Origin of the sequence: Aquimarina sp. I32.4 (assembly GCF_002924285.1) — a bacterium.
Taxonomy (GTDB): Bacteria; Bacteroidota; Bacteroidia; order Flavobacteriales; family Flavobacteriaceae; genus Aquimarina.
On sequence record NZ_PGUB01000039.1, the window covers coordinates 1 to 42493 of the forward strand.

The window sequence follows — 42493 nt, forward strand, 5'->3', positions numbered from 1 at the left end:
GCTATCATACTACTATTTGTGGGATTTTTGAGTATTAGACCAAAAATTAAAGAAGAAGTAGCTTATAAAAAATTTGAACGCTTTTTGTTATCATTACCCAAGTTTAAGATTCCGCTAGATACTGTAAAAGTAGATGGATTCCACTGGCGAGAAAGCATTCCTGTAGACATATATGATAATGAATTAGACCCAAACGACCCATATTTTTATGGAAGTTCAGAGTATAGCTACTCCAATAAGTATCATAAGGATAAAGCAGTTACAAAGTTTAAAAGCAGTGTGTATATAACCATACCCTATGAGGGGTTGGGGCATAAAATCAAGCTGTATATACCTATTGAGCATACTGTGATCAATATGAAGTTCTATCTAGAAAAAGAATTACCGATCTATGTAGAGAAGGTAAAGGACGAAGACATGACAGAATATCTTAGGTTTTTTCTTGATTTTAGATTTTTAGAAAGCCCACATATTTCAATAATAGCCACAGAATTTTTAGAGAAAAAGGCATAGGTTATAATGAACCATCCTATCTTTTTTGAAAATCATATATATAGAACATATGAAAAAATTAACCTCGAGAATATAAATCCCTATAAAAAAGGGGTGATTCAAGCCGTATCAGATTCTTTTTTAGTACAAGACAAAAATTACTTTTTTTCATCAAATAGAAAATTAATTTTAGATAGAATAAATGGAACAATTACCTTACCTAGATTTCTTTTTTTTAAATCAAAAAAAAGAAAATTTAGTCAGGTACAAGCTTTTATTAGGATATCGGGTATTCCTGATGATTATGGAGGAGAGAGTATTGTTGAATTATATATTAAAGAAAAATATGAAAACTTTAAATTTCAATTAAAAGCTATCAATTCAAAAAAGCACATAACTCATACAAATTTTCAACCAGAAGTATCTGAGATTAAATCTTATTGGAGTTTTATAGTCTGGTATATGGATAAAAATAGACCTTTCCCATCAGGTACAGCTTTTGATAAATATAGACGATGTGATTTTGACCGTCGAAAAGCAGAAGGGTTTCCCCCTCCTTTATCAAAGTTTTATTGATACACCAGAAGACACATTAGAACAACAAAAGGAACGAGAAAAAATTGGTAAATGGTAAGCTTTTAATATCTTGATTATAAAAAAGAAAGCCTGCTTACACAATATTAAGATCGATAGAGGATAATTGTATGAAAAATAATATTTTAATTGTTGTACTCCCCTCTCTACTACTCTATAATATACGCTACCCCTAGCTATTTGCTAGTGAGAGTATAAGTAAACAGTAATGATATAAAATACAACCACATCCTTGATGTTGTGTTTATATCAATCCTTCCATTTTTTTTCAAACATTTCGATAAAATCAAAGAACACTTTATTGGATTCACTAGAATGTTGATTTGCCGATCCTAGTGCTATTTTTTTTCCATTATTCAAAGTCATACTATAAGAGGTTCCCCCTCTTACAGTAATGGTACTGCACTTTACTATATCTTTATAGTTGATCTTTCCAGTTTTCTGGGATTCCATTGTATCTTCATTCAACCATAATTCATCAATAACAAAAGTTGTTTTGACAACCATTAGGGTTGGTACAAACATAAGTACAACAAATACAGGTATGATAATTTCAAGACGTGTGCTTTTTAGCGAAATAATATTCATCTCTAATAAAACCACAAATACTATCCCAAGTAGTAAGAAACAGCTGATAAGAATTACAATTTTTAAAACAATCTTGCTATAATCTGATATTGATAATTTGTATTTTTTTTCCATTTATTTAATTGCAGTTACTAAATTCATCTTGATAAAAATAATAATATTATCAAGATCAGGATATGCGAGTCAAGAAAAATTATCATAAAAAATATTTACTCTTTTTTTGCAAGCAATATCTTTGACTAGACTAGTAATATAGTATCGATATTAATCATTTGATGAGAAAAATTTTAAGCTACAGATGCAATCGTATTTTTAATTAATCGTATAAACTCATTTAACTCTCTATGCTGATAATTTTTTTCCCATACCAAAGATATTTTTCTTGTAAAATTTGCATCTATAATAGGAATAAATTTAACTTCGGGGATAGAAAATACGGGTTTAGGCATGAGTGTTACTCCCATCCCCGATGCCACCAAAGCAATAACTGTTTCATTATTATCTGCTACAAAATTGATGTTTAAACTAATCTCTCTTTGTTTTAATTCATTAAATACATCGGTATGAAGCACACATTGGCTTCTTTCTATAAACCTCTCTTGCTGTAGTTGTTTTAAAGAAATTCCATTTTGATTAGAAAGAGGATGATCACAAGAGATAAGAAAATATAATTTTTCTGTTGCTACTGTCATTTTCTCAAACCTAACCTCATCAATATCTTTTTCTGTAAAAAAAGCATCAACCTTGTTTCTTTGCAAAGCATTTAACAAAGCATCATGTTTTTCTTCAACAATATTAATATGCAATACAGAATTCTTCTTTTTGTAATCATTTACAAAATGAAGCACATCATTGATTGAGACATTTTGTACAAAACCTAATTTTAGAGATTCAACATTTCTGATATTAAAATCCTCTTCAATTTCATACCACTGGTGAATCATCTTTTTTGCTTTGGGTAAAAAATCTTCTCCATGTTGCGTGAGTTTTACACTCCTATTATTTCTTTCAAATAGCTTAACCCCCAAATGTTCTTCCAGTTTTTTTATTCCCGAAGAAAAAGTAGATTGCACCACATGTACTTCTTTGGCTGCCTTTGTGAAGTTTTTTGTTGTTGACAGGGTCACAAAATATTTTATAAAATGTAAATTCATAATCGTTTTTATAGATTACTCTATCTAATAAATCTGTTTTGAAGATGATTGTAAATTTAAGAAATTCGAGCTTACAAACTCTTAAAATAAAATAACATGTCAAGTTTTAAACAAATAGAAATAGAAGAAGCTCAAGGAAAAACCAAAGACCTATACGATACTATCACGGCTGGTTTTGGAGGAGTTCCTAATTTATTTAAAATGCTAGGACAAACTCCCGATATTCTAGAAGCTGTACTTGCACTCAATTCTGGTATTACCAGTGGAGAACTTACTGCCAAAGATGTAGAACAAATTGCATTGACCGTTTCTTCTATCAATGCTTGTGATTATTGTATCGCAACTCATGTAGAAATAGGCTCACAATTCAAAATCCCTAAAGTAGAATTATTAGATAATATACAAGGTATGTCTAATGATTCAAAAATGAGAGCAATTCTCAATTTTGCTAAAGAAGCAACCTTACACAGGGGCAAAGTTAGTCAAGAATCTATAAATACCCTACATTCTTTTAATATCGGTAACAAAACAATTATAGAGATTCTAACGGTAGTGGGGTTGTATACATTTTTGAATTACCTGAATCACTTGACACAACCTGTCATTGATTTCCCTAAGGTTGAATATGCTCCGTTACAGGTATAAAAAACAACACCCTTTTTCTGTATTTACTATCTTTTATATAACGCAAACATCTAAAAAAAACAGAAAAATAATTATGTAACACCTAATATCAATCTTTATAGAACAATCGTAATGTGCATTTTTAATTGATTATAGAAACGTCATTTTTTGCTAGAATCAAAAAATAAAAAAACCATCTAATACGCTGTAGATCAAAATTCTACAATCTTAACATTATTTAATGTTTCTTGCAATAATTTTATGAATGTACTGGTATTAGTTTGTTTTATCTTTGCGTTTAGTTTTTTCAAATCAGAATTTCTACAGAGTTACTCATTAATTTTGATTCAAAATTAAAATATCAACACACAATGATCACAAGAAATTTATTTCTATTAGTAGTACTACTAGTTACAATCAACTTCTCTAATGCACAAAATAATGGTGAAAATGAATTAGGAGCCTGGTATATGTATTTTGGTACCAATCGCATTACAGACAAACTTAGTATTCACTCTGAAGCGCAGTTTCGTTTTTATGAGGTAACCAATACTTTTAATCAATTATTACTAAGAACTGGGGTCAATTATCATATCAATGATAAAGCAATCGCGACTGCTGGATATGGTTTTATTAGTACCGACGGTAGTTTTGATGATATCCCTGGTGAAGAAAATGCCAAAGAACATCGGATTTTTGAACAATTTATTCTAAAAAATAATGTTGGTAAATTCAAATTTGAACATAGATATCGTCTTGAACAACGGTTTATAAGCACTCTAACTGACGATTTTACAGAACACAGGGCTAGGTATAGATTACAACTCACCTACCCTATCAATGATCATTGGTTTTTGAATGCGTATGATGAAGTTTTTATCAACCTACAAGAACCTCTTTTTGGGCAAAACAGATTGTATGGAGCAATTGGGTATAATGTAAAATCCAATTTTAGTATACAACTAGGCTATCTCAAAAATCATTTTACAGGAGTTAATTATGACAGGCTTCAGCTTGGAGTAATCTACAATACCGATTTCAGGAAAAAAAATCAATAAACAGGTTTCTATTATAAAGGTGATTTACACTTTTTACAAAAAGCTACCATTTGTTATATACAGATGGTAGCTTTTTTATAATCTACATTTCTGATAGCGTCTCAAACAGTATAGTTTTTGTATTTCCATTTAACACATTTTTAACCATTTGTATACGTCATGTTTATCTTAAAAATTCGACTTTTAAGATAAATAACCATAAAGATATGAGTCTAACCAAAGTAACTTTTACCAATCCTGAAGGTCAAACGCTTTCTGGTCGCCTAGAGCTTCCTGCTGATCAACACCCTCATAATTATGCATTATTTGCACATTGCTTTACTTGTACCAAGAACTTAGGAGCAGTGAGAAATATCAGTCGTAGCCTTACTAATCGAGGTTTTGGAGTCCTACGATTTGATTTTACTGGATTAGGCGAAAGTGAAGGAGATTTTGAAGATACTAATTTCTCTGGCAATGTCAATGATCTCATAGCAGCTGCAGATTTCTTATCAAAAAATTACAATGCCCCTTCCTTACTTATTGGCCATTCTTTAGGGGGAGCTGCTTCAATTTTTGCAGCAACAAAAATTTATAGTATCAAAGCTATAGCTACAATCGGTGCACCTTCTAATCCAAAACATGTTACGCATTTATTAAAAAGCAATTTGGAAGAGATAAAAACCAATGGACAAGCAACTATCAATCTAAGTGGTAGAGATTTTACAATAAAAAAACAATTTCTGGACGATCTGGAAAGCAAATCACTTCCTAAAATTGCCAAAAATTTAAACAAGGCTCTATTAGTACTACATTCTCCTCAAGATACTACAGTTACAATAAAAAATGCAGAAGAAATTTATCACGCTGCCAGACATCCTAAAAGTTTTATTTCTCTTGATGGAGCAGACCACTTGCTTATGGAGAAAAGAGATTCGTTGTATGTAGGAAATGTTATCGCGGGGTGGGCATCTCGATATGTAGATATTGCAGAAGAACCAAAACTAAAAAGTAATCATCAGGTGGTTGCCAGTTTAGGAAATGTAGAAGGGTATACCACACAAATGAAGGTTGGAAATCATTATTTAATTGCTGATGAGCCTAAGCAAGTAGGCGGAAATGATTTTGGCCCCTCACCATATGAGCTTGTATCTGCGGGATTATCTGCATGTACAGCAATGACTATAAAAATGTATGTTGCTAGAAAAGGATGGGATTTACAGCATGTAGAAGTACATACTAGTTATAGTAAATCTCATATTCTTGATTGTAACAATTGCGACGATCCCAACGCTAAGATTGATACGTTTAACAGAGAAATCAAAATTGAAGGAAATCTAGATGAAAAACAGATTACCAGAATTCTACAGATTGCAGACAAATGTCCTGTACATAAAACATTACATAATGATACACAGGTAATCACTTCTCTTCTCTAAAAAAACATAATACCCCCTCTCTATTATTATACGAGAGGGGGGGGATAAAAAAGATAAATTATATACGTAGATCATTAATCCCACCTTTTATAATTCTACGTACTTAATATCTTTTATCTATCTATTTTATAAACATATTTAATAACAAAATTTGATAGTAGAAAACTACATAAGCTTGAGTTTTTTTGAATTGTAAAAACCAGAAAACGTACAGAGAATAAGCTATTTCCTAATCAAAACTTATATTGAATTAATTTTAGTCATATAAAAATCAATTATTAAACACCTAGCAAGGTAATAGTTTAAAAAAAAGAAAAGTCCTGAATCTATATAGAGTTGAAGATTCAGGACTTATTTATCTTGATTTATAGAAAATAATAATTTTTTGCCTTTATCTCTCAACTTTTATTCTATCATGTTATAAACAAAGTCGCCAACTCTAATAGAATTGGCGACTCTGAATAACTGATAAAATGTTTATTGTGTGATTACAAAATTTTATTGTTTAATCAATCTCTGTGTTTTTACAACATTACCTTCTTTATCTTCTATAGAAATCATATAAATCCCCGAGTGTTTAATTTTGGGCTGTAAAAAGACATTGGTATCAGAAGACATAAAATCAACTTCTTTTTTATGAACGACATTGCCTCCCATATTATATATAATAACAGTATATGTTGTATTATATTTTGATGGTAGCGATGCAGTTATATTAATTGTATTTATAAATGGATTAGGATAAATTCTAAACGTTTCTTTCTTATAAACTTGATTTGTATTTTCTCTTAAAACATTTAGACTACAAGCACCTGTTTTTGTCCATGCAGATTCCCAATAAGATCCTGTACCCGGAGCATATGCCCATGCAGCAGAAGATGAACACCATCCTGGTTCTTTACAAACAAATTTTTGGTTTTCGTTTTGCACTTCTTGGTTACGGTTATAAGATGTACCTGCTACATACTGTACGATACCATTACAACCACTACCACCTGTAGTTTCTGTAAAATTAGCTGTTATGTTTTTATTTGAATTCATAACAACAGTTGCTGGATTTGTAGCCCCTGACAACGAACCTCCCCATCCATCAAATTGCCATCCTGATGCTGGAGTTGCTGTAACTGTGACTGAGCTACCACTATTATGTGTTCCTCCTCCAGTTACACTTCCTTGTCCAGTGGTATTTGTAGTTAAAGTATATGAAGTAGATGATTGACCTCTTTCATAATTTGCATATACCGAGTACTTATAATTAGTTTGAGATCCACTACCGTAATTAGAAGGCATATTATTTCCGCTTGTAGACCAACTTGATCCTGTTGCTTCATATCTACCTGGACTACCCGAGGCATATGCAATCCCTGGATTATTAGAAAATATCCAAGCAATCCAAATGGTATCACCATTACTTGCAGTAACAGGGCTTTGTAAAGAAACTGTTTGCCATCCACGAGCAGATCGTACTGCTGTTTTTGATGTTTGTCCTATTCTATTACCTGGTACGCCATTATTATCGGCATACACTCCTATTTGAACATCTCCTGAGCCGCCTGCAATATGAAATGCAACACTTTGCAATGTACCATTCTCACTCATTGTATATGGCATTGCTCTACGTGTTGAATGTTTGGAGTCATTACCCCCTACTGTTGTAACACCAACTTTATATAATGTTGTAGAACCATCCAATGTGGTTATATTTTTTACAACACTATATCCAGAGCTATTTCCTGCAGCATCCTTTGCTTTTAATTTGAAGGCATATGAGGTATTAGGGGATAACCCATTTACATCATACCCTGTAGTTGTAGCACTTCCTACTTTTGAATTGTTCTGATAGATATCATACCCTGATACTCCTACATTATCTGTAGATGCATTCCAACTCAATGCAACTGAATTCGAAGTAATGCTTGATGCCGCTAAATTAGTAGGAACTGTCGGTGCTTCTGTATCGATAACACTCGTATTATTCTTTATGGTTACCACGCTACCATTAGAAGGGTTCCAAATATCAAGATTCCTAGGTGTTGCAAATACATTGCTATTAGACACTTCTCCTACCTGCGAGGCATTATCAACTTTGATTGTTCTGACTTCTATTTTGTTTTCATCTACAAAAACCCATTTAAATTGATTAAACTTCGCAGAGTTTCGAGTCCATATTTTGCTATCATCATTACTTCTTAATGGAGCTCCCCAACATCCTTCTCCAGCATATACGGTTCCATTTTGATTATCTCTTATAAACCCTTCTTCACTTCCTGATCCTGTAGCAGGACGAACAGGCCAAGTGGTTTTTACAGTATGTGCATCACACTCTACTACAAGTTTTACTCCCTTGTCATAAAATAATTGCGCCCAATTACTATATTGGCTATTTCCTTCTCTTTTTCTTGAAACATGAGGTCTCATAGGCTTGTGATACTGCGCCATTTTCCAAATAGTATTGGGATTACTATTGAGATCATTTCGTAACCATGTGGTTTGACTTCCTGAAATAGAAATTTCTGTGTTAAGTGTGTAGGTTCTTACCAGATTATTACCAAAAGTAATGGCATAATATACACTTGATGAGGGTACATCAAAAAGGTTATAGATACTATTGTTACTATCCTCATGATTTCCTCGTGTGGCTACAATAGGAAACATTCGTTTATCATTGGCAATAGTTAACTGCCAATCATTAAACCAATCAATCCATTCACCATTACTATCACCATTGGTCATATCTCCCCCAAACAGTACGGCATGAGGTTTAAGTTTTGCAACCAAGCGATTTGCATTTTTTCGTGGAGTTCGGTTATTCCTTGAATCACCACCTGCTACAAAAGATAACTTACTATTATCTGCTGGTGCTGTCTTAAACCAAAACCGCTCACTCGTTCCTTGACTATCTCTAATCACAAAATAATATGCTGTATTAGGGGTAAGCCCCGTAAGACGAGCAAAGGTGTTATTCATTCCTTTATAGTATACTGTTCTATCTGGAGTTTTAGAATTTGCATAGTTACTATAATTCGTTCCATGATCGGTTGTTCCATAATGAACAACAGGGTTGTTTCCTGAGGTTTGGTCCCACCCTACGACTATTGAAGTCGATGGATTACCCCGTAAAGTCAAACGATACTTACCGTTTGAAGCATAAATCTGACACCCTAAAAGGATTGCCAGAAGGATACATAATTTTCTCATAATAATATAGTTAAGTTTTTATCAGTCAATGAGCTAATTAACCAACAAATTGATAATTTAGTATTTTTTTTATCAATATTCTCGCATTAAATATGTCCACAATTACGCTAGATTAGATATCATGCGGGGTACACAAGATTCATTTCTAGACTATTTTAATAGAGTAATAAAGATATACTGTCAATTTATGATATTATTTGCCCTTTTTTATTCTTAATTCATAGGATATTTAGTGAATAACTCTAATAGCAAGTGCAAGATTTTTTTATAAGAATACGTTTTCAAAAACAACTATTTATTATCCTAAGATAGATCTAATATCATTTCTTGATTAAAATTACCTCCTAATTTTTTTCTTTTTACTTTATACTTCTAAATAAAAATATATCAATAGAGATGCTGTCAATAATCCTCAAACTATTTACAGGATTCAAAACAAAGAAGACCGTTTTGAGAAAACGGTCTTCTTATACTAAAGTTTAGTATCTATTTTGTTATTATTCTATAATAAAACGTTGGATACTTTCATTCTTATCAGCATTCTGAATTTTTAGTATATACATACCAGCTTCTAAAGTATCAACATTTATAAGGCCATTACTATCTAGTTTTCCTTCTTTAACTACTTGTCCTATTAAATTAACAACAGTATACGTAGAATCAGACAATCCATTTTTAGGAAGTAACACATGAAGTGTATTTCCTTTTTTCAACGGATTAGGGTATATACTTACAGTAGATAACTTTCCTTCGTCTTCAGTTCCTAATACGGGAATTATATCTCCAAAGGTTTCTATTCTTTCTGTAATCAATGTTCCTCCGCAAGTTCCTTCATAAATTTTCACATTAGAGAAAATTGAGTTATTTCCGCTACTTGCATCATTATCATTAATAAATACCAAACGATCCATAGCTCCTGTATAAAAACTACCTACAGGAATTACATACTTTTTGGTACCACTGGTATAATCATCATAATTAGTTACGCCATAATTTTGTGTTCCATGAACCTTAAAATATCTTGCAGGAGTAAGTGTATTATCATTCTCGAAACCAACACCGTGAATTTCACCTTCTGCAGTACTACTGAAATCAAATTCTATAACTGTATTTGCAGTTACATTATAATTCATGGCTATATATTTCCAAGTATTATTTTGTAGTGATAATGCTGTTCCTCCATTCTGAACAGAGAAGTTTCCTGCATTATCCTGATTAGAGAATGCGGTAATCTGAAAATCATTAAAATTGATTGCACTACATACAGGGTCAGGACCAGTTGTTCCATTTTGAATGCTCACTGCATCTATTGCAATATCACTTTGCCAACCACTGTTTCCACTACCTGTTACAACATTAAATCGTAACTGAACGCTTGCTTTTCCAGCATAAGCAGATAGATCCACATTAGCTGTATTCCACCCCGTTCCCTGAGCTCCTGTTTTACTAAATACACTACTCCATGTACCTGTATTATCAGTTCTTGCTTCAACAGCTAATGAATTTATAGCACTACCGACCATATGGTATTGAAATGTAAGTGTTGGTGTTACCAGACTGCTAAAGTTTAAACAAGGAGAATTTAAAATTGCTCTTTTATTAGGAGATGCTGTACCAGAAGCTTCTACATATAAGTAAAAAGTACCATCAGCTGCATTAGCAGGCCCTGTACCATTAGAAGGAGTTCCTCCAGAGTTTCTTGTCCAATCCAGATCATCTCCAGAAGAGGCTTGTGACCATTGTCCTAAATTTGTTTCAAAACTTTCTGTGAATGGGAATGAAGCTACATCACCAGAACAATTACCTGTTCCTGGATCTGGCCCACCATCACAAGGATCTAAGAAAGAAACCGTTTGATCGGTATTACTATTAGTACCTCCATTGGTATTCTCATTGGCATCTTTACCTACACCACGACCAGCAAAGGCTTTCCATATCAAACATTTATATTTTTCGTTGTATAAATCTCTATCTGCCTGTAGTATCCCGTCTCTACCAGAAACAAATCCTGGATTATTGGCTGTGTTTTTCAACCCTTCGATTACCAATGCCATAGCAATATTATTCCCACCAGTTCCATTATAAAAATCAGGATCAAATCCTTCTTGATCTATTATCAACCAAGTCATATCCCATAAGATAGTAGCAAAAGCATACCCTACACCATGTGGTACTCTCAGACCATTGATATCTGCATAATCAGTACCATTGATCGATTTATCTGTAGAATAAGGAGTAGGTCGTATTCCTGCTCCAGAGGTTGCTTGTCCTAATGCATAAGTACCAACTCCTCTCTTTTTTACTCCCGTATCACTAGCTTTCATAGTAAGCATAAGGCCAAACCAGTCAGACCAACCTTCTCCCATTTGCTCAGATCCTCCTAGAGCATTTGTAGAAGGCCCTCCTACTAATCTGGTAGATATACCATGTCCGTATTCGTGAGCAATAATCCCGTTATCAAAATCACCGTCACGCTTTGGGTTTGTCCTATTCCAAAGATACATTTGCATTCTTGGGTTACTCCCTTCAGGAGGTGTTCCAAAATTAGCATTGTTAACACAGTTTGTTCTAGGATCATTACAAGTAACGCTTCCGTCTTGAGCATCAGCATATACAAAATCATTCCCTCTTCCTCCTTTGCCATAATTATTTTCCTGAAAATTACCACTTGCTTCATTAAAACCGTACTGATACCATACATCATGCATAATATTATTCCAGTAAAACAAATTGGTAATTGCAGCATCCATATAACTTGTAGGTTGTTGATTAAGATTTAACGGAAAGTTAAAATCAAGACTTGACGACCCATTAGGCGATGCCCCTGTACCATTATTACCATTTGCATCATCTTGTGCCCAGACATTATTTCCTCTAGTAATAGTATGTTCTGCTCCAGAGGCACCATTGGTATCATGCCATCCATAAGGAGATGCATTTGTATTAGCAGGGTTTGTTACTATAGATCGGTCCCCATGTATCGGGCTTTCTATTGGCATTGCAAATACATTATAAGAATCTGGAGCCATTGTAGTAGTTGACTCTTCTGCTACCGTTACTATATTTTTTATAGCTGGCTCTCCACTATGAGTATGGTTTGTGTGATCTTCAGTTTCAAAATTACACTTTACTACCCAGTTATTCTCATATATAATCTCACCTGTTGATGCATCTACATAACTATTCCACCAATTATGGCCGTTTTTTTCATATAAATTCACATTCCAACATAGATGTAACTTCCCGTTATGTAGTTTATATACTTGTTTGACATTAATAGGTTCGTTATCTCCTGTAATACCTGAATCCACATATTGAGAAACATTATTATCATTTGATTTACTTGCCGTTTTAATCAATCTTTTTGCAGACGGTAAGTTATGTGCTCTTATAACCGCTTGTATTGCTGTAATTTCTGTTGAAGAAGCTTTTGCTAAAGTAACCTTTGATTTTAAGTTTCTAATAAACTGATCTATCTCATAAGTAACTTTTTCTCCTTGAACCGTAAGTTTATAAGATCCATCAACTATCGGGATGTTATTAAATAGCTGATTTACATAAACATGGGTTATCCCTGGTTTTAATGAAGGAACTTCATCTGTTATTCTCCATTCTGAAAAGTCATTAAAGGATGAAGAAGTTTTTGAGGTCTCACTTTGTGTAACATTACCAAAGTGCTTTCGAACGATCTCGCTCGAGTTCTGTGCAATAAGCGTTTGTCCAACTATAAATAATAGTATGGCAAACGAGTACTTGTTTTTCATAAAAATTAATTTTGAGTTTGTGTACCGTAAAATTAACAAAAACTCAACTTTTTATTTAAACAAATAAGAAATCCACATATAGTTAACAAAAATTAACAATTATATTAAAAAACATTTAACAATTTCTGTTTTCAAATAAAATCACATGCTTAAATTTTACTCAGCTATTGTAAACACATAGCTTCCTGCATTATTTCTTTGCCTTATATTATTTTACTCTAAAACATAACACCATAAATACCATCATTTTTTTATGGCTAAAAAGTAATTATTATTATTCACTTTCTTATAACTAACGTTAGTTAACTCCATATAAAACAGTTATTTGATTAATAATAATCATAAAATATTAAACAAAAAATTCTTGATAGTGATCCCCTATCACATATTCTTTTTATCAAAAAAACCAAAATTTATAAGTATCTGACATACTGCACTTAAACAAAACACATCAACAGAATAGCATATTACGGGATTTCTCATTTATTATTTTGTCATAAACTAAAACTACATTATATTACGTTTACATAACCTAGTACCTAGAGAGAAATTATAAAATAAGTTATAATCATATTCATAATTATTTATTAAAATGATTGTTGACTTATTCTATCTCACCATTGGAAAACAATAAATACAAACAGATGAAAGCTTTAAGGTTGATAGTACTTGCTTTTTTATCAATTACTGCATTGAGTTGTAAAGGAGAAAAAAAAGAAACAACAAATCAAAAAAAACACTCAAAAACTACTGATGAAGAAGAAGAAATCACAACATTAGCATTTGCCATGCAACCAAAAAATGGTAGTAAAGCTTCTGGTAAAATAACTTTTATCGAGTATGCTGGTATGGTAAGTATGGAGGCCGTAATAACTGGATTAAGTGAAGGGGAACATGCTATTCATATTCACGAAAAAGCTGACTGTTCTTCTGATGATGGTAAATCTACTGGAGGGCACTGGAATCCTACAATGGAACCTCATGGAAAATGGGGTGCAAAAGAAGGCTATCACAGAGGAGATATTGGCAATTTCAAAGTAGATTCTGAAGGTAACGGAAACATCACTTTTGCTACCAATGAATGGTGTATTGATTGCGATGATGATAAAAAAAACATTCTAGGAAAAGCAATTATCGTGCACCAAGGAATTGATGATTTCACCTCTCAACCTTCTGGTAATGCAGGAAATAGAATAAGCTGTGGAGCTATTATACAATAACATGTTATAAGAATAACCTTCAAAATATTACTTCGCTAGTATAAATTATAAAATCCTTATTGATAGTTTTAAGTCCTTATTCATAGTACTCTGACTGCCAATCTCAACAAATTCTTATTACACATATAAGTAACCTTAATATTCTTATCATTTAATTTATAATTTTGCAAAAATAGCATTTGATCAAAATAAAATTAACTTTGTAGCAAATAAATAGCTAATGAATCCTTCGACTTCTGGTTGGATAGAAAAATTTTTACGAGATCTGGATGATAATTCGCATTTACCACAATGGTCACTCGATGAATTATATCTACATCTAAGACGAGTAGGCTTTATCTATGGTACTTCTATTGATACTATCATAATTAATAACTCTGGTATTATATATTCTGAAGAAGAAAAGACAAAGACTAATTTATTTACTGCATTGGTTGTTACTTATTATGATACTATTGAAAATGCTGGAAAAAGTGATTGTATAGAAGCTTTGATACAATTTTATAGCTTTTTGGATACTAAAAAATCTATTTTTTCTTTTGGAAATATCCTTCCTTCTAATAATAATGAAAAGCTAGAAAAAATTATACATGCTCGTATACAAACAAATGAATCTATTTTTAAGAAGAACTTTAGTCATTTATTAACCAATGCTTTACTATTTATTGATGTATTAGCATTTGAGTATTTTTTGATCTACGATAAAGATCCTTTTGGATATGCATCAAAATTAGAAGAAACCTTAACAAACACTGCTTTTCTTGCCTTAAATTCAAAAAAAGAGCAAGATAAATATGATAAACTATTAGTCAAATTATTTTCTTCATCTGTACGGTATACTAATATTTCTAATGAAGAAGAAACTAGTTTTGATTATATAGAATTAGATCCATATACTGATGAAATTGAAAAGAAATATATTTTAGATCTTACCAGTATGGCAGTTTGGAATGATGAAGAGTTTGATAAAAATGAACAAGGATTTATGTATGCTTTAGGTACTAAACTTGAGGTTTCAAAAACTATACTCAAAGAATCTATATACCTAGTTCGTTCTTTTATCAATGATTACAAAGAAGAAATTTCATTTTTCAACTATTCGCATCCTGCTTTACATTTTTATCAACAAACATCTAAAACGGTAAGCATATTAATTTTAAGGAATAAAAACCGATTAATTAAAGAAATCTCAGAGAGTAAAGATCTGATGATTTTGTTAGGGCAATCGACCACTCGAGATTTATCTAAAGAAGAAAAACAACAAGTAAAAAAACAATTATTAGACATCTGTAAAACAGTACCTTCTCTTGCAATTTTTATTCTACCAGGTGGGAGTCTTCTACTTCCTATTTTGATTAAATTTATTCCTCAGTTATTACCTTCTGCATTCAACGAAAACAAGTAGTCTATTATTTATAAATCAATTTTTTCAAGAGCTTTATAATTTCTTTGTAACCTACGAGTGAAGATTCCATAAATCACTCTATAAAATAAGGCGATTAATACCACAAACACTAGAGTAATCAATAATGTACTCACTACAATAAGCCAAACGGGAGGTTGGTTTCCTAATGCTTGACTCTGAAACTCATCTGTAAAGAAGATAATATATCCAACTGTAGCCATCATTATAAAGGCAAAAAAACCAATATTTACCCATATATAGTGCCGAACCGTCTTTCTAGTTTTGAGAATGTTATTCATCAATACTTTTGCGGAATCAGTTGTTTCTATTTTTTTATAATTTAAATAAAAACGAACAATAAAATATATAAGAATACTATAATATACTACAGTGGTTATGGTGCCAAATGATTCTATACTTCCTTTCTGAAGTTTAGCATGCATTCCATTTAATCTAAATACAACATCTAAAGAGGCCCACAACAAAAACTCTAGGATACTAATAATAAAAATCCACCTTACAATAGAAGAAGATTTTTTTAATATCATTTGATATATTTGTTGATATGTCAATTTAGGAAGCACATCTTCTTGCTTCTTCCAGTTTTTCTTTAATAATTCTAATTCATCCATTAATATTACGGATTTAATATTTTTTTCAATTTTGTTTTTACTCTGTTCATCTTTACCCGAGCATTTACCTCACTAATTCCCATTGTCTCAGATATCTCTCTGTATGACTTATCTTCAAGGTATAAAAAGACCAAAGCTTTCTCTATATCATTCAACTGCTTTACTGCAGCATACATCAATTTCAATTGCTCTTCTACCTCATCGTCATATTCTTCTAATTTTATCTTAAAATTTACAGTATCAAGATCTGACGTTTTGATAGCTCTCTTGGATTTTCTATATAAAGTAATTGCTGTATTTAATGCAACTCTATACATCCATGTACTAAATTTTGCGTCTCCTCTAAACTTAGGATATGCTTTCCAAAGCTGTATCGTTATTTCTTGAAACAAATCATTATGTGAATCGCTATCACTGGTATAAATACGGCATACCTTGTGCACAATATTCTGATTTTGCTCAAGACTCGCTACAAAACTATGTTCTAATTCTTTATTCACTTTGGCTAGTTACATCTTATATGTAGTCAAAAAAGTATATCTGTTACAAATAAAAATAAAAAGTATCATTTTTAGGTTACAAAAACAATGAATCTGTAGGGTATATTGCTTTATCGTTTTATCTTTGTAAAACAACATATTTCTTATGAATATACCTTATACTAACTTGCCAAGATTGGTTATCATAGGCGGTGGTTTTGCTGGAGTTGCATTAGCTCGAAAAATGGTTAAAGAAGATGTTCAGCTGGTATTATTAGACAGGCACAATTATCATACTTTCCAACCTCTTTTGTATCAAGTATCTACTGCTTCTCTTGAGCCAGATTCTATAGCATATCCATTACGTAAAATTGTAAAAAAAGGTAAAAATACTTTTTTTAGAATGGCAGAAGTAACCGCTATTGACCCTGATACTCAATTCGTACACACCAATATTGGTAGTGTCTCGTATGATTATTTGGTTATAGCTACAGGAGCTCGAACCAATTTTTTTGGCAATACTACCATAGAAAATAATGCGATGCGTATGAAAAATCTACCGCAAGCATTAAATTTACGTAGTTTGATGCTAGAAAATCTTGAGCAAGCTGTTATCACTACAGATCTTGAAAAAAGAAAAGAGTTGTTACGATTTGTCCTTGCAGGAGCTGGCCCCACAGGAGTAGAGCTAGCGGGTGGGATTGCTGAATTAAAACTGAATGTACTCCCCAAGGATTATCCTGATATGGATTTTGACGACATGGAAATTCATTTGATAGAAGGCGCTCCTCGAGTACTCCCCCCAATGAGTGAACGCGCATCAGAAAAAGCAACTAAATTTTTAAAAAAACTTGGGGTACATATTCACACAAATACTCAGGTAAAAAATTATGAAAATAACCTGGTAACTACCACTACAGATTTATCGCTCAAAACAGCTACATTTATATGGTCTGCTGGAGTTACAGGAGCTCCTGTCACAGGTATAAAAGCTGAATCTTTAATTCCAAGAGCCAATCGCTATAAAGTAAATGAATTTAATCAAATAGATGGATATGATACTATTTTTGCTATTGGAGACATTTCTGTAATGCAAACCAAAGACTATCCAAAAGGACATCCTATGGTGGCTCAACCAGCGATACAACAAGGTGGTCATCTAGCAAAAAATCTAAAACGACATATCAGAGGTAAATCAATGATTCCTTTTTCTTATTTTGACAAAGGGTCAATGGCCACTATCGGACGTAACAAAGCTGTAGTTGACATTGGGAACTTTAAGTTTGGAGGTTTCTTTGCCTGGTTCGTGTGGATGTTTATTCATTTATGGTTTCTAGTAGGTTTTAGAAATCGATTTGTTACCTTCTTTAACTGGGTATATAATTATATTAACTATGACAAAGCTGCCAGGTTAATAGTACGGTCATTCAAAAATAAAAAAGATACAATAGAGCGGGTTTAGCGCCAAATTGACCAGATAATAAATAAGTAACCCCATCTACATCAAATTGTAAGTGGGGGTTTTATTTTCTTAATTTCAGTAGATTACATACAACTTTCCTTGCTTTTTTTAATCTGACAATGTATTTATACCATTTCCAACTTAAATTTACTCGATAAAACCGCGCCTTTTTGTCTAATACCATTTACACTTTGAATTTACCGCAATAAAATTCTCTTTTTCGCCTATGCTTCAAAATAAAAATTAACCGTAGCTAATGGCTATGCTGAATTTTTCTTCTTTGCATAAACAAAAAATAGTTGATTTCCTTTTTACAGTAAACTCAAAGTATAACTGGTATAATATTTCAAAATAAAACACGGCCGTAGCCCTGCTATGCTTGAATTCTCTTTTCATCTAAGTCAAAAATCCATCATTTTTCTTATGAGTAAATTTAAATCAGAACTGGTATTATTAAGACCAACAACATAGTCATCTCCTTATTATTCCTCTACTCAAACACAGCACTTCCAGCCTTTTGAGATATCTTTTTTAACATCATATTATCATGAGACAGCTACAATACAGTTAGTCCTTAAAATTCTACAGTTCGGTAAAATTGAATTCTATTTTATCAGTACATAGTACATTTTTGACCTGTCAATAAAAAACAATATACTCATGAAATTACTCCTTACTTTTACTTTTATATTTCTTTTTATAGCTACGAATGCACAAACCACAATTAGCGGAAATGTAACCGATTCTTCTGGAATTCCTATTCCTGGCGCCAATGTATACCTCAACGAAACTTATGATGGCGGGTCTACTGGAGAGAATGGATCTTTTTCTTTTACTACTACAGAAACAGGAGAACAAACATTACTTATTTCTTTTCTCTCTTTTGAGACATATACACTAGTATCTGATGTTGCTGCTATGCAAAATCTAAAAATTGTACTACGAGAAGATGTTAACTCTCTTGGTAGTGTTGTTCTTAATGCAGGAACTTTTTCTGCTGGAGACAACAGCAAAACAGCTGTACTTACTCCCATAGATATTGTTACTACTGCTGGTGCAGCAGGAGATTACATAGGTGCCTTCCAGACATTACCAGGCACCTCTACTGTGGCAGAAGATGGTAGACTTTTTGTACGTGGTGGAGATGCTAGTGAGGCAAATGTATATATCGACGGGCTCAAAGTGTTTCAACCTTTTAATGCAACTACCAATAATGTCCCTACCCGAGGTCGTTTTTCGCCTTTTCTTTTTAAAGGAACCAACTTTTCTACTGGAGGATACTCTGCAGAATATGGTAATGCCTTATCAAGTGTTCTATTGTTAAATACTATTGATGAGCCAAATCAGGAAAAAACTGATATCTCAATTATCAATGTAGGGTTAGGTATTGGTAATACTCAGCGTTGGAAAAAAAGCTCACTTAGTGTGAATGCTTTTTATCTTAATCTAAAACCATATCAAGAAGTTATTTCGCAACGTATGAAATGGATAAAGCCTTATGAATCTTTATCTGGTGAGGCTGTATACCGTCATAAATTTGAGAACGGATTATTAAAGGTATACGGAGGAATCAATTATACAAACTTTGATCTGATTCAAGAAGACATCGATACCCCAGAAGGAATCAATTTTGCTCTAAAAAACAGAAACCTATACCTCAATACTTCTTACAAAGGTGATCTGGGTAATGATTGGACTATAACTACTGGTGCTAGCTTTGCAAATGATCATAATGATATTAAAATTGTAAATACTCCTATAGATAACAATGAGAATAGTTTTCATTTTAAACTAAAACTTAGAAAACGTTTTAGTAATAGGTTCAAACTAAATATGGGTGCAGAACAATTCATCACCACTTTTTCAGAAAAGGCGTCAATTCCTAATTTGGATACTTTCAGAAGTACTTTTGACAACACCAGTACTGCTATTTTTACAGAGGGCAATATATTTTTAAGTAAAAAATTTGCTATGCAATTAGGAGCCAGAGGGGTTCATAATAGCTTATTATCATATTCCAAAATTTCTCCCAGAGCTTCTCTAGCTTATAAAACCTCATCAAAATCTCAGATATCATTAGCCTACGGTGATTTCTATCAAAATCCACAACAAAACATATTAAAATATACCTCGGTACTAGAGCCTGAAAAATCTTCTCATTATATATTTAATTACTTATATCAAAACAATAAAAGAACTCTGAGAGCAGAAGCCTATTATAAATCATATGATGCACTTATAAAATACAATACCAACACTCCAGAGTTTACTAGTTTATATAACAATAATGGTAGTGGATATGCGGCAGGATTAGATGTTTTCTGGAGAGACAACAGCTCTATAAAAAACTTTGAATATTGGGCAAGTTATTCTTATCTAGATACTCAAAGAGATTATAAGAATTATCCAGAAAAAGCAACACCGAATTTTGCAGCAAAACACAATGTATCTCTTGTTACCAAATATTGGATAGAGAACTGGAAATCTATGATAGGTACAACCTATAATTTTGCTTCAGGACGACCCTACAATGACCCCAATCAATCCATATTTCAGAATCAAAAAACACGCACCTATAATTCTCTCAACCTAAACTGGGCATATCTTATTAGCCAACAAAAAATTCTTTACCTATCAGTTTCAAATGTATTGGGATCTAATAATGTGTTTAATTATCAATACTCGAATACTCCTAATACCCAAGGAAATTTCAATAGACGAGCAATACGCCCAAATGCTGATCGCTTTTTTATTATCGGATTCTTTTGGACTATTAGTGATGATAAATCAGACAACCAATTAGATAATTTATAAGTTAATACATCTTATCTGAAAAAAGGTTGTAAACCAGATTTACAGTTCATCCTTATAAAATTACACTTGAGTAATTCTTAATTCATAATCAACAGAAATCAGGAGATATTTACATTATAATTATAAAAACAACTACAACTATGAAAACATTAGCACTTCTAATCACCTTTTTTACACTCTCACTTATTAATTCGCAGACACCTTCATCTTATGAGAAAGGAATGTCTAAAGCTTTTGAGTTATGGAAAGATAAAAAACCAAACGAGGCAATTCATCTTTTTGAACGTATTGCTAAAGTTGAAAAAGAAAACTGGCTACCATACTATTATGCCGCTCAGGTTCATATTTTTACAACCTTTAGATTAAAAGAAGCAGAAGCAATAGAATCTAGATTAAAAAAAGCACAGGAATATCTAAATAAAGTAAACACTATTACCAATAACAATGCAGAAGTATTAATTATGGAAGCAATGCTCAACACTGCATATGTATCCTACAACCCTTCTGTATACGGGATGACATTATCCGCCAAAATTGAGCAACTATACCAAGATGCCAAAGTATTGGAACCCAAAAACCCAAGAGCTACTTTAAACCATGCGCAATGGAAAATGGGGAGTGCAAAATTCTTTGGCAAAGACCCTAAAGCTTTTTGCCCTGAGATAGAAAAAGCTATATTGTACTTTGAAAACGAATCTCATGATATGCCTTTTTATCCGCATTGGGGTAAGGAGCAATTATCATCAATTCAGGAAAATTGTAGAAAAGAGTAAAAAACATCTAAAATCAACCCTGAAGATAGTTTTATAAAATAACTCCTAATGAAGAACTTAAAAAAAACAGTTTCTATATCCTTGATAATTTCTATCGTAATTGCATTGATTACCTTAGTATCAAATGGATTTAATTTTGAAGAAATTCTCTCTATAAAATGGTGGATGATCTCATACACATACTGTTTCTTTTTGGCGTATCTCAATTTTTTATATTTCGATATCATCAATCATAAATTCGAATGGAAAAACCGTGGCTTACAAAGAGTTCTTATAGGTGCAGGAGGGTCTATTGTCTTAACAATGATTGGGTATATACTATGTAATTTTACACTTACTGTTATTGTATTCAAAAATCAAACTAGTGAAGAGTTTATAGCAGATCAATCCATAAAAGAATACCTGTTCCCGTTGCTACTCACTATCATTGTTTCTCTTTTCCTTCACACCGTACATTTTTATAAAGCTTTACAGGAAAAAAAGGTTACAGAACAAAAGATAATAGCAGGAACAGCCTCTGCAAAATTTGCAGCACTAAAAAACCAATTAGACCCTCATTTTTTATTCAACAGCCTCAATGTTCTTACTTCTTTGATAGAAGAAAACCCAAGGATGGCACAAAAATTCACCACTTCTTTATCAAAAGTGTATCGCTATGTGTTGGAACAAAAAGATAAAGAATTGATCACTGTAGATGAAGAGTTAAAGTTTGCAAGAACCTACATGATGCTCCTACAGTTACGTTTTGAAGATAGTATTGTGTTTGATGCTCCAAAACAAGTAGTTAACCCAGAAGCCAAAGTAGTACCACTATCATTACAAATTTTACTAGAAAACACAGTAAAGCATAATATTGTAATGCCTGAAATGCCACTACATATCAAAATTTATGAAAAAGATGGATTTCTTATAGTTGAGAACAACCTACAGCCCAAAGAAGTTATAAAACAAAGTAGCGGTGTTGGATTAGGTAATATACAACAGCGGTACGCATTGTTGACAAAAAGAGAATTCTCTGTATACAAGACAGAAAATACTTTTATCGCAGAGTTACCAATATTAACAAAACAAGTAAAAGCAATTGATATGACAATTTCTCAAGACATAGAATCTATAAAAAAAATAAAATATAAAAGAGCAAAAGATCGCGTAAAAAAAATCAAAGATTTCTACGGTAGTCTACTCTCATACTGTATTATTATACCATTTCTTGTATTTGTTAATTACAAGACAACAGGATTCAGCATACCATGGTTTTTATTCCCAATGATTGGGTGGGGAATCGGACTCATCTTTCATGCCTCTGATGCATTTAATTTTCACATACTTGGCAAAGATTGGGAGAAAAAGAAAATTCAAAAATACATGAACAATTCTAAACATGACTAATGATGAATGACCCTAAAACAGAACAAAATCGATATAATAAAGCAAAAAAACGAGTAGAAGATGAAAAAAGATTTTACAACCACCTTATTGTTTACATTATTATCAATATAGTAATCTTTGTGGTGAATATGGGAACGGATAGAATCACTACTGATCAGAATTTCACAGAATGGTTAGACTGGAATTTATTTATTACACCAGTATTATGGGGAATCGGTCTAGCAATCCATGGATTACGAACCTTTAGAAAAAACGCCTTCTTTTCAAAAACCATTTTTAGTAAAGAATGGGAAGAACGCAAGATTAAAGAATTAATGGATGAGGATGATTTTTAGAAATAAGACTAAATTCAATTCTTATCAAGAAAAAAAATAACATATTAATAATTAATATATATAAAAAATCATGAAAGATTTAGACGAACAAAAAAGATACGAAAAAGCTAAAACCCGTGTAGAAATACTAAAGAAATTCTATAACAACCTCCTCTCATATATTCTTGTAATAAGCTTTCTTGCTGGAATAAACTACTACCAAAACCAATGGAGTCATACTTGGTTTCTATGGGCTGCTTTTGGATGGGGAATCGGAATTGCTTTTCATGCGATGAAAGCCTATAGAATTAATCCTATGTTTAATGAAGACTGGGAAGAACGTAAAATCAGAGAGTATATGGATGAAGAAAAAGATGATCAAAAACAATTGTGGGAATAATTAAAAAAATCTGTTATTTGAACATAAAAACAAACCTTAACCTATACCAAACAAATGAATGTTATAATTATTGAAGATGAAAAACCTGCTGCTAGACGTTTAAGTAGAATGCTCAGCGAACTTGATATACATGTGCATACAATGCTACATTCTGTAAAAGAGTCTATAGAATGGTTTAGTAATAATGAGCATCCTGATCTTATTTTTCTAGATATACAACTGAGTGATGGTTTATCTTTTGAAATTTTTGATACAATAACTATCAAAAGTGCTATCATCTTTACCACAGCTTATGACGAATATGCCCTGAAAGCTTTTAAGTTAAATAGCATTGACTATCTATTAAAACCTATAGATGATGAAGAATTAGAAATCGCGGTACAAAAGTATAAAGAGCAATTCCCAAAAAAACAGCAACTTCAGATAGATTTTGATGATATCAAAAAACTATTAATAAACCCAATTGATCGAGTTTATAAAAAGCGATTTACCGCCAAGGTTGGGCAACACCTAAAAATATTTACAGTTCAAGATATAGAATGTTTTTATTCTGAAAATAAAGGAACATATCTATATACAACTGATAATAGAAATTATTTGATTGATACCACCCTAGAATCTCTGGAAGAGGAACTAAACCCTCAACAGTTTTTTAGAACTAGCAGAAAGTTTTACATAAATATCAATGCTATAAAAGATATTATTTCATATACAAATTCACGATTACAAATAAAGTTGAATCATTTCAGTGATCAAGAAATTATTGTAGCAAGAGAACGTGTAAAAGATTTTAAACTATGGTTAGAATAATAATGAGTCTGGAGGTTTCTAAATATAAATGATGAACTCATTATATATCTAGTATTCCCACTGTCTTTTCTTATTCAACTCTTCTTCTGCTTCTAGTTCTTTTTGTGGAATTACTTTAAGAAAAGACGAGTGTTGCTCTATAGCATGTTCTAGTTGGCTTACTATATCATCTATAGAATCATTCTCATAATCAATCTTCAAAGGTTCTTTGATTACCATTGATTGTAGAATTCCTCTTTTTTTGATTCTAATTCCTTTTTTATCAAAAGATCTTCTAAATCCATCTATAACTATTGGAATTACTATAGGCTTATATTTTCTAATAATATGTGCAGTTCCTTTTCTGATAGGTTTAAAAGGTTTGGTAGTCCCTTGCGGAAAAGTAATCACCCATCCATCTTCTAAAGCTCTAGAAATATTGGTGATATCACTCATCTTTACCTGACGATTGATCTCTTTTCCCTTAGACCTCCAAGTACGCTCTACAGTTATTGCTCCAGCATATGCTAATATCCTTGCCAGTAATCCAGCTCTCATTGTCTCTTTTGCTGCAACATAATACAAGTTAAGCTTTGGTTGCCATAAATATCCTACATTTTTAATAGAATCTGTACGGCCACTTAAACTTGCATTAAACACATGAAACATCGCTACTACATCTGCAAAATATGTTTGATGGTTAGAAACAAACAACACATTATTATCAGGAAGATTTCTAAAAACTTCACTTCCTTCTATCTGTAGTTCATTAAAACCTCTATAACGCCTATGCGTTAACCCTCCCATGATCCGGATGAGCCATTTTTTCAGAAATAATACATGTCCAAATGGATTTCTTTTAAACAGTCCCATATACTTGAAAACTCATTTTTATTAAGAATGCCAAATATACAAAATCATAATGCTATTGATGTCTTTAAAAGCATTTTAAGCTCACTTAACATCATGGCAGTTGCTCCCCACACCACATAACCGTTTAATTCAAAGGAAGGTACCTCTATATTTTTTGCATAAGAAGTAGTCAATTTTTGAGAAGTTACATTACCATCATCCAATAATTCTGTCAATGGTACTTCAATCACTTTTGCTACCTCTTCTTTTTGAGGCACAAAGTTTGGTCTACTATCTGTAAACCCCAAAAATGGATGCACCCAAAAATTAGAAGGTGGAATATATACTTTTGTCATCGATTTTATTACTGTAACTGTATCTGTGTGTACTCCTACCTCTTCCTGAGTTTCTCTCAATGCTGTTGCTGTATAATTTTGATCAAAAGTTTCTGCCTTACCTCCTGGCAAAGCAATCTGCCCAGAATGTACACCCTCATATTCCGGTCTTAAAATTAATACCAGATGAGTTACCACATTCTTTGGATAAAAAAGCATCATTACGGCAGCATTACGGGCAGTATTCTCCTCTATTTTCAAACTCTTTAACTCTCGTGATCGAGCCTCAGGAGTCATAATAAAATGGGAGGCCTCTCCCGGTACTGACATTTTCTTTATTTTTGGAATCAAATTTTTAAATGTTTCAAATGTCATTTACCAAATCAATTTTATGTTTTTGTTTATTTAGCATCATTTTCTCTAATTGTGAAGATACACATTCTAAAAAAAATAAACAGAGTCCTGAAATAAATAAAGACACTGTTTCTGTTACTACTATCAAAACACAAAAAAGTGATTCTATATCGACAACTATAGACATAAACACCTCTCTGCAAAAAGAAATAGACAAAGCGCCTTTTAAACTCACAAATGAAAACCTTATTGAGTTTATGACTGCATATGGCCAAAAAAATCCAGAAACCTTGGTAAAAGTGACTACTAGATATGGTGATATTCATATACAACTCTATAAAGAAACTCCCATACATAGAGCCAATTTTATTTATCTGGTTAAGGAAAAATATTTTGACGAAACTTTTTTTTATAGAGTTGCTAAGGGGTTTGTAATACAAGGAGGTAATAGTGACCGTCAGGAGATGGCTGTAAAACGTTTTGAAATTGGAAAATACACCATCCCCCAAGAACCTGTAAAAGGTTTAAAACATGTTAGGAGCGCCGTTGCACTATCTAAGCAATGGATAGACAACCCATCAAATAGATCTACCCCCTATGAGTTTTTTATTGTAATTGCCAAAGAAGGAGCACCTCATCTTGATGGAGAACATACTATTTTTGGAAAAGTAATAAAAGGAATGAAGATCGCTGATAAAATATCTAATGTACCTACTGATAGTAGCGAATGGCCAAAAGAAAATATTTTTATAAAAGCAGAAGTGATTAGGTAATTATATACCTAGAACCTATAACTAGCTTTAAGTAGTACATATCTGGGTAATAGTTTATATTCTGTACTTGAGATATGCGTATCATTTACAGAGTAATTCCTAAACACTTGGGTGTCTAATAAATTATTACCAACCAAAGAAAAGCTCAGATTTTTATGTTTAGGGGTATAATTTATTTCAAAATCTATAAAATAATAAGCACTATCTGCATTCTCTATATTACTAAAATGATACTGTTCTGATTGTAGTTGTAGATTTAATCTGGAACTTAATACAAATGAAAGATCAAGAAACGATGTGTTTTGTGTTGCTGTATTAGCTGTAGCGGTTGTCTCAATTTCTGTTATATCCCAAGTCGTTCCAAAATGATAATTAAAAATCCCTCTAAAACCTGATCTTACTTCAAAACCATATTTATAATTTTTGTTCTCTACAGATCTCAAATTAGTAGTGTTCACTATATTATCAAATTCTGATTTAGAATAAGCTAGTTTAACTTTAATATTATTCCTTACAAATCTTAAATAGCGATCCAAACCTGCATTTACACTATAAAACTCTCTATCAGGAATAATTAATTGCGTTGTTTGTATAAAATTTTGTGCTATTACAGAATTAGTACTCAAAAAGTCATTGTCTTTGATGTATGACAATGCAATATTTGCAACGAACCTATCTCCAAAATTACCCAGATTATATCCAGCAAATATTCTTGTAGAATTAAGTTGATTAAACTCTCCTGTCCCTCTCGAAAAATTCCTATAACCTGTAAGTACATACTCATTATACACATCTGATACACGAGCATTAGAATTTGTATTCTCTGCAAAAGCAAAGACTCTATTTGCCTTATTAATTTCCCAATTGAAATCTAATTTTGAATTCATCAAAAAGGGAGATTCTTTTCGCTCCCGACTAGCTTTACTTAAAACATTAAACAACTGATGCCCTTCTATACTTAGAGCTATACTAACATCTTTCAACTTTTTTCTATAACCAGAACTGAAATACAGATCATGTGTCGTATAGTTAATGCTATTCTTATAACCTTTTGGATTAAGAATGATGGTTTGATTTTCTTTTAGAAAAAAATCTGAAAACAATTTATCTTCTCTAAACTCATAGCCAACACCAAAATCTAATACATCTTTATTCTTTTTTCTATCCAGTATATGAGCTTTAATACCAGCATAATTAAGTTCATTCTTACTAAACTGTACAATATTATCTACCCCTTGAACAGACGGAAATAGTTCTTCAAATATAAATTGATTGGTCGTATATTTTTGAGGTTTTTTCTCATTGATATATCTTCCTGTTAGCAATAACACCTTATTTTCTTTAAACCTATTGCTGTATTTGATCATATGATCATGTAGTTCATTTTTATCTTCTAAGTTCTCTGTGTTTTCTATAGTATTAAACAACAATTGTGACTCTGTATCAATCAATGATCTATTATATTTGCCCTCATACTCTAGCATTTTGGTATTAGAGATATCATAGTTAAGCTCAACTCTTCCTAATCCAACAGTTGTAGAGCTACCTAATATATAATTCTCTGTATTGGTAAATTCGGTGGTATTAAGAAAGAAAGTATCAAATCCATCCTTAAAAAACCTGTTATCATCAGAATTAAAAATTCCCAATACTTTTAAATCAATTTTAGGTGATAGTTTAAAAATAGAGTTTAAAGAAACTAATTCTGCATCATTAAAATTAGTCCTGCTTTTCTTTAATCCAGGAACATAGGAGTTCAAGGATATCAATTCAGATGCTCTTTGGTCTTCTCCTATACTGCCTGGTTCCTCAATATAGTTTTGTGCCTCAATAAGCCCTCGTACATCATTGGTTACATCTTCTCCAGTATTATTAAGGCTTCCTAATAAAAAATATTTGTTTTTCTTACCAAAATTGGAAATAGTAGCATCTACATCGTATCTATTTTCTGAAACTACACCATAACCAGGCGAGATTGTACCAAACCATGCTCTTTTAAAATTTTCATCCAATGTAAGGTTTAAGGCTACTTTTTCACTTTCTTCAATTCCTTTAAGTAATTTGTTATTTGAATACCTCCTTAATACTTCAACTTTGTCTACAGCATTTACATCTAGGTTTTTAGTCATTAGCTTATATCCCTTTTTGAAGAAGTCATCTCCCTCTATCATTACCTTTTCTACCTCTCTACCATCCACTTTTATTGTTCCTGTTTCTGTGACATCTACTCCTGGTAATTTTTTAAGTAAATCTTGAACTACTGTTTCTTCTCCTTGTTTAAAAGAGGAAGCATTAAAAACGATTGTATCTTTTTTTTCGGTGATTGCTCTCTCTGACTGTATGACTATTTCATCTAATTCATACGAAGTTGCATATAAAATCATATCTTTTTTTACTGTCGTAGCCCCTTCTAACTTCATCTCAATATCTTTTGTAGCATACCCCAAACCCGAAAAACTTAAGTTTACTTCTCCTACAATATCTGACTGTAAGACATAATATCCTTTTTGATTGGTATATGCAAAAGCAATAATCGATTGAGAATCTTTTTGTTTTAAAAACACATTGGCAGATACAATAGGATTTGACACAGTATCTGTTACAATACCCGAAATTGTAGATTGTGCACATAAAAAATTGCCTAATAGTAATAATATTAGGCAACTGTAATATGATAAGGAATTTATTTTCTTCAAAGTATGTAAGCCTTAACTATAAACTATTCAAATCGCTCTAAACTATTATTTTTTGGATCAGGACAGACATCACAATCTGTCAGTAATTTTGCTCCTCTAGGTAAAGAAGCTATAGCCTTTGCCATGGTATCTTTATGTTTATTTTTAAGTACTTTTTTATAAGTTGTCATATCAGTAATTTTGTTTAGGGTTGGTTTTTTAAGTTTCTCCTGAACTATCTTGCTTTCTGGTTGTAAGTTTATTTTAATTGCTCTAAATTCAAATTTACCAGTTTCTTCAGTCACTTCAAGGATCAGACCAGGTAATCCTCTTAATTTCCAAGGACCATGAGAAACAGGAATTTCTGATGTAAACCATACTGTATATTCCCGTCCTCTATACTTTGCTATAGCTTTTTGACAAGAATACATTCCTATTTTTTTATTTCCAGGATGTAACTGCCATTGAATAGTTTCAATACTATCTTCAACAACATAAAGCTTCCCAACAATTGTTTCCCTAAAAATTAACTCATTGGTTCTATTATTTGTGTAGTAATAAGCTGACGGAGAACTACTTTTCATGACTTTATGCTCAGAAATAGTACCCCCTCCTTCTCTTGTTTCTGATTGTTTATTTTTTATTTGCTCTCCTTTTCCTTCTCTTGTATATAAAGAAATAGTACTATTAAAATGTAATTTGTAAGGAGTTGCAAAAGAAACACCGTTTTCATTATTGACTATATTTTGGTATTCTACAATACCGATAATTTCTTTTTGAGCATTAACTGTATGATTAAAGATAAAAAAAGCTATGACTAATATTAGGTTTTTCATTTATTTTATATAAGATTATTTATATTAAAACCGTTTCTATAAAAAATTTAATTGTTTATGTTAACATATATGAACAGAAACATAACTTAATGTATTATCCTCATTATAATGATACACTACTCTCTGACATGAGTCTTCTTCTAAAACAACTTCTTTAACACTGTTTTCATCTTCTTTGTTTATTTCAATATCTGAATTCATCGCATATGTCGCATATATACTTAAAAATACTCCTAAAGTTAAAATGATTTTTTTCATATCTAATTTGATTTAAAAAAATTAATGATTTGTATTTAATATTTAATTCTTATTACAGAAACGGTTTTTCTCTTAATATTTAATAATTAAATCAATTCTCCATTTCTACTTTATGCCTATTACCTTCCTATTTTTTTCACATATAGGAACTATGATATGGGTACAACATAAAGTGTACAACAGTATTGATTTTGATTCAAAAAAATTATTTGAAAATCCGATTTCTAGGTAGGATAGATTTAAATCGAATAACAAGACAATGTTACAACATTTTGCGCACACCCTAAATACGGCTTTACCGTAAAAATCTATTTTTAAGTATTTTATAAGTAATATTTATGGTTTCATTACACAACTTTAACCGAATTTTAAGAAAAATATCTCTGTAACTAAGAAATAAAACAGTGTATCACAGCTTTTGCGTATAATAGTTATAATCTGCAATTACTTTACCTACAAATTGTAAAGATTTTTCTTGTAGAGTTACATCTATCAAAGCGCTTACTTTTTTAGAAAATTCGAGAATTATAGTATGACCTGCATGCCGTTTCACACCTGTATAGATATCCTTTATCTTACGCACTTACATCTTAATTATCAGGCATTTTAGAGGCGGGTATTAACAGTTTGATAGGTATAGAATACTAACCAACATAGCTCCTGACATAATATTCTTGCAAGAAAAAAACCACACAACAAAATAAATATCAACAAACTACAATAATTTAAATTTATATCATAAACAATATACTTCTTACTTAAATCGTTCTAAACTATGATTTTTTGGATCGGGGCAGACATCACAATCTGTCACTAACTTTGTTCCTCTTGGTAAGGATGCTTTAAGTTTAGCTACAGTTTCTTCAAATTTGTTTTCAAGTACTTTTTTGTAGGTTGTCATATCTGTAATTTTGTTTATTACTGGTTTATTAAGTTTTTCAAGAACCTCTTTTCTATCAGGTTGTACATCTATTTTAATAGCTCTAAATTCAAATTTACCAGTTTCTTCAGTCACTTCAAGGATCAGACCAGGTAATCCTCTTAATTTCCATGGACCATGAGATATAGGGATCTCAGATGTAAACCATACTGTATATTCCCGTCCTCTATACTTTGCTGTAGCTTTTTGACAAGAATACATTCCTATTTTTTTATGTTTTGAATGTAATTTCCAAGATATAGACTCAATACTATCCTCTACCTCATAAAGTTTATCAACTATGGTTTCTCTAAAAATTAACTCACTCGCACTATTATTAGTATAATAGTAAGCCATAGGAGTACTACTTTTCATTATTTTATGCTCAGAAATAGTTCCCCCTCCTTCTATTTTGTTTTCGGATTCTTTGTTTTTTATTTGCTCTCCTTTTCCTTCTCTTGTATACAAAGAAATAGTACTATTAAAATGTAATTTATAAGGAGTTGCAAAAGAAACACCGTTTTCATTATTGACTATATTTTGGTATTCTACAATACCGATAATTTCTTTTTGAGCATTAACCGTATAATTAAAGGTTAAAAAAGCTATGACTAGTATTAGATTTTTCATTTTACTTAATAACTATTCAAATCGTTCTAAAGTATAATTCTTAGGATCAGGGCAATGATCACAATCTGGGCCTTTAAATAATAGCGTAGCTCCCTTTGGCATGCGGGTTCGAGCAATTGACATTTGATCATCAAATGCATTTTTTATAGCATTCTTATATACCTCAAAATTCTTAACCTTTTTTATATCAGGCTTTTTTAATTGTTCTTTAATAATGCTTTCATCAGGATTTAAATCAATTTTTGAGACCCGAAATCTAAATTTACCTGTACTTTCTGAAACATCCATTATCAACCCAGGAAGACCTCTAAGTTTCCAAGGACCAATATCAACAGGAATTTCAATTGTAAACCAAGCTGTATAATCTCTCCCTCTAAATATAGCGGTAGCCTTCTGACAAGTGAAACCATCAATTTCCTTTTTTTCGTCAAGTAAAACCCAATTAATAGATTCTAATTTATTTTTGATTTTATAAGTTTTCTCCACCACTTTTTCCTTGAATATGATTTCGTTATTCTCTTTATTGATATAATAATATTCATTGAATTTACTTGGTATTACATTTGATGATGTAATCCTTCCAAATTTATCTAATTCTCCATCTTTGATTACTTCTGTTAATTTTTTTCCACTATCAGTCCTTATATAGAATGATTCATTATTATTAAAATAAAGTACGTGTGGTGTAGCCCATACCTCTTTGGATTCATTTGTAATTAATTTATTGTAGTGAATAATACCTGATTGGGCAAAAGTTATATTTATAAAAATAAAGATAAAACTCTGAACTGCATTTTTGATTTTGAAAGAAAAAACCATTTCTGTAAATTTTTAAGATTTAGAACTAATTAATTGATTCTTAATCATTATATAACTCAAGGCTTCTATTTTTTGGATCAGGACATTCATCACAATTCTCTAATAATTTAGCTCCTCTAGGCATTGACGCTATCATCATTGCTCTTTCATCTTTAGCTTTATTCCTTAATGCTTCAATATATGTATCCATTTTCACTATTCCTTTAGTGTCAGGTTTTTTCAATTTATTTTGAATCTTTTTAATATCAGGTTTCAAATTTATTTTTGTAGCATGAAACTCATATTTTCCAGTTTCTTCAGTCACTTCAAGGATCAGACCTGGTAAACCTCTTAATTTCCAAGGACCATGAGATATAGGAATCTCAGATGTAAACCATGCTGTATATTTCCGTCCTCTATACTTTGTTGTAGCTTTTTGGCAATTATACTTTCCTATTTTCTTATTTTCAGAATGTAACTGCCATGAAATAGATTCAATATAATCTTGAACTATAAATAAGTTTCTTACAATAGCTTCTCTGAATATAATATCTCCAGATTTGACATTTGTATAATAGTAATCATGTGGTAAACCACTTTTTATAACTCTTTCAGTTATCATTTCACCATGTAGCTCTGCCCCTTCTTGTTTTTTGTTTGTTACTCTATGTGCCTCTCCAATTCTCTCATAAAAAGAAGATTGAGTATCACAATAAAGTCTATATAAAGTAGCATACGAAGTCCCTGCAGTATTATTTATAATTCTATTGTATTCTACAATTGCTGTTAATTCTTTTTGTGCACATGTTCTATATGTAGTAAGCAGAATTAAAAAAATATAAATTAATACCTTATCCAAAATAATAATTATTTAAAAATTTCTAAACTAAGGTCTTCTGCTTTTGGGCATTCATCACAATCACGTTTAAACTTAAGATCCCTATCTGATGATGTTGCCATTAACATCGCTTCAAAATCCTTTTGTTTATTTTTGATTGCTTCAATATACTTTTCCATACTAGAGACTTTTTCAACTTCAGGTCCTTTAAGTCTTTTGTCAATTATTTTTTTGTTTGGACTTAAATCTACAAGAGTTGCTCTAAAACCATATTTATTTTTCTTGTCAGTTACCTCCAATATCAACCCAGGTAATCCTCTTAATTTCCACGGACCATGGGACACAGGTATTTCAGTAGTAAACCAAACTATGTATTCTCTTCCTCTATATAGTCCAACGGCCTTTTGACAAGTATATTTACCTATTTTTTTATTTTCTGTAAATAGTTTCCATTTAATATTGGCAAGGCTATCATTCACTACAAAAAGTTTTTGATTTATTCCCTCTCTAAAAATCAACACATTATCTCTCAAATTAGTATACACATAATTCTTTGGCAAAGAACTTTTTATAACCTTTTCTTCAACCATTCTACCATTTACCAACATCGTATTTTCATCCGTTTCGCTTATACGTTTTCCTTCTCCATTCTTAATGTAAAAAGATATATTATTATTAAAATAAAGTTTGTACGGATTAGCAAAAGAAACACCATTTGGATTATTGATTATAAAATCATATTGTACAATACCATTTACTTGGTTTTGTGCATTAATATGAGTATTTATTGTAAGTATAAAGACTAAAAACAATAACTTTTTCATTTATTTTTTTATTTATAAAATTATCTAATTTATTAAAACCGTTCCTGTAAGAAACTTATAAGATTTTAGCTGATCTTAACAAGGTTGATCCCACAATATAGTCATAAGTCGTCCTTCATTATCATAAATCCGTATATCCATCGTACAAGAATCCTCTTCAACACTCAATTGATTACTACTGCCTATCGCATATGTCGCATATACACTTAAAAATACTCCTAAAGTTAAAATGATTTTTTTCATATCTAATTTGATTTTAAAAAATTAATGATTTGTATTTAATATTTAATTCTTATTACAGAAACGGTTTTTCTCTTAATATTTAATAATTAAATCAATTCTCCATTTCTACTTTATGCCTTTTACCTTCCTATTTTTTTTACATATAGGAACTACGGTATGGGTACAACATAAAGTGTACAACAATATTGATTTTGATTCAAAAAAATTATTTGAAAATCCGATTTCTAGGTAGGATAGATTTAAATCGAATAACAAGACAATGTTACAACATTTTGTGCATATCACGAATACGGTTTTACCGTAAAAATCTATTTTTAAGTATTTTACAGATAATTTTATGCTTTTATTGTGTGGCTTTAACCAAATTTTAAGAAAAATATCTCTGTAACTAAGAAATAAAACAGTCTATCACAACTTCTGCGTATAATAGTTATAATCTGCAATTACTTTACCTACAAACTGTAAAGGTTTTTCTTGTGGAGTTACATCCATCAAAGTGCTTACTTTTTTAGAAAGTTCGAGAATTATAGTATGATCCGCATGCCGTTTTGCATCTGTATAGATCGCCTTTATCTTACGCATTTCTTGGTCATTAAAAACAGTTACCTGCGGATATATAGCAACATAGTCTTCTGGAATATCTACCAAAATGGTTTGATGAAACTGTACTCGTTGTCGTTCGCTAATCACTGTAGTTCCTGCCGCCATATCCCCTAAACGTTGGCCTCTTCCGTTTAATAAAATAGTAACTACAGCAACCCCTCCAAATGCAAGAGTAACATCTAATAAATGAAGTAACCATCTTATTAAATAATTTGAAAAAGCAGGCCTTGACCCGTCTAATCTGGCAACTTTTATTTTCATAGTAGCTTTACCAGGTGTTTTTCCGTCCCAAAATGTCTCCCACATCAAAAAGTATAAAAACGGAGGTAGCCCCATTGTCATCCAAAAAGCCCATTGATCACCTCTATTATCACCCAACATTTCTTTTAGAAAAATGATGATGATAAAATAAACTATGATTACCGAAAGATCAATAAGATATGCCAGAATACGTTCTCCTATTCCTGCAACGTTTTGCTGTATACTAACATTTTGAGCTGTTTCTATTTGAAAATTATCCATTATTATGTTTCTTTGATCCTCTATAATCTTCGATACATGCGTGAGGCGGCTTTTGTAAAGCAAAATAAAGACAAATGGCTAAAATTTGAAAGCGTTCTGGTTAATAATACTCAAATAACACCAGATGAGCTTTCTAATTTATATATCGAAATAACTGATCATCTTAGTTATGCTCAAACATTTTATCCCAATAGCCAAACACTTAGCTATCTAAATGGCCTAGCATCTAATGCACATCAAAAGATTTATAAGACAAAAAAAGAGAAAAAAAATCGATTATACTCCTTTTGGGTCAAAGAATTCCCATTAGAATTTTATGCATACCAAAAAGAACTATTAATTGCATTTTTGATTGCCGCATTATTTACAATTATTGGTGCATATTCCTCTGCCACCGATGGTGCTTTTGCTAGATCTATATTAGGAGACGCCTATGTAAACAAGACTTTAGAAAACATTGCTAATGATGATCCTATGGCTGTTTATAAGAAAATGGAAGAAACCAAAATGTTTTTAGGGATTACCATAAACAACATACGCGTTGCTCTTAATTGCTTTATTCTAGGAGTATTATTTGGTATTGGAACCATATATATGTTGATGCGTAATTTTATAATGCTAGGGTCTTTTCAGTATTTTTTTTATGAAAAAGGGTTGTTATGGGATAGTGCTCGTACGATATGGATTCATGGTACTATAGAAATTTCTGTTATCATCATTGCAGGATGCGCAGGGCTAGTAGTAGGTAACTCTATTTTGTTTCCCAAAACATATACTCGCCTTACCTCTTTTGTAAGAGGAGTAAAAGCAGGATTAAAAATTGTCATTAGTACAATTCCCTTTTTTGTAATAGCGGGTTTTTTAGAAGGCTTTGTAACCAGACATACAGAAATGCCAGACTGGCTTGCTGTTATAATTATATCAGGATCGCTGGCATTGATTTTATTTTATTACGTAATTTACCCTAAACAATTGTATAACAAATTTAAAAATGAATAACAACTACATAGAATTCAAGAAAAAAAGAGAATTAGGAGATATCTTGACAGATACCTTTGCTTTTTTGAGAAACAACGGTAAAACTTTGTTATCTGTATTAATGAAGACCTCTGGTATTCCATTTGTATTACTTATACTGGCATCTGCATTTTACACACACATCTCAACTTCTTTTCTAGATCCAGTAAGGTTAAGTAATAATGAGGTAACCAATATGGGAATGTTTGCTATTGCTCTTTTTACAATGTTTACTACATTACTTATTTTTTATGGATTGTTATGTGGTACTGTCTTACATTTTATAAAGGCCTATATTGATAACAAAGGAAGAGTAGATGTAAATACAGTAACGCAAGGAGTAAAACAAGATTTTGGAAAAATCATCGGTTTAGGGTTTCTTTCTGGTTTGATTACAGGGGTAGGGTTTTTATTATGTTTTATTCCAGGAATCTACCTTTATGTACCTATGAGTTTGGTGTTTTCTATTTTGGTATTTCGCAAAACGAGTATATCTGATGCTATCAATGATAGTTTTTTATTAATCAAAAATGAATGGTGGATCACCTTTGCCACTCTTTTGGTTCTTGGTATATTAATTGGCGTGATCAGTGCTGTATTTTCTATTCCAGCGATAATCTATTCTTTTACAAAAGGATTAGCACTCGCTTCTGAAACATCAATGAATGATGCATCATCATCTATTGATTGGGTATTTATACTATTAAACACCATATCTTCAGCAGCAAAATATTTATTATATATCATAACCTCAGTAGCTACTGCTTTTATTTATTATAATCTAAATGAAAGAAAACATGCAACTGGTGCATTAGAACAAATAGATTCTTTAGGTAAATCAGAATAAATTGAAAATTCTATACTACGTATTATTATACATTCCTCTGCTGATGTCTGCCAACACTCAGGATAGTACTCTTACCAATACACAAAAACCAATATATGATCTCAGTTCTGATCAAAAATCACTGGATTTTGATGATCAAAAAATAGAAAAGTTTCGATCTCAGGATGATTTTAATTATACAGAATATCAGGAATCCGATAATTGGTGGACACAATTTAAAAATTGGATAAGCCAGCATTTAAACAAAATAATAAAATCAATTTTTGGAGCAACAATTGTTACTGGTGGTATCTGGGCTATTCTATTGCATATATTAATGTATACATTGGTCATAGGAGTATTAATTTTATTAGGATGGTTATTTATGAGGGTAAACCCTAGAGATATACTACTAGAAAAATCAACAGCCCCACAAATATCAATTACAGAGGATGAAGACATTATTAATAATCAAGACATACAACAATTAATTTATCAAGCCCTACAACAAAAAAATTATAGACTTGCAATTCGGTATTATTATCTCTTTGTATTAAAAAAATTATCTGATGTAGAATTGATACAATGGGAAGCTCAAAAAACCAATACGGATTATATTAAAGAATTAACAGATGATACAGTACGTAACCAATTTAAATCTATTACTAAACTATACGATTTTATTTGGTACGGAAGTTTTGAAGTGAACGAAAAATCATATCAAAAAGCAGAAAAAGAATTTATAGCAATAACCAATCATATTCAACATTAATTTGATCTCAAAAAGTTCTAAAATATTTATCATTATCATTATTGCTATCATTGGCTTACTTACTTACTATGAAGCTAGTGATCCTGATCCTATCAATTGGTATCCTAGCTATGCTAAAACCGATAAAATCCCTTTAGGAACTTTTGCTTCTTACAATCTTATAAAAGAATCTTTAGCAGGTCAGGAACTTAAAGATATCAATCAACCTCCGTATGAATTTCTTACAGATAATGATACTATATCTGGAACATATTGTTTTATTAATGGCTCTGTACATTTTGATAAAAATGAATTAAATACAATCTTAAAATGGGTAGAAAACGGGAATACATTGTTTATTTCTGCAAAAACAATAGAAAGTAGATTACTAGATACGCTCAATATAGAAACTGATAACCTATTGTCTCTTGATAAAATCTCTAGTAAACCACTGGTTGAATTAACAAATAAAAACCTCAAAAATGACACTCCATTTTTATATGACCGTGATATATACAACTCCTATTTTAGTAAATTAGACTCTGCAAATACTACTGTACTAGGAGTCTCTCAATTATACAACGATACATTAAAAATAAGTGACCCTCAAGTTAATTATATTAAACAGTCCTTTGGTGATGGAGTAATCTTACTACATACTTTTCCCGAAGCTTTTGGGAATTATTTTATACTGAAAGAAAAAAACCATCTATACACTCAAAATCTTTTGGCATATATAAATCCAACCCAACATATTTTTTGGGATAATTATTATAAGTCAGGAAAAACATTTTATACATCTCCTCTTTTTTTTCTTATCAGCAACAGGTACCTAAAGTGGGCTTACTATTTTCTTCTTATTGGTGTTGTCCTTTTTGTAATTTTTGAAGGAAAAAGAAAGCAAAGAAGTATCCCAATTATAGTACCATTAAAAAATCAAACCCTTTCTTTTACCAGAACAATAAGTGGTATGTATTTTGAAAAAGGAAAACATAAAGAAATTGTAAGAAAACAAAACCTCTTATTTCTAGATTATGTGCGTGATGTGCTTAGAATCCCAACAGACACATTAGCCCAGAAAACAATAACCGATATTGCTGCAAGAAGTAATAATAGTATAGAAGACACCAAAGTACTATTCAAATACTTTGATGAACTCAATAAAAAACCAAAGGTTGAAAAAGAAGAACTAGTACGCCTATATGAATTGATTACTCAATTCAAACAGCAATCATAGAAAAAAATATAGCATATAAACGAATTACACATGGAAAACGAAGAATTCACAAATAATACAAATCCAGAGCAAGCTCCAGAAATTGAATCATCAGAGCAAGGTCTTGGTTTTGAAAACAGGATTGACCTTAGTGAATTGCAACAATCTGTTGAAAAACTAAAAGCAGAATTAGCAAAAGTTATTGTTGGTCAACATGATTTTATAGAATTATTGATTGTATCTCTTTTATCCAACGGTCATGTATTGATTGAAGGAGTACCAGGAATCGCAAAAACAGTCACTGCCAAATTATTTGCAAAAACACTAAAAACAGATTTTAATCGTATTCAATTTACACCAGATCTTATGCCTAGTGATGTATTAGGTACTTCTATATTGAATATGAAAACCAGTGATTTTGAATTCAAAAAAGGTCCTATTTTTTCTAATATGGTACTCATTGATGAAATCAATAGAGCTCCAGCAAAAACTCAAGCCGCTTTGTTTGAGGTGATGGAAGAAAGGCAAGTTACCATCGATGGTATTCGATACCCTATGGAACCTCCTTTTATGGTATTAGCCACTCAAAATCCAGTAGAGCAAGAAGGTACCTATGCATTACCAGAAGCACAATTGGACCGTTTCCTCTTTAAAATTAAAGTAGACTACCCTACTCTTGAAGATGAAATCAATATTCTGAAAACACATCATAAGAGAAAAACTACCAAACCATTAGAAATGATTGGTACTGTATTGACTCCAGAAAAATTAGTAGAGTTTAAATCAAAAACTCAGGAAGTCATCATCGAAGAAAAAATACTAACATACATTGCAGAAATCGTAACCAAAACAAGAACACATCCTCATTTGTATTTAGGAGGTTCTCCTAGAGCATCAATCTCAGTTATGAACGCCTCAAAAGCATTTGCAGCAATAAACGGAAGAGATTTTGTAACACCAGAGGATATTAAAAAATCATTATTTCCTGTGCTTCGTCATCGTCTTATCTTATCACCAGAACGTGAAATGGAAGGAATGACTACAGAAAATGTGATAGAGATGATCTTGCAATCTGTAGAAATACCACGCTAGTTGTGATCAAGTTTATAAAGTCGCTATACCTAAGCCCTAGAGTATTTTATATACTCACACTTATATCAGTACTATTTTTGATATCATACTGGCTCAAACCCCTATACCCTATCGCATGGTTACTCGTATGGGGACTTATTATCATTTTTTTATTTGATATTGTTACTTTGTATACTACAAAACATGGAATTGATGCTACCAGAATTCTACCTGATAAATTCTCTAATAGTGACTTTAATGCAGTACCTATACGAATCAAAAATAAATACCGCTTTACGACCCATGTAGAAATTATAGATGAAATCCCTATACAATTCCAGAAACGTGATTTCCTAAAGACAGGAAGTATTACTCCCAAATCAGTGTTGGATTTTGAGTATTCCTTACGCCCAGTAAAACGGGGAGAATATGTTTTTGGAAACTTATACGTCTACACTATGACAAGGATACAACTTGTAAAAAGACGTTATAGCTTTGATAGTGAAGCAATGGTAAAAGTTTACCCTTCTTTTATACAAATGAAAAAGTATGATTTTTTGGCTATAGATAATAAGCTAACTCAAATAGGTTTAAAAAAAATAAGGCGCATTGGTCATACTATGGAGTTTGAACAAATTAAGGAATATGTTATTGGTGATGATGTTCGAACCATCAACTGGAAAGCAACAGCAAAACACAGTAACCTAATGATTAATCAGTTTCAGGATGAGAAATCACAACCAATATATTCTGTAATAGATGCCAGCAGAGTTATGAAAATGCCTTTTGATGGCTTGAGTCTTTTGGACTATGCCGTGAATAGCACCTTGGCATTTTCTAATATAGCACTAAAAAAACATGACAAAGTAGGTATGCTTTCTTTTTCTAATACAGTAAAAGATTTTTTACCATCAAGTGGAAAAAAAACATATATAAATTCTATATCTGAAACCTTATATAATGTAAAAACACAATTTTTAGATGCTGACTTTGGGTTGCTATATGCACATATAAAACGGCAAATAAATCATAGGAGTTTATTAATATTATATACTAATTTTGAACATATTTCATCACTAAAAAGGCAACTTCCTTATTTACAAGCATTGGCAAAAAAACACCTATTAGTTGTTGTCTTCTTTCAAAACACAGAACTTGATCACCTTATTGAGCAAAAAGCAGACGACATACAAACTATATACGATCAAACAATAGCGCAGCAATTTGCTTATGACAAAAAACTAATGGTAAAAGAATTACAAAAACATGGCATACAAACGGTGTTAACTACTCCAGAAAACCTTACTATTAATACAATCAACAAGTACCTTGAAATTAAAGCCAGAGGATTACTGTGATTAAACCTTGGTTAACCTCTCTCGTTTCTTAAAAAGCAATACCCTATCCCCTTACCCTTAACTATATATAATAAAAATGCGCTCTAGTTTATAATTTCTATTATTCGTATCTTTAATTCATGGATTTAGAAAAGATAAAAGTTGAAATAGGTAAGTTATCCATTGAAGATCAGGCTTTATTGGCGGCAGAACTTGAGAAATTGACTTTGAAAGGAAGTCCCGCAGTT

General features: G+C 31.5%; 39 protein-coding genes. 21 read left to right on the top strand and 18 right to left on the bottom strand.

The features are described 5' to 3' along the window. On the top strand, window positions 1-513 hold a 513-nt coding region (locus CVD18_RS22560), incomplete at its 5' end, for a hypothetical protein (RefSeq protein ID WP_158250429.1). Window positions 514-519: 6 nt separating this feature from the next. Further along, a complete protein-coding gene (locus CVD18_RS22970; protein ID WP_199185069.1) occupies window positions 520-1068 on the top strand; it encodes a hypothetical protein in 549 nt (182 codons plus the stop codon). A 267-nt stretch (window positions 1069-1335) separates the two neighbouring features. On the opposite strand, the gene CVD18_RS10595 is transcribed toward CVD18_RS22970, so the two are convergent. Then, window positions 1336-1788 (bottom strand): hypothetical protein, encoded by a 453-nt coding sequence (locus CVD18_RS10595; RefSeq protein WP_103865416.1) that lies wholly within the window; start codon window positions 1786-1788, stop codon window positions 1336-1338. Between the two features lie 173 nt (window positions 1789-1961). Next, entirely contained in the window at window positions 1962-2828 is an 867-nt protein-coding gene (locus CVD18_RS10600; RefSeq protein WP_103865417.1) for a LysR family transcriptional regulator, read from the bottom strand. A 96-nt stretch (window positions 2829-2924) separates the two neighbouring features. Between CVD18_RS10600 and CVD18_RS10605 the strand changes: the two genes are divergently transcribed. From CVD18_RS10605 to CVD18_RS10615, 3 genes are all read left to right on the top strand, one after another. Next, on the top strand, window positions 2925-3473 hold the full coding sequence (locus CVD18_RS10605) for a carboxymuconolactone decarboxylase family protein (protein WP_103865418.1): 549 nt from the start codon (window positions 2925-2927) through the stop codon (window positions 3471-3473). A gap of 350 nt (window positions 3474-3823) precedes the next feature. Beyond that, a complete protein-coding gene (locus tag CVD18_RS10610; RefSeq protein ID WP_103865419.1) occupies window positions 3824-4510 on the top strand; it encodes a DUF2490 domain-containing protein in 687 nt (228 codons plus the stop codon). Between the two features lie 206 nt (window positions 4511-4716). Beyond that, on the top strand, window positions 4717-5928 hold the full coding sequence (locus CVD18_RS10615; protein WP_103865420.1) for a bifunctional alpha/beta hydrolase/OsmC family protein: 1212 nt from the start codon (window positions 4717-4719) through the stop codon (window positions 5926-5928). Window positions 5929-6426: 498 nt separating this feature from the next. Here CVD18_RS10615 and CVD18_RS10620 read toward each other — a convergent pair whose 3' ends face one another. Both CVD18_RS10620 and CVD18_RS10625 read right to left on the bottom strand, forming a co-directional pair. After that, entirely contained in the window at window positions 6427-9126 is a 2700-nt protein-coding gene (locus CVD18_RS10620; protein WP_103865421.1) for a fibronectin type III domain-containing protein, read from the bottom strand. Between the two features lie 497 nt (window positions 9127-9623). Then, a complete protein-coding gene (locus CVD18_RS10625) occupies window positions 9624-12890 on the bottom strand; it encodes a M36 family metallopeptidase (RefSeq protein WP_103865422.1) in 3267 nt (1088 codons plus the stop codon). A 644-nt stretch (window positions 12891-13534) separates the two neighbouring features. On the opposite strand from CVD18_RS10625, the gene CVD18_RS10630 reads away from it, so the two are divergent. Then, window positions 13535-14110: a superoxide dismutase family protein gene (locus CVD18_RS10630; protein WP_103865447.1), complete on the top strand. Its 576-nt coding sequence runs from the start codon at window positions 13535-13537 to the stop codon at window positions 14108-14110. Between the two features lie 220 nt (window positions 14111-14330). Further along, window positions 14331-15515, top strand: a complete 1185-nt coding sequence (locus CVD18_RS10635; RefSeq protein WP_103865423.1) for an LETM1-related biofilm-associated protein — start codon at window positions 14331-14333, stop codon at window positions 15513-15515. 8 nt (window positions 15516-15523) lie between these two features. Here the strand turns inward: CVD18_RS10635 and CVD18_RS10640 are convergent, their stop codons facing one another. Continuing rightward, window positions 15524-16147 carry a hypothetical protein gene (locus CVD18_RS10640; RefSeq protein ID WP_103865424.1) on the bottom strand — a complete coding sequence of 208 codons (624 nt, stop codon included), beginning with the start codon at window positions 16145-16147 and terminating at the stop codon, window positions 15524-15526. 5 nt (window positions 16148-16152) lie between these two features. Next, complete coding sequence (locus CVD18_RS10645) at window positions 16153-16647, bottom strand: RNA polymerase sigma factor (protein WP_103865425.1); 495 nt, start codon at window positions 16645-16647, stop codon at window positions 16153-16155. A gap of 145 nt (window positions 16648-16792) precedes the next feature. On the opposite strand from CVD18_RS10645, the gene CVD18_RS10650 reads away from it, so the two are divergent. From CVD18_RS10650 to CVD18_RS10680, 7 genes are all read left to right on the top strand, one after another. Next, complete coding sequence (locus tag CVD18_RS10650) at window positions 16793-18088, top strand: NAD(P)/FAD-dependent oxidoreductase (protein ID WP_103865426.1); 1296 nt, start codon at window positions 16793-16795, stop codon at window positions 18086-18088. Between the two features lie 660 nt (window positions 18089-18748). Further along, a complete protein-coding gene (locus tag CVD18_RS10655; protein WP_103865427.1) occupies window positions 18749-20902 on the top strand; it encodes a TonB-dependent receptor in 2154 nt (717 codons plus the stop codon). A gap of 140 nt (window positions 20903-21042) precedes the next feature. Further along, window positions 21043-21675, top strand: coding sequence for a hypothetical protein (locus CVD18_RS10660; protein ID WP_103865428.1), 633 nt, complete (start codon window positions 21043-21045; stop codon window positions 21673-21675). A gap of 48 nt (window positions 21676-21723) precedes the next feature. Next, the gene (locus CVD18_RS10665; protein WP_103865429.1) at window positions 21724-23064 is read left to right on the top strand and encodes a 2TM domain-containing protein; all 1341 of its coding nucleotides are present in this window, start codon (window positions 21724-21726) and stop codon (window positions 23062-23064) included. A 2-nt stretch (window positions 23065-23066) separates the two neighbouring features. Next, window positions 23067-23399 (top strand): 2TM domain-containing protein, encoded by a 333-nt coding sequence (locus CVD18_RS10670; protein ID WP_103865430.1) that lies wholly within the window; start codon window positions 23067-23069, stop codon window positions 23397-23399. Window positions 23400-23469: 70 nt separating this feature from the next. Further along, window positions 23470-23778, top strand: a complete 309-nt coding sequence (locus CVD18_RS10675) for a 2TM domain-containing protein (RefSeq protein ID WP_103865431.1) — start codon at window positions 23470-23472, stop codon at window positions 23776-23778. A 54-nt stretch (window positions 23779-23832) separates the two neighbouring features. Continuing rightward, window positions 23833-24588 (top strand): LytTR family DNA-binding domain-containing protein, encoded by a 756-nt coding sequence (locus tag CVD18_RS10680; protein WP_103865432.1) that lies wholly within the window; start codon window positions 23833-23835, stop codon window positions 24586-24588. A 48-nt stretch (window positions 24589-24636) separates the two neighbouring features. Here the strand turns inward: CVD18_RS10680 and CVD18_RS10685 are convergent, their stop codons facing one another. Next, window positions 24637-25440 (bottom strand): 1-acyl-sn-glycerol-3-phosphate acyltransferase, encoded by an 804-nt coding sequence (locus CVD18_RS10685; RefSeq protein WP_103865433.1) that lies wholly within the window; start codon window positions 25438-25440, stop codon window positions 24637-24639. Between the two features lie 44 nt (window positions 25441-25484). After that, complete coding sequence (locus tag CVD18_RS10690; RefSeq protein ID WP_233194524.1) at window positions 25485-26084, bottom strand: CoA pyrophosphatase; 600 nt, start codon at window positions 26082-26084, stop codon at window positions 25485-25487. A 38-nt stretch (window positions 26085-26122) separates the two neighbouring features. Here CVD18_RS10690 and CVD18_RS10695 point away from each other — a divergent pair, with 38 nt between their 5' ends. Continuing rightward, the gene (locus tag CVD18_RS10695; protein ID WP_103865448.1) at window positions 26123-26881 is read left to right on the top strand and encodes a peptidylprolyl isomerase; all 759 of its coding nucleotides are present in this window, start codon (window positions 26123-26125) and stop codon (window positions 26879-26881) included. 8 nt (window positions 26882-26889) lie between these two features. Here CVD18_RS10695 and CVD18_RS10700 read toward each other — a convergent pair whose 3' ends face one another. The 10 genes from CVD18_RS10700 to CVD18_RS10735 form a co-directional block, all read right to left on the bottom strand. Beyond that, window positions 26890-29577, bottom strand: coding sequence for a carboxypeptidase-like regulatory domain-containing protein (locus tag CVD18_RS10700; protein ID WP_103865435.1), 2688 nt, complete (start codon window positions 29575-29577; stop codon window positions 26890-26892). Window positions 29578-29600: 23 nt separating this feature from the next. Further along, window positions 29601-30392 (bottom strand): GLPGLI family protein, encoded by a 792-nt coding sequence (locus CVD18_RS10705; protein ID WP_103865436.1) that lies wholly within the window; start codon window positions 30390-30392, stop codon window positions 29601-29603. A gap of 60 nt (window positions 30393-30452) precedes the next feature. Next, the gene (locus CVD18_RS22565) at window positions 30453-30593 is read right to left on the bottom strand and encodes a hypothetical protein (protein WP_158250430.1); all 141 of its coding nucleotides are present in this window, start codon (window positions 30591-30593) and stop codon (window positions 30453-30455) included. Window positions 30594-31059: 466 nt separating this feature from the next. Then, window positions 31060-31233, bottom strand: a complete 174-nt coding sequence (locus CVD18_RS22570) for a hypothetical protein (RefSeq protein WP_158250431.1) — start codon at window positions 31231-31233, stop codon at window positions 31060-31062. 171 nt (window positions 31234-31404) lie between these two features. After that, window positions 31405-32199, bottom strand: coding sequence for a GLPGLI family protein (locus tag CVD18_RS10715; RefSeq protein ID WP_103865438.1), 795 nt, complete (start codon window positions 32197-32199; stop codon window positions 31405-31407). Between the two features lie 12 nt (window positions 32200-32211). After that, window positions 32212-33018: a GLPGLI family protein gene (locus tag CVD18_RS10720; protein WP_103865439.1), complete on the bottom strand. Its 807-nt coding sequence runs from the start codon at window positions 33016-33018 to the stop codon at window positions 32212-32214. A 40-nt stretch (window positions 33019-33058) separates the two neighbouring features. After that, on the bottom strand, window positions 33059-33856 hold the full coding sequence (locus tag CVD18_RS10725; RefSeq protein ID WP_158250432.1) for a GLPGLI family protein: 798 nt from the start codon (window positions 33854-33856) through the stop codon (window positions 33059-33061). Window positions 33857-33864: 8 nt separating this feature from the next. Next, window positions 33865-34659 carry a GLPGLI family protein gene (locus CVD18_RS10730; protein ID WP_103865440.1) on the bottom strand — a complete coding sequence of 265 codons (795 nt, stop codon included), beginning with the start codon at window positions 34657-34659 and terminating at the stop codon, window positions 33865-33867. A gap of 75 nt (window positions 34660-34734) precedes the next feature. Continuing rightward, entirely contained in the window at window positions 34735-34902 is a 168-nt protein-coding gene (locus CVD18_RS22575) for a hypothetical protein (protein WP_158250433.1), read from the bottom strand. Between the two features lie 408 nt (window positions 34903-35310). Continuing rightward, window positions 35311-36027 (bottom strand): RDD family protein, encoded by a 717-nt coding sequence (locus tag CVD18_RS10735; protein ID WP_103865441.1) that lies wholly within the window; start codon window positions 36025-36027, stop codon window positions 35311-35313. A gap of 36 nt (window positions 36028-36063) precedes the next feature. Here CVD18_RS10735 and CVD18_RS10740 point away from each other — a divergent pair, with 36 nt between their 5' ends. The 6 genes from CVD18_RS10740 to CVD18_RS10765 are packed head-to-tail and all read left to right on the top strand — an operon-like array spanning window position 36064 to window position 42266. Then, the gene (locus CVD18_RS10740; protein ID WP_103865442.1) at window positions 36064-37026 is read left to right on the top strand and encodes a stage II sporulation protein M; all 963 of its coding nucleotides are present in this window, start codon (window positions 36064-36066) and stop codon (window positions 37024-37026) included. Then, a complete protein-coding gene (locus CVD18_RS10745; RefSeq protein ID WP_103865443.1) occupies window positions 37019-37891 on the top strand; it encodes a hypothetical protein in 873 nt (290 codons plus the stop codon). The genes CVD18_RS10740 and CVD18_RS10745 overlap by 8 nt, the downstream gene beginning before the upstream one ends. A gap of 1 nt (window position 37892) precedes the next feature. Then, window positions 37893-38642, top strand: a complete 750-nt coding sequence (locus CVD18_RS10750) for a DUF4129 domain-containing protein (protein WP_146052757.1) — start codon at window positions 37893-37895, stop codon at window positions 38640-38642. Between the two features lies 1 nt (window position 38643). Then, window positions 38644-39858, top strand: a complete 1215-nt coding sequence (locus CVD18_RS10755) for a DUF4350 domain-containing protein (protein WP_158250434.1) — start codon at window positions 38644-38646, stop codon at window positions 39856-39858. Window positions 39859-39888: 30 nt separating this feature from the next. Beyond that, window positions 39889-40929: a MoxR family ATPase gene (locus CVD18_RS10760; RefSeq protein ID WP_103865446.1), complete on the top strand. Its 1041-nt coding sequence runs from the start codon at window positions 39889-39891 to the stop codon at window positions 40927-40929. Window positions 40930-40934: 5 nt separating this feature from the next. Then, window positions 40935-42266, top strand: coding sequence for a DUF58 domain-containing protein (locus CVD18_RS10765; RefSeq protein ID WP_103865450.1), 1332 nt, complete (start codon window positions 40935-40937; stop codon window positions 42264-42266). Window positions 42267-42493: the final 227 nt, after the last annotated feature.

Excerpts from the sequence above, each read along its gene's own strand:
- CVD18_RS10615 (WP_103865420.1), top strand. The coding sequence starts at position 4,717 with ATGAGTCTAACCAAAGTAACTTTTACCAATCCTGAAGGTCAAACGCTT.
- CVD18_RS10715 (WP_103865438.1), bottom strand. The coding sequence starts at position 32,199 with ATGAAAAATCTAATACTAGTCATAGCTTTTTTAACCTTTAATTATACG.
- CVD18_RS10655 (WP_103865427.1), top strand. The coding sequence starts at position 18,749 with ATGAAATTACTCCTTACTTTTACTTTTATATTTCTTTTTATAGCTACG.
- CVD18_RS10660 (WP_103865428.1), top strand. The coding sequence starts at position 21,043 with ATGAAAACATTAGCACTTCTAATCACCTTTTTTACACTCTCACTTATT.
- CVD18_RS10705 (WP_103865436.1), bottom strand. The coding sequence starts at position 30,392 with ATGAAAAACCTAATATTAGTCATAGCTTTTTTTATCTTTAATCATACA.
- CVD18_RS22565 (WP_158250430.1), bottom strand. The coding sequence starts at position 30,593 with ATGAATTCAGATATTGAAATAAACAAAGAAGATGAAAACAGTGTTAAA.
- CVD18_RS10745 (WP_103865443.1), top strand. The coding sequence starts at position 37,019 with ATGAATAACAACTACATAGAATTCAAGAAAAAAAGAGAATTAGGAGAT.
- CVD18_RS10695 (WP_103865448.1), top strand. The coding sequence starts at position 26,123 with ATGTCATTTACCAAATCAATTTTATGTTTTTGTTTATTTAGCATCATT.
- CVD18_RS22575 (WP_158250433.1), bottom strand. The coding sequence starts at position 34,902 with ATGAAAAAAATCATTTTAACTTTAGGAGTATTTTTAAGTGTATATGCG.
- CVD18_RS10610 (WP_103865419.1), top strand. The coding sequence starts at position 3,824 with ATGATCACAAGAAATTTATTTCTATTAGTAGTACTACTAGTTACAATC.
- CVD18_RS10760 (WP_103865446.1), top strand. The coding sequence starts at position 39,889 with ATGGAAAACGAAGAATTCACAAATAATACAAATCCAGAGCAAGCTCCA.
- CVD18_RS10595 (WP_103865416.1), bottom strand. The coding sequence starts at position 1,788 with ATGGAAAAAAAATACAAATTATCAATATCAGATTATAGCAAGATTGTT.
- CVD18_RS10740 (WP_103865442.1), top strand. The coding sequence starts at position 36,064 with ATGCGTGAGGCGGCTTTTGTAAAGCAAAATAAAGACAAATGGCTAAAA.
- CVD18_RS10735 (WP_103865441.1), bottom strand. The coding sequence starts at position 36,027 with ATGGATAATTTTCAAATAGAAACAGCTCAAAATGTTAGTATACAGCAA.
- CVD18_RS10605 (WP_103865418.1), top strand. The coding sequence starts at position 2,925 with ATGTCAAGTTTTAAACAAATAGAAATAGAAGAAGCTCAAGGAAAAACC.
- CVD18_RS10620 (WP_103865421.1), bottom strand. The coding sequence starts at position 9,126 with ATGAGAAAATTATGTATCCTTCTGGCAATCCTTTTAGGGTGTCAGATT.
- CVD18_RS10675 (WP_103865431.1), top strand. The coding sequence starts at position 23,470 with ATGAAAGATTTAGACGAACAAAAAAGATACGAAAAAGCTAAAACCCGT.
- CVD18_RS22970 (WP_199185069.1), top strand. The coding sequence starts at position 520 with ATGAACCATCCTATCTTTTTTGAAAATCATATATATAGAACATATGAA.
- CVD18_RS10600 (WP_103865417.1), bottom strand. The coding sequence starts at position 2,828 with ATGAATTTACATTTTATAAAATATTTTGTGACCCTGTCAACAACAAAA.
- CVD18_RS10640 (WP_103865424.1), bottom strand. The coding sequence starts at position 16,147 with ATGGATGAATTAGAATTATTAAAGAAAAACTGGAAGAAGCAAGAAGAT.
- CVD18_RS10685 (WP_103865433.1), bottom strand. The coding sequence starts at position 25,440 with ATGGGACTGTTTAAAAGAAATCCATTTGGACATGTATTATTTCTGAAA.
- CVD18_RS10650 (WP_103865426.1), top strand. The coding sequence starts at position 16,793 with ATGAATATACCTTATACTAACTTGCCAAGATTGGTTATCATAGGCGGT.
- CVD18_RS10680 (WP_103865432.1), top strand. The coding sequence starts at position 23,833 with ATGAATGTTATAATTATTGAAGATGAAAAACCTGCTGCTAGACGTTTA.
- CVD18_RS10665 (WP_103865429.1), top strand. The coding sequence starts at position 21,724 with ATGAAGAACTTAAAAAAAACAGTTTCTATATCCTTGATAATTTCTATC.
- CVD18_RS10635 (WP_103865423.1), top strand. The coding sequence starts at position 14,331 with ATGAATCCTTCGACTTCTGGTTGGATAGAAAAATTTTTACGAGATCTG.
- CVD18_RS10670 (WP_103865430.1), top strand. The coding sequence starts at position 23,067 with ATGAATGACCCTAAAACAGAACAAAATCGATATAATAAAGCAAAAAAA.
- CVD18_RS10730 (WP_103865440.1), bottom strand. The coding sequence starts at position 34,659 with ATGAAAAAGTTATTGTTTTTAGTCTTTATACTTACAATAAATACTCAT.
- CVD18_RS10720 (WP_103865439.1), bottom strand. The coding sequence starts at position 33,018 with ATGGTTTTTTCTTTCAAAATCAAAAATGCAGTTCAGAGTTTTATCTTT.
- CVD18_RS10630 (WP_103865447.1), top strand. The coding sequence starts at position 13,535 with ATGAAAGCTTTAAGGTTGATAGTACTTGCTTTTTTATCAATTACTGCA.
- CVD18_RS10690 (WP_233194524.1), bottom strand. The coding sequence starts at position 26,084 with ATGTCAGTACCGGGAGAGGCCTCCCATTTTATTATGACTCCTGAGGCT.
- CVD18_RS10625 (WP_103865422.1), bottom strand. The coding sequence starts at position 12,890 with ATGAAAAACAAGTACTCGTTTGCCATACTATTATTTATAGTTGGACAA.